General features: G+C 37.3%; 59 protein-coding genes (1 of these 59 cut by a window edge). 41 read left to right on the forward strand and 18 right to left on the reverse strand.

The window, feature by feature from the left end; all coding sequences use genetic code 11:
- The 5 genes from ACFSFW_RS13210 to ACFSFW_RS13230 form a co-directional block, all read left to right on the forward strand.
- On the forward strand, positions 1-1,004 hold the 3' portion of the coding sequence (locus ACFSFW_RS13210; protein ID WP_388038970.1) for a M56 family metallopeptidase. 712 nt of this gene lie to the left of the window's left edge; the window shows 1,004 of its 1,716 coding nt (coding positions 713-1,716); its start codon lies off the left edge, out of view; the stop codon is at positions 1,002-1,004.
- Between the two features lie 13 nt (positions 1,005-1,017).
- Positions 1,018-1,164 carry a hypothetical protein gene (locus ACFSFW_RS13215; protein WP_180271529.1) on the forward strand — a complete coding sequence of 49 codons (147 nt, stop codon included), beginning with the start codon at positions 1,018-1,020 and terminating at the stop codon, positions 1,162-1,164.
- Positions 1,165-1,180: 16 nt separating this feature from the next.
- Positions 1,181-1,384 carry a hypothetical protein gene (locus ACFSFW_RS13220; RefSeq protein ID WP_388038972.1) on the forward strand — a complete coding sequence of 68 codons (204 nt, stop codon included), beginning with the start codon at positions 1,181-1,183 and terminating at the stop codon, positions 1,382-1,384.
- A gap of 442 nt (positions 1,385-1,826) precedes the next feature.
- Complete coding sequence (locus tag ACFSFW_RS13225; RefSeq protein ID WP_388038974.1) at positions 1,827-2,336, forward strand: GNAT family N-acetyltransferase; 510 nt, start codon at positions 1,827-1,829, stop codon at positions 2,334-2,336.
- A gap of 47 nt (positions 2,337-2,383) precedes the next feature.
- Complete coding sequence (locus ACFSFW_RS13230) at positions 2,384-2,824, forward strand: YtoQ family protein (RefSeq protein WP_388038975.1); 441 nt, start codon at positions 2,384-2,386, stop codon at positions 2,822-2,824.
- Between the two features lie 35 nt (positions 2,825-2,859).
- Here ACFSFW_RS13230 and ACFSFW_RS13235 read toward each other — a convergent pair whose 3' ends face one another.
- Positions 2,860-3,351: a YajQ family cyclic di-GMP-binding protein gene (locus ACFSFW_RS13235; RefSeq protein ID WP_388038977.1), complete on the reverse strand. Its 492-nt coding sequence runs from the start codon at positions 3,349-3,351 to the stop codon at positions 2,860-2,862.
- A gap of 169 nt (positions 3,352-3,520) precedes the next feature.
- Between ACFSFW_RS13235 and ACFSFW_RS13240 the strand changes: the two genes are divergently transcribed.
- Positions 3,521-4,384 (forward strand): CvfB family protein, encoded by an 864-nt coding sequence (locus tag ACFSFW_RS13240; protein ID WP_388038979.1) that lies wholly within the window; start codon positions 3,521-3,523, stop codon positions 4,382-4,384.
- 41 nt (positions 4,385-4,425) lie between these two features.
- Here ACFSFW_RS13240 and ACFSFW_RS13245 read toward each other — a convergent pair whose 3' ends face one another.
- Together ACFSFW_RS13245 and ACFSFW_RS13250 are read right to left on the reverse strand one after the other, a co-directional pair.
- Complete coding sequence (locus ACFSFW_RS13245) at positions 4,426-4,557, reverse strand: DUF3941 domain-containing protein (protein WP_099354262.1); 132 nt, start codon at positions 4,555-4,557, stop codon at positions 4,426-4,428.
- A gap of 65 nt (positions 4,558-4,622) precedes the next feature.
- Positions 4,623-5,486, reverse strand: a complete 864-nt coding sequence (locus tag ACFSFW_RS13250) for a DegV family protein (RefSeq protein WP_099362352.1) — start codon at positions 5,484-5,486, stop codon at positions 4,623-4,625.
- Positions 5,487-5,642: 156 nt separating this feature from the next.
- On the opposite strand from ACFSFW_RS13250, the gene ACFSFW_RS13255 reads away from it, so the two are divergent.
- Positions 5,643-6,485 (forward strand): YitT family protein, encoded by an 843-nt coding sequence (locus ACFSFW_RS13255; RefSeq protein ID WP_099354260.1) that lies wholly within the window; start codon positions 5,643-5,645, stop codon positions 6,483-6,485.
- Positions 6,486-6,534: 49 nt separating this feature from the next.
- Positions 6,535-7,416, forward strand: a complete 882-nt coding sequence (locus tag ACFSFW_RS13260; RefSeq protein ID WP_388038982.1) for a BsuPI-related putative proteinase inhibitor — start codon at positions 6,535-6,537, stop codon at positions 7,414-7,416.
- Between the two features lie 58 nt (positions 7,417-7,474).
- Here ACFSFW_RS13260 and ACFSFW_RS13265 read toward each other — a convergent pair whose 3' ends face one another.
- The 3 genes from ACFSFW_RS13265 to ACFSFW_RS13275 all read right to left on the reverse strand — a co-directional run bounded on the left by ACFSFW_RS13265 (position 7,475) and on the right by ACFSFW_RS13275 (position 8,755).
- Positions 7,475-7,672, reverse strand: coding sequence for a DUF3813 domain-containing protein (locus tag ACFSFW_RS13265; RefSeq protein ID WP_388038984.1), 198 nt, complete (start codon positions 7,670-7,672; stop codon positions 7,475-7,477).
- 1 nt (position 7,673) lies between these two features.
- Entirely contained in the window at positions 7,674-7,823 is a 150-nt protein-coding gene (locus ACFSFW_RS13270; protein ID WP_099354257.1) for a competence protein, read from the reverse strand.
- Positions 7,824-7,933: 110 nt separating this feature from the next.
- Positions 7,934-8,755, reverse strand: a complete 822-nt coding sequence (locus ACFSFW_RS13275; RefSeq protein ID WP_388038986.1) for a Cof-type HAD-IIB family hydrolase — start codon at positions 8,753-8,755, stop codon at positions 7,934-7,936.
- A gap of 153 nt (positions 8,756-8,908) precedes the next feature.
- Here ACFSFW_RS13275 and yjfP point away from each other — a divergent pair, with 153 nt between their 5' ends.
- On the forward strand, positions 8,909-9,676 hold the full coding sequence (yjfP, locus tag ACFSFW_RS13280; RefSeq protein ID WP_388038988.1) for an esterase: 768 nt from the start codon (positions 8,909-8,911) through the stop codon (positions 9,674-9,676).
- A 47-nt stretch (positions 9,677-9,723) separates the two neighbouring features.
- Here the strand turns inward: yjfP and ACFSFW_RS13285 are convergent, their stop codons facing one another.
- From ACFSFW_RS13285 to ACFSFW_RS13315, 7 genes are all read right to left on the reverse strand, one after another.
- Entirely contained in the window at positions 9,724-10,032 is a 309-nt protein-coding gene (locus ACFSFW_RS13285; protein WP_099354254.1) for a metal-sulfur cluster assembly factor, read from the reverse strand.
- Between the two features lie 89 nt (positions 10,033-10,121).
- Positions 10,122-10,421, reverse strand: a complete 300-nt coding sequence (locus tag ACFSFW_RS13290; protein WP_099354253.1) for a metal-sulfur cluster assembly factor — start codon at positions 10,419-10,421, stop codon at positions 10,122-10,124.
- A gap of 15 nt (positions 10,422-10,436) precedes the next feature.
- Positions 10,437-11,678: a heme-copper oxidase family protein gene (locus tag ACFSFW_RS13295; RefSeq protein ID WP_388038990.1), complete on the reverse strand. Its 1,242-nt coding sequence runs from the start codon at positions 11,676-11,678 to the stop codon at positions 10,437-10,439.
- A gap of 14 nt (positions 11,679-11,692) precedes the next feature.
- Positions 11,693-11,899, reverse strand: coding sequence for a DUF2249 domain-containing protein (locus ACFSFW_RS13300; RefSeq protein ID WP_388038992.1), 207 nt, complete (start codon positions 11,897-11,899; stop codon positions 11,693-11,695).
- Positions 11,886-12,137, reverse strand: a complete 252-nt coding sequence (locus ACFSFW_RS13305; protein ID WP_304213206.1) for a DUF2249 domain-containing protein — start codon at positions 12,135-12,137, stop codon at positions 11,886-11,888. The genes ACFSFW_RS13300 and ACFSFW_RS13305 overlap by 14 nt, the downstream gene beginning before the upstream one ends.
- 120 nt (positions 12,138-12,257) lie before the next feature.
- Positions 12,258-12,947, reverse strand: a complete 690-nt coding sequence (locus ACFSFW_RS13310) for a Crp/Fnr family transcriptional regulator (protein ID WP_304213204.1) — start codon at positions 12,945-12,947, stop codon at positions 12,258-12,260.
- A 158-nt stretch (positions 12,948-13,105) separates the two neighbouring features.
- Positions 13,106-13,243: a hypothetical protein gene (locus ACFSFW_RS13315; protein ID WP_388038994.1), complete on the reverse strand. Its 138-nt coding sequence runs from the start codon at positions 13,241-13,243 to the stop codon at positions 13,106-13,108.
- 206 nt (positions 13,244-13,449) lie between these two features.
- On the opposite strand from ACFSFW_RS13315, the gene ACFSFW_RS13320 reads away from it, so the two are divergent.
- The 4 genes from ACFSFW_RS13320 to ACFSFW_RS13335 all read left to right on the forward strand — a co-directional run bounded on the left by ACFSFW_RS13320 (position 13,450) and on the right by ACFSFW_RS13335 (position 16,360).
- Positions 13,450-13,680, forward strand: coding sequence for a DUF2249 domain-containing protein (locus ACFSFW_RS13320; RefSeq protein WP_388038996.1), 231 nt, complete (start codon positions 13,450-13,452; stop codon positions 13,678-13,680).
- A gap of 151 nt (positions 13,681-13,831) precedes the next feature.
- Positions 13,832-14,437, forward strand: a complete 606-nt coding sequence (locus ACFSFW_RS13325; RefSeq protein WP_388038998.1) for a molybdenum cofactor guanylyltransferase — start codon at positions 13,832-13,834, stop codon at positions 14,435-14,437.
- Between the two features lie 168 nt (positions 14,438-14,605).
- A complete protein-coding gene (locus ACFSFW_RS13330) occupies positions 14,606-14,899 on the forward strand; it encodes a DUF5316 domain-containing protein (protein ID WP_388038999.1) in 294 nt (97 codons plus the stop codon).
- 336 nt (positions 14,900-15,235) lie between these two features.
- Positions 15,236-16,360 carry a TIGR04053 family radical SAM/SPASM domain-containing protein gene (locus ACFSFW_RS13335; protein WP_388039001.1) on the forward strand — a complete coding sequence of 375 codons (1,125 nt, stop codon included), beginning with the start codon at positions 15,236-15,238 and terminating at the stop codon, positions 16,358-16,360.
- A gap of 42 nt (positions 16,361-16,402) precedes the next feature.
- On the opposite strand, the gene ACFSFW_RS13340 is transcribed toward ACFSFW_RS13335, so the two are convergent.
- The gene (locus ACFSFW_RS13340) at positions 16,403-17,107 is read right to left on the reverse strand and encodes a Crp/Fnr family transcriptional regulator (RefSeq protein ID WP_388039002.1); all 705 of its coding nucleotides are present in this window, start codon (positions 17,105-17,107) and stop codon (positions 16,403-16,405) included.
- A 172-nt stretch (positions 17,108-17,279) separates the two neighbouring features.
- Between ACFSFW_RS13340 and modB the strand changes: the two genes are divergently transcribed.
- The 5 genes from modB (at position 17,280) to ACFSFW_RS13365 (ending at position 21,346) form a co-directional block, all read left to right on the forward strand.
- Positions 17,280-17,933: a molybdate ABC transporter permease subunit gene (gene modB, locus ACFSFW_RS13345; protein ID WP_388039004.1), complete on the forward strand. Its 654-nt coding sequence runs from the start codon at positions 17,280-17,282 to the stop codon at positions 17,931-17,933.
- Between the two features lie 136 nt (positions 17,934-18,069).
- Complete coding sequence (locus ACFSFW_RS13350; protein WP_388039005.1) at positions 18,070-18,594, forward strand: cupredoxin domain-containing protein; 525 nt, start codon at positions 18,070-18,072, stop codon at positions 18,592-18,594.
- A gap of 14 nt (positions 18,595-18,608) precedes the next feature.
- Entirely contained in the window at positions 18,609-20,096 is a 1,488-nt protein-coding gene (locus tag ACFSFW_RS13355) for a cbb3-type cytochrome c oxidase subunit I (protein ID WP_388039007.1), read from the forward strand.
- A complete protein-coding gene (locus ACFSFW_RS13360; protein ID WP_388039009.1) occupies positions 20,086-20,694 on the forward strand; it encodes an SCO family protein in 609 nt (202 codons plus the stop codon). Before ACFSFW_RS13355 ends, ACFSFW_RS13360 begins: the two co-directional genes overlap by 11 nt.
- Before the next feature lie 10 nt (positions 20,695-20,704).
- The gene (locus tag ACFSFW_RS13365) at positions 20,705-21,346 is read left to right on the forward strand and encodes a hypothetical protein (RefSeq protein WP_388039011.1); all 642 of its coding nucleotides are present in this window, start codon (positions 20,705-20,707) and stop codon (positions 21,344-21,346) included.
- Positions 21,347-21,385: 39 nt separating this feature from the next.
- Here ACFSFW_RS13365 and ric read toward each other — a convergent pair whose 3' ends face one another.
- Positions 21,386-22,093 carry an iron-sulfur cluster repair di-iron protein gene (ric, locus tag ACFSFW_RS13370; protein WP_388039012.1) on the reverse strand — a complete coding sequence of 236 codons (708 nt, stop codon included), beginning with the start codon at positions 22,091-22,093 and terminating at the stop codon, positions 21,386-21,388.
- Between the two features lie 196 nt (positions 22,094-22,289).
- Between ric and ACFSFW_RS13375 the strand changes: the two genes are divergently transcribed.
- The 12 genes from ACFSFW_RS13375 to ACFSFW_RS13430 all read left to right on the forward strand — a co-directional run bounded on the left by ACFSFW_RS13375 (position 22,290) and on the right by ACFSFW_RS13430 (position 34,934).
- Positions 22,290-23,558, forward strand: coding sequence for a molybdopterin molybdotransferase MoeA (locus tag ACFSFW_RS13375; RefSeq protein ID WP_388039013.1), 1,269 nt, complete (start codon positions 22,290-22,292; stop codon positions 23,556-23,558).
- Entirely contained in the window at positions 23,543-24,055 is a 513-nt protein-coding gene (mobB, locus tag ACFSFW_RS13380; RefSeq protein ID WP_388039015.1) for a molybdopterin-guanine dinucleotide biosynthesis protein B, read from the forward strand. The genes ACFSFW_RS13375 and mobB overlap by 16 nt, the downstream gene beginning before the upstream one ends.
- A 225-nt stretch (positions 24,056-24,280) precedes the next feature.
- Positions 24,281-24,751: a molybdenum cofactor biosynthesis protein MoaE gene (locus ACFSFW_RS13385; protein WP_304213165.1), complete on the forward strand. Its 471-nt coding sequence runs from the start codon at positions 24,281-24,283 to the stop codon at positions 24,749-24,751.
- Positions 24,748-24,981 (forward strand): molybdopterin converting factor subunit 1, encoded by a 234-nt coding sequence (gene moaD, locus ACFSFW_RS13390; RefSeq protein ID WP_099362328.1) that lies wholly within the window; start codon positions 24,748-24,750, stop codon positions 24,979-24,981. Before ACFSFW_RS13385 ends, moaD begins: the two co-directional genes overlap by 4 nt.
- Before the next feature lie 146 nt (positions 24,982-25,127).
- Positions 25,128-26,168 (forward strand): N-acetyl-gamma-glutamyl-phosphate reductase, encoded by a 1,041-nt coding sequence (argC, locus tag ACFSFW_RS13395; RefSeq protein ID WP_388039017.1) that lies wholly within the window; start codon positions 25,128-25,130, stop codon positions 26,166-26,168.
- A gap of 44 nt (positions 26,169-26,212) precedes the next feature.
- Positions 26,213-27,442: a bifunctional ornithine acetyltransferase/N-acetylglutamate synthase gene (argJ, locus tag ACFSFW_RS13400; protein WP_388039019.1), complete on the forward strand. Its 1,230-nt coding sequence runs from the start codon at positions 26,213-26,215 to the stop codon at positions 27,440-27,442.
- Positions 27,443-27,453: 11 nt separating this feature from the next.
- Positions 27,454-28,230 (forward strand): acetylglutamate kinase, encoded by a 777-nt coding sequence (argB, locus tag ACFSFW_RS13405; protein WP_388039021.1) that lies wholly within the window; start codon positions 27,454-27,456, stop codon positions 28,228-28,230.
- Complete coding sequence (argD, locus tag ACFSFW_RS13410) at positions 28,230-29,381, forward strand: acetylornithine transaminase (RefSeq protein ID WP_304213155.1); 1,152 nt, start codon at positions 28,230-28,232, stop codon at positions 29,379-29,381. The genes argB and argD overlap by 1 nt, the downstream gene beginning before the upstream one ends.
- 112 nt (positions 29,382-29,493) lie before the next feature.
- Positions 29,494-30,570, forward strand: coding sequence for a carbamoyl phosphate synthase small subunit (locus ACFSFW_RS13415; RefSeq protein ID WP_388039023.1), 1,077 nt, complete (start codon positions 29,494-29,496; stop codon positions 30,568-30,570).
- Complete coding sequence (gene carB, locus ACFSFW_RS13420) at positions 30,563-33,688, forward strand: carbamoyl-phosphate synthase (glutamine-hydrolyzing) large subunit (protein WP_388039025.1); 3,126 nt, start codon at positions 30,563-30,565, stop codon at positions 33,686-33,688. The genes ACFSFW_RS13415 and carB overlap by 8 nt, the downstream gene beginning before the upstream one ends.
- A complete protein-coding gene (argF, locus tag ACFSFW_RS13425) occupies positions 33,685-34,644 on the forward strand; it encodes an ornithine carbamoyltransferase (protein WP_304213147.1) in 960 nt (319 codons plus the stop codon). The genes carB and argF overlap by 4 nt, the downstream gene beginning before the upstream one ends.
- Before the next feature lie 110 nt (positions 34,645-34,754).
- Positions 34,755-34,934, forward strand: a complete 180-nt coding sequence (locus tag ACFSFW_RS13430) for a YjzC family protein (protein ID WP_077617287.1) — start codon at positions 34,755-34,757, stop codon at positions 34,932-34,934.
- A gap of 38 nt (positions 34,935-34,972) precedes the next feature.
- Here the strand turns inward: ACFSFW_RS13430 and ACFSFW_RS13435 are convergent, their stop codons facing one another.
- Entirely contained in the window at positions 34,973-35,161 is a 189-nt protein-coding gene (locus ACFSFW_RS13435; RefSeq protein WP_099354226.1) for a YjzD family protein, read from the reverse strand.
- A 279-nt stretch (positions 35,162-35,440) separates the two neighbouring features.
- On the opposite strand from ACFSFW_RS13435, the gene ACFSFW_RS13440 reads away from it, so the two are divergent.
- The 3 genes from ACFSFW_RS13440 to ACFSFW_RS13450 all read left to right on the forward strand — a co-directional run bounded on the left by ACFSFW_RS13440 (position 35,441) and on the right by ACFSFW_RS13450 (position 37,872).
- Positions 35,441-36,172: an alpha/beta hydrolase gene (locus tag ACFSFW_RS13440; protein ID WP_304213140.1), complete on the forward strand. Its 732-nt coding sequence runs from the start codon at positions 35,441-35,443 to the stop codon at positions 36,170-36,172.
- 87 nt (positions 36,173-36,259) lie between these two features.
- Complete coding sequence (locus ACFSFW_RS13445) at positions 36,260-36,826, forward strand: hypothetical protein (RefSeq protein WP_388039027.1); 567 nt, start codon at positions 36,260-36,262, stop codon at positions 36,824-36,826.
- An 89-nt stretch (positions 36,827-36,915) separates the two neighbouring features.
- On the forward strand, positions 36,916-37,872 hold the full coding sequence (locus ACFSFW_RS13450; RefSeq protein WP_304213136.1) for a BMP family ABC transporter substrate-binding protein: 957 nt from the start codon (positions 36,916-36,918) through the stop codon (positions 37,870-37,872).
- 29 nt (positions 37,873-37,901) lie between these two features.
- Here ACFSFW_RS13450 and ACFSFW_RS13455 read toward each other — a convergent pair whose 3' ends face one another.
- On the reverse strand, positions 37,902-38,180 hold the full coding sequence (locus ACFSFW_RS13455; RefSeq protein ID WP_388039029.1) for a hypothetical protein: 279 nt from the start codon (positions 38,178-38,180) through the stop codon (positions 37,902-37,904).
- Between the two features lie 269 nt (positions 38,181-38,449).
- On the opposite strand from ACFSFW_RS13455, the gene ACFSFW_RS13460 reads away from it, so the two are divergent.
- The 3 genes from ACFSFW_RS13460 to ACFSFW_RS13470 all read left to right on the forward strand — a co-directional run bounded on the left by ACFSFW_RS13460 (position 38,450) and on the right by ACFSFW_RS13470 (position 41,562).
- Positions 38,450-39,382 carry a beta-ketoacyl-ACP synthase III gene (locus ACFSFW_RS13460; RefSeq protein WP_304213130.1) on the forward strand — a complete coding sequence of 311 codons (933 nt, stop codon included), beginning with the start codon at positions 38,450-38,452 and terminating at the stop codon, positions 39,380-39,382.
- Between the two features lie 78 nt (positions 39,383-39,460).
- Positions 39,461-40,699 carry a beta-ketoacyl-ACP synthase II gene (fabF, locus tag ACFSFW_RS13465; protein ID WP_099354220.1) on the forward strand — a complete coding sequence of 413 codons (1,239 nt, stop codon included), beginning with the start codon at positions 39,461-39,463 and terminating at the stop codon, positions 40,697-40,699.
- Between the two features lie 224 nt (positions 40,700-40,923).
- The gene (locus tag ACFSFW_RS13470; protein ID WP_304213126.1) at positions 40,924-41,562 is read left to right on the forward strand and encodes a DUF2268 domain-containing putative Zn-dependent protease; all 639 of its coding nucleotides are present in this window, start codon (positions 40,924-40,926) and stop codon (positions 41,560-41,562) included.
- Positions 41,563-42,306: 744 nt separating this feature from the next.
- Here ACFSFW_RS13470 and ACFSFW_RS13475 read toward each other — a convergent pair.
- Complete coding sequence (locus tag ACFSFW_RS13475; RefSeq protein WP_388039032.1) at positions 42,307-43,230, reverse strand: nuclease-related domain-containing protein; 924 nt, start codon at positions 43,228-43,230, stop codon at positions 42,307-42,309.
- A 300-nt stretch (positions 43,231-43,530) separates the two neighbouring features.
- On the opposite strand from ACFSFW_RS13475, the gene ACFSFW_RS13480 reads away from it, so the two are divergent.
- The 5 genes from ACFSFW_RS13480 to opp4C all read left to right on the forward strand — a co-directional run bounded on the left by ACFSFW_RS13480 (position 43,531) and on the right by opp4C (position 49,295).
- Positions 43,531-44,544: an ABC transporter ATP-binding protein gene (locus ACFSFW_RS13480; RefSeq protein WP_388039034.1), complete on the forward strand. Its 1,014-nt coding sequence runs from the start codon at positions 43,531-43,533 to the stop codon at positions 44,542-44,544.
- Positions 44,545-44,547: 3 nt separating this feature from the next.
- Positions 44,548-45,543, forward strand: coding sequence for an ABC transporter ATP-binding protein (locus ACFSFW_RS13485; protein ID WP_388039036.1), 996 nt, complete (start codon positions 44,548-44,550; stop codon positions 45,541-45,543).
- A 66-nt stretch (positions 45,544-45,609) separates the two neighbouring features.
- Positions 45,610-47,331 carry an oligopeptide ABC transporter substrate-binding protein gene (gene opp4A, locus ACFSFW_RS13490; protein WP_388039038.1) on the forward strand — a complete coding sequence of 574 codons (1,722 nt, stop codon included), beginning with the start codon at positions 45,610-45,612 and terminating at the stop codon, positions 47,329-47,331.
- 76 nt (positions 47,332-47,407) lie between these two features.
- Positions 47,408-48,373 (forward strand): oligopeptide ABC transporter permease, encoded by a 966-nt coding sequence (gene opp4B / locus ACFSFW_RS13495; protein ID WP_388039040.1) that lies wholly within the window; start codon positions 47,408-47,410, stop codon positions 48,371-48,373.
- Between the two features lie 13 nt (positions 48,374-48,386).
- Positions 48,387-49,295 carry an oligopeptide ABC transporter permease gene (gene opp4C / locus ACFSFW_RS13500; RefSeq protein WP_388039042.1) on the forward strand — a complete coding sequence of 303 codons (909 nt, stop codon included), beginning with the start codon at positions 48,387-48,389 and terminating at the stop codon, positions 49,293-49,295.
- The last annotated feature ends 94 nt before the right edge of the window (positions 49,296-49,389 follow it).

Raw genomic sequence — 49,389 nt, forward strand, 5'->3', positions numbered from 1 at the left:
GGAAAAGAACGTTCGAGGAAATGACCAAGGTTGAGGAAAGTGTGAAAGAGCCACAAATCGTTCTACCATTTTGGCATCGAAAAAATTTAAAACGATTAATTGGAAAGCTTTATTTTGCAACAACCGTAAAAGGTATATCAGCCTATACAGGTTTACTTCTCCTTTTATATTATTTCGAAGTTGCGCCTTGGATCATGGTTACCGTCATTTTAGCCTATTGGCTTTTTAATCTATATATTTCGGACCAGGTTTTAAAAGTAGCAATGGATGCAAAGGAGACTAAGAATCCACAACTAATTGAAACATCCCAACGGATTTTTGAAAAGGCCGGTGTTCCGAATATCCGCCTGTATGAAACCGAAAGCAGCGAGTATAATGGCCTTGCGACAGGTATGAATATTGGTAAAGCGATGGTTACCCTAACTACTGCTACTTTAAAATTACCATCTGAGGCAATAGAAGGTATCCTTGCCCATGAAGCAATTCATGTTAAAAAGCGCGATGTGTTGTGGGGACAGCTTTGGAGACTCTGTTATTTGTTAATTGTTCTTGTTGTGGTTTTGTCCATTCAAAAATATATTGCAAACATTGAAGATTATAGTATACCTATTTTCTTATTAATTTGGGTTTTAATGATTCTATTCCCGATCATCCAATCTTTTTGTTCGCAGTGGATGGAAGTCCGTGCAGATCACCTTGGAGCATCGCTTCTAGATGGGGGAAGTGAGCAAATGTCAATCAGTTTAATCGCTTTATCAGAGAAACAGGACGAAGCCATTAATAAATCACTTTCATATAGTACGGTTCTAAAGGGCGAGAAAGATGAGCCAAAGTCATCGATTGAGCGAGATTCACTATTATGGAGGTTTGTTGAATTTCAGTTCATGCTTCACCCACCGATGTATTGGAGAGTCCAGTCCTTAAGAGAAAACAAAGCGGGCTGGGGGAGGAAAATCCGAAATCGCTGGATGGTTGATCGTATGAAAGAGTCAGTATCTAGATAGAAGAGGTGAGGTTATGAAAATCGCAAAGGTATTATTTGTCCTTGGGGCGCTTGTTTTTCCGTTAGGTATTTACTTATCGTCATATACCCCCGTAGGAGTGGTTTTAGCGATTGCAGGGGGACTTACAGTTTTCTTGAGTACACCTGCTATACAATCATAGAGTAGGAGTTGAGAAAATGGATTTCCTGAGTGTAAATGATTGGATCACCCCGACAAATCCATATGCTTCTCTCGTTTTTGGCTTGCTGTTTACGATTTTGGTTGGGGGCGTCGTTTGGATAGATACAAGGAAATTAAAAACTCTTCTTATAGTGCTTTTTACAGGCAGTATTGTATCAATCGTGGGCGTAATTGTTCTGCAAGTTGTTGGTTTTTACTAAGTTTAAATCAGGAGACTATCCTCAAGGGGTGGTCTTCTTTTTATTGCTTTTTTAGAAAGAGTACATTTGATTGAGAGCATAGTAATTACCTCTCTGTTTTTCCATATTCAACCAAATGAGATGTGATAAAAGATGCTTATGCAATGGGATTTTCCGTATTTATCCAAAAGTATAGTCAAAAAAGGCGTTTATGCTATTGGTTTTTCCATAATCATACAAAAGTGCAATCATAAAAGGTGTTTATGCCATATGTATTTCCATAAACTACTAAAAGTCCAACCATAAACAAAGTTTTTTTACTTTTCCTTGATATCCATTTCATATTCAAAGGCTCGAACAATTGACTTCAAGCAACAATGTTTTAAAAATCCCCTTTAATAAAAAGGAATTCCATTAGATTTAAAGAATAGATATTAGATACTAATTCGAGATGGAGGGTTTTATGGGATTTAATATTAGGCCTGCTAGAAAAGAGGATGCATTACAGTTAATTGAACATACAAAAATCGTTCTTAATGAATCCACATACATGCTGACGTCACCTGAAGAATTTAACACAAGTATGGAGGATGAGGAGAAATGGATTGAGGAACATTCAAAGCCAGGGAATTTAATCATTGTAGCCGAAAAAGATGGGAAAATTGTTGGCAATTTAAATTTTAAGACATCGAAACGGAAGCGCCTTTCTCATCTAGGTTACTTTGGGATAAGTATTCAAGAATCGTATTGTAATCAGGGTATTGGCAGCAACCTAATGAGTTATCTCCTTGATTGGGCACATGAAGTGCCTGGACTTGAAAAGGTATGTCTCGAGGTGTTTTCACATAATCATAGAGCAATCCATCTATATAAAAAATTTGGCTTCCAAGAGGAAGGGCGAAAAGTTAAGTTTGTTAAATTTAGTGATACACATTATGAAGATGAAATCATAATGTATAAATTTGTAAAATAACCATGGATGTATGATAAGATTAAGAAAAGGTAATAGGAGGAGAAAACATGGAACTGACAGTATATTTAGCTGGGCAAATTCATGACAATTGGCGAGAGGAAATTAAGGATAAAGCGAAATCAAAAAATCTTCCGTTAACATTTGTTGGGCCACAAACAGACCATGATAAGTCTGATGATATTGGAGTACAAATTTTGGGAGAACAACCTGGTAGTTATTACAAGGATGATGCAGCATCAGCCATTAATAATTTCAGAACACAAGTATTAATGCAAAAATCTGATGTGGTCATTGCTTTATTCGGGGAAAAGTACAAACAATGGAATACAGCCATGGATGCGAGTGCAGCGATTACGATGAATAAACCGACCATTATTGTTAGACCACCATCACTGATTCATCCTTTAAAGGAATTATCAAATAAAGCCAACGTCACTGTCGAAACGGTTGATCAAGCACTAGAAGTGTTAACTTACATATTTGAATAAAAAAATGCAGCGGGTTTTAGTCCGCTGCATTTTTATTATCTGTAGTTTATAAACTGCACATCAATCGGTAAATCGGCTTCACGGATGGCGTTGATAATCTGTTGAAGATCATCTCTGTTTTTTCCAGTTACACGAACTTGATCATCTTGAACCTGGCTCTTTACTTTTAGGCCGCTGTTTTTAATAATGGTGTTAATCTTCTTCGCGTTCTCCTTGTCAATGCCTTGAATCAGTTTCGCACGTTGACGTACGGTTCCACCAGATGCATTTTCAATTTTTCCATAATCAATATTACGAGTGGGAACCCCACGCTTAATCATTTTACTGATCAGGACATCCTTCAGTTGATCCAATTTGTACTCGTCATCAGATACTAAAACAAGTTCTTCCTTATCAAGCGTGATGTCACTTTTACTACCTTTGAAATCATACCGAGTTTGAATCTCTTTTTTTGCAATACTAATTGCATTTGTTACTTCAGGTAAATCTACCTTTGACACAATATCGAATGAGCTTTCCTTTGCCATTGCCAACCTCCAAAAAAATAGTTTATTTCCCTTGATTATAGTCAATCTTAGCAATTAGGACAACTTTTTCCAAAACAATACTAGTAAATGATGGTCGTAAACGTCTATACTATGTAAGACAATAGCAATAGCAGATAAGCTAAGTACATGAGAAAGAGGGCTTTAATAAATGAATGAATTAATACCGGGTACGGTTGTAACTTTACGTGTAGATAGAGACGCTCCGTTTGGCTATTTTTTAACAAACGGTGAAGAAGATGTGCTACTACATGAAAATGAAATTATAGACGGATTCGATCCGGAAGAGGACGTAACTGTTTTTCTTTTTCAAGATCATCAAGGAAGACTAGCAGCCTCTATGACAATACCGACTATTCAAATCGGTTCCTATGATTGGGCCAGTGTAGTTGAAGTCAAACGTGAATTGGGCGCTTTTGTTGATATTGGGATTAGCAAGGATATATTAGTCTCAAAGGATGATTTGCATGAGGTGTGGGATCTCTGGCCAGAGCCAGGCGACCAATTATATATTTCATTGCGAACAGATAAAAACGGACGACTTTTTGGAAAGCTTGCAACTGAAGATGTCATTCGTTCTATTTCAAAACCAGCTACAAGAAAAGATTTTAATAAAAACATAACTGGAACTGTGTACCGATTATTAATGGTTGGCTCTTTTATGATTTCAGAGGAAGGGTTCCTTGGCTTTATTCACGAATCTCAAAGAACAAGGGAACCAAGAGTCGGAGAAAAGGTGCAAGGGCGAATTATAGATGTAAAGGAAGATGGGACTGTAAATGTGTCGCTAATGGGCCGCAATCATGAAATAATGGGAGACGATGCTGGGAAAGTTTATCAGTATATGGAAAGCCGTGGTGGGGCTATGCCATATTGGGATAAAAGCTCTCCGGAAGATATTTCAGCCAGATTTGACATGAGTAAAGCAGCGTTTAAACGAGCAATTGGAAAGCTAATGAAAGAAGGAAAAGTATACCAAGAGGATGGTTGGACATACTTTAAAAAAGAAGAGTAAAGTAAAACGCATCGGGTGTTACCGATGCGTTTCGTTTCATTTTATAGATGATCTGTTTTCTTTGAATATTGATGTTTGCCTGCCTGACGATTCTTTTCTCTCATCATATTCTTTTCATGGCGTAATGCATTGTTATCTTTTGCTTTTTTATCATTGTCACTTGTTTTTGGCATAAATTACACTCCCTTCAATCCCGTTCAAATTTAGGATATCCAGTCGTTTTTCAAACTATGTAAGATCAGCTATTCGGCAATTCGTCTAAGAAGAAAATTGCAATCGTTCCTGGACCAGCATGAGAACCAATCGCAGCACCGATTACATTAATGAAGAAGGAGTTACATCCGAATTTTTCTTCAAATAATTTCTTTACCTCAAGTGCCTCATTTTCTACATCTCCGTGACTAATTCCAATCGTTTGCTTTGATAAATCAGTCCCCCGCTCTTCCATCAACTCAACGATTCGCTTATACACTTTCTTTTTACCACGAATTTTTTCAAGTGGAATAAGCTTTCCATCTTCAACATTTAAAAGTGGCTTTATGTTTAAGAGTCCGCCAACAAAAGCGGAGGCTTTACTAATTCTTCCACCACGTGCTAAATATTCGAGGTCGTCCACAGTGAAAAGATGCTCCATATGAGTACTGTAAAATTTCGCAAGGTTCACAACTTCATCCTTTGAAGCACCTTTGCTAGCAAGCTCAGCAGCAGCTTTAACAACAAGACCCTGGCCAAGGGATGCACATTTTGTGTCCACAATTGTTAAGTCAAGGTCTGGGTACTCTTCTCTTACTTCCTCGCTCATCATCACTGCTGTTTGATAGGTTCCTGACAATTGTGATGAAAAAGAAATATAGACAGCAGATTGTTTTTCTTTTGCAATTTCAGTAAAAACCTCTTTAAAACGGTGTGGAGGAACTTGGGATGTTTTTGGAGCACTTCCATTTCGCATCGCTTCAAATACTTTTACAGGGTTAATCGTTGCAATATCTTCGTAATCTTGCCCATCTAGATGAACTCCTAAGGAGAATAATGTAACATTATTTTCTTTAAAAAATTGAAGTGGTAGGTCACTACCGCTATCAGTAAGAATTCTAACGGTCAAAAGTCTCACCTTCTTTTCTTTGGTCAAATTTGAAACAAACTTGCCTATCGTAAGTGTAGCGAGTATTGGATAAAAATACAACAATTGAGGGAAAATTTTGTATGACACTAATTTACTACTAGGATTGAAGAATGTTGTTCCAGGAGGACTAGTTGAATGGTGAATAGAGAAGTGAAAAAAATATTGATTGTGACTTTTGGTGCACTACTAAATGCTGCGGCCCTAAATCTTTTTTTAATACCAGCTGATGTTTATTCTTCTGGCTTTACCGGTGTGTCACAGCTTTTATTTAGGATCCTTGGTGATTACACGCCAATTCATATTTCAACAGGTGTAATACTACTGTTATTAAACATACCCGTTGCGATTTTGGGATGGAAAAAGGTAGGTAAGTCATTTACCCTTTATAGCTTTATTTCAGTTGCACTGACAACGTTATTCTTGGCGATTATCCCACTTGAACGTATCTCCAATGATATTTTGCTAAATGCTGTATTTGGTGCCGTCATACAAGCAATTGGAATCGGTCTTACCTTAAAGTGGGGAGCATCTACTGGTGGTCTTGATATTATAGCGCTTGTATTATCAAGGTCAAAAGATAAACCAATTGGTACCTATATTTTTACACTTAACGGGCTAATCATTATTACTGCAGGATTCTTATTTGGTTGGGAAAAGGCATTATATACTCTCGTTGCTTTGTATGTGTTAACTAAGGTTATTGATACAGTACATACAAGTCATGTAAAGGTTACAGCGATGATTGTTACGAAGAAAGCGGATGAATTGAAAAGTGCAATTCATTCAAATTTAGTGAGAGGAATTACGTTGATTCCTGCCAAGGGAGCATTTTCAAGTGAGACAAAGGATATGTTAATGATTGTTTTAACAAGATATGAATTATATGATTTAGAGCGTATCATAAAAGAAGTTGACCCTCATGCATTTACAAACATTGTACAAACAATTGGCGTTTATGGATTATTTCGCAAAGAGTAGTAACTTTTTAGTAGGAGACTTCGACAAATAGAGTAAAGGGGTGACAAACATGAGAAAATGGCTTCTAGTGACTTTAGTATTTGTAATGAGTCTATTTATCATCACAGGATGTGGCTCAACTAAAACCGAAGAGGCACTTCCAGTAAATTCAGGTGGTGGTGAAGAAGTAGATACAGAAAAAGAAACACCACCAACACAAGAAAGTGAAGAACCTGGAGGTGAAGAGAACGTGGTTGAAAAACTTCAAACTGACCTTTCAATTAAAACAGGGGAAAACGAAGCAACCTTTACTATTACAATTAAAAACACAAGCGACAATCCAGTAAAACTGACGATACCATCTGGTCAAAAATATGAAATTATTGTGAAGGATGCAGATGGAAAGGAAGTTTACCGCTATTCAATCGATAAAATGTTTATCCAGTCAATAGAGGAAATGGAATTAAAGCCTGGTCAAGAAAAGGTTTGGGAAGAGCCATGGGATTATACATCAAATGATGGAACGAGGCTTGCTCCTGGAGAATACAAAGCACATATTTTCATAACAGCGTCAGAAGTTAATGGACAAAAAATTGAAAACAATGTATTACAGGCAGAAGAGAGTTTTACAATTCCTGAAGAAGGAAATACAGCATTTCGTAATGTTCAAGTACTAGGTGAAAATGGTGAATATACGGTAACTGGGGAAGTAAGAGTATTTGAAGCAACCTTCTTCTATGCGGTAGAGGATGGGCATGATTATGTAATTCCTGAAACACTTCAAACGGCATCAGAGGGTGCACCAGCATGGGCACCATTTGAAATTAACATTTCGATTCCTAAAGATAAAATTCCGACAAATGGAGCATTAATTCTTCATTTATACGAAAGAAGTGCAAAAGACGGTTCGATCACAAATCTTTATCATGCAAAACTTCAACAATTCCAATAAAAGGGGAAGGGTCAGACGTTGAGTCTGACCCTATTTTTTCTCTTGAATTAGCCAAAGGTTATTGAAGTTGGTCTAATTCATTTTGCAATTCGCGGAGTTGTTCTTTTTCGGCTGTTGTAGAGTTAGCATATGCAGAAGAAAGTGCATTTTTAGCAACCGAAACGGCATCCTGTAAGGATGTATCACTTTGGCCCGCACTCACTAATTTCGCAACTTCTACGGTTTCACGAGCCTTTTGGAATAAACGGTTTCCCATATTAAATTCCTCCAAGTGATGAGTTTTCGACATTCGCTTTTTTCTTTGCTTCTGCTTCAGCTAGAGTGGAACGGTAAGGAAAGCGCTGAGCATGTTGTTGAACAGCATCTGCACCCTGATGAACAAATCGTTTTGATTTATTACTACCCATCCGTAAATTCCCCCTTTAACAGCTTTAAAAGAAGTGCTTATTTGTAGCACTAGTTATATTGTTTGAGTTTTACGTTTGGGTTATATCAGGTAATTATTTCTGAAACCAGCCTACTTAATTTTCTCCAATTTTAGAACATCCTCTAAATAAAGAGCAATTCCGTCTTCTTCATTAGTCATTGTTACATGGTTAGCAATACTCTTTAGCTCGTCAATCCCGTTACCCATGGCAATACCGTGACCCGCGTATTCAATCATTTCCAAATCATTGTCTTCATCTCCAAAAGCAATAATTCTGTCTTTTGGAATCTGATAATAGTCAGCAACCTTTTGAATACCAACAGCTTTATTTAATCCTGATTTAACAATTTCAATCACATGCCAAGGGGCTGCCCATTTGCGGTGATCGACTACTTCAGCATGCATGTCGGAAAGATACTTTCGGATTTTATCTGCAATTTCTTCATCAGGGTGAATTAATAATGAAGTTGGATCACGTTTTAAAATTTTTCGTAAATCACCTGTTTCAATATTTGGTTTCCCCATTCCAAAAATATCTAACATCGATTCATCGTGAAAATGAAAATAAACATCATCTATTACTTCCGCTAAAATATTTTTTACACGGAGCTCATCAGCAACATTAACAATTTCTTTTACCGTTTTTAAATCGAGTGTATCATGATACACTCCCCATTTTTGATCAAGTGGATGATGGACGAAGGCTCCATTAAAGTTAACGATTGGTGTTGAAAGACTAAGTTCTTGATAATACATTGAGCTCGAACGGAAAGGTCTTCCTGTTGCAATCATCACCATATGGCCGGCTTTTTTTGCTTTTTCTATCGTGTCTTTTGTTCTTTTTGAGATCGTTTTATCATCTTTTAGTAGTGTACCGTCAAGGTCAAGTGCAATTAAGTGTTGTTTAGTCATATCAATCTCCTTGTGAACCTATTATCTTTTTCCTTAACTTAAACAGATATTAAAATAATCGTCAATTGAAAAGTCAATATTTTTCAATAAACTTCCAACAAATGATACACTAGAGGATGGCAAAAGTTTTCATAAAAGGAGTACATACAAAAGATGATTATTATTGAAAATAAGAAATATGCAGAAATACCAGCATTACATATTGTTAAAAATCAGTTAAAAGATGAAGCGTTGCCGTTGATCCTCTTTGTTCATGGATTTGGTAGTGCGAAAGAACATAATTTACACTATGCCTATCTATATGCAGAACAAGGGTTTCGTGTAGTATTGCCTGAAGCAGACTATCATGGTGAAAGAGATAAGGGCATAGATGATCATGAAATGGATTTTAGGTTTTGGGATATTGTCGTCAATGAAATTAAAGAACTTCAAATTATTAAGGACGAACTACAAAACCAAGGCCAAATTGATGAGGCAAGAATCGGTGTGGCAGGAACTTCAATGGGAGGTATCGTGACTTTAGGGGCATTGACCCAATACCCTTGGATTAAGGCTGCAGTAAGTTTAATGGGAAGTCCATATTATGAGGAGTTCTGTCGGGGGCAAATTGAGGAATTGAAGCGACATGACATTGAACTTCCTTTCTCAGATGCTGAGTTGGAAGAAAAGTATGCAGAATTACGGAGATATGATTTAAGCATGCAACCTGAGAAAGTGAACGGAAGACCATTGTTTTTCTGGCATGGGGAAAAAGACAGGATGGTTCCTTTCAAATACACGTATGAATTTTACCAAGAAATTAAACCACTGTACAAGGGGAAAGAGGAGAATCTATCTTTTATTGCTGACACACGAGCAGATCATAAAGTGACAAGAGAAGGACTACTTGCATCAGTTGAATGGTTTAAAAAGCACCTATAAAAAGAAAAAGAACGTGTCATAGTCGACACGTTCTTTTTCCATTTATTTTATCTAATTCCAAGAGCGATTTTTGCGTAACGGCTCATCATATCTTTGTTCCAAGGTGGATTCCAAACGATGTTAACATCTACGTCTTTTACTTCAGGTAATTCAGTAAGAACACGTTTTACGTCCATTGCAATCGTTCCAGCAAGTGGGCATCCCATTGATGTTAATGTCATCGAAACTTGAGCGACACCCTCATCATTCATATCCACATCATAGACAAGACCTAGATTAACAATATCAATACCTAATTCAGGGTCAACAACTTGTTCAAGTGCCCCCAACATATTTTCCTTTAAAGCTTCATCCATTTAAAACCTCTCCTTTCGAGAAATAGCTTATTTAAAGTATAACGAAACAAACTAAGAATGTGAAATCCTCTGCATTTTGCTGAATAAAGTTAACCTCTGAGTTGCTTCATGGCAGCTTCAGACATGCGTTCAGGAGACCAAGCAGGATGCCATACCATTAAAACCTCAATATCATTTACTTCTTCAAGGTAGGCAACTGCATGCTTCACTCCACTGGTAATACTATCATGTAGTGGGCAACCAGGAGTAGTTAGCGTCATTTCAATATATACATTATTATTTTCTTTAATATTAATTTCATATATAAGTCCTAAATCAACAACATTAATATTTAATTCAGGATCAATCACTTGTTTTAACTGCTCAAGAATTTTCTCTTTTAATTCCATTGTGTTTCTCCCCTTTTATTTAAATAGCACCTTAATAATGCTGTAACTGAAAAAGAAAGTTGAAGCGACAACAATACTTTGGCCAATCGAAAAGATAAGCAATTGTCTAGTTGCAATGGCTAAAATTACGACAACACATCCAGTAACGAAACCTGTAAAAATGGGAATTGCCATTTTTTCATCAATCATTTGTTTTAAAGTAGGTACATCACTTTTACCAATCAGTTTGCTATATTTATGTGTCCACCAAAGAAAAGGAATAATTTTATATAAATAGCCAAGAATGCTACCCGCAATCCACAAGAAGAGATAAAGAAAGACAAGTACCCCATAAATTTCGTAATACCCTGGAAGGAACGCAAGAACCATCCCAAAAAAGTGAATAACTAATCCAAAACAAATGGCAATTAATGAAAAAATAAATGGTTTATCAAGCTTTTTCTTTAATCTAACCTTGATGATAGTGGAAATATGGTAAGAAAATAAGGCGAAACCTGCAAAAAGCAAGGCCATCCCAACTTGTAACAATAAGTTCACTTCAGTAATAAAGCTGCAAATGGTTACGACAAGTCCGATGGCGTAAACAGTATAGACCCAACTTGATAGTTTCATCGAAAATCCATGTGCTAACGAAAACATAGGGACCATTTTATAGGAAAAGCCGAAAATTAAAAATGTAAACCATCCTGCCACACCTAGTAGCATATGACTTTTTAGAACAGCAAAATGATCTAGGTGTGCTATGCCAGCTCCTAAATTAACAATCAATAGAATTCCTAGTGAAATAGTGACTAGCAAACAAATTAGAGCACTACCAACGAATGCCGTTAGAATGTTTTTCTTTGCCTGTTTTTTTATTGTCATAAACATTTGAACAAGAAATAATAATATTCCAATTACAGCAAGTGAACCTGTAAAAATAGAAATGGTAGGTGAAAAAGATAGAGTAATACCAAATCCACCAAAACCAATTGCTGTTATCCAAAATTGAATAAATCCGAATTTTTCACTCCAAATCGGAGTTAAAAAGGCTACCGGTACAAGCTGATACATTGCCCCCATCGCAACCATTAAGGCCCAACCAAGAATGAGTAAATGAGCTGATGATAGGATGGCAGGGGTTCTAAATATCCCATCAATCACCATATGTCCATTAAATAGGAGGATGACTTGGGATGCGACTAATGCCACAATACTAAAAATAATGAATGAAAGCGGTAGCCTGATATTTGTTTCATTTGATAATTGAGGGATCATTATCAAGCAGCTCCTTATTTTGTAATCTCAATTTGAAAGCCGCCTTCAGGATGTGGTTCTGTTATGTGCTTGTAGCCAAGTTCTTCAAGCTGTTCATATAGAAACATGGGTCTACGATCATTAATAATCGTCAATGTTTCACCTTTGTTTAGTTTCTCGAGAGCCTTTAATGTTCTCATCATTGGTGTAGGAGGCTCAAGACCTCGATTATCTAATATCATTATTTGTCACCTCTTTAGTAAAGGTAACCTTCCAATGTTTTTTATCAATTTGCTCTGCCACGTTTGAAAATCCTTTTGCCTTTAAAATAGGAAATAAAGGAGTCGGTTTAAAAGGCGCGTGTAAAATAAAGGTATCCCCATCCTGTAAAGGTTTAACGGCTTCCATAATCTTTTGAAAAGGCTCAATTTTATTTTTAAGATCTTCCCTAACATCTACTTCTACTACTTTTGATTCCATCTGAGAGTCCCCCTTATCTAACGTTTATAACCTAATGATAATCATTTTCAATGAGAAACGTTGTGACATGAATCACAAATGTGAATTTTATTTAGGATTGTCCGTCAGGCTGGAATTAGCTCAGAAAATTTCATCATGCAATTTCATATGATCTAATAAGTAATAACCATCAGTAGTCAGGTCAACAATATGTTTCTTTTTCAATACAGAGATCGTTCGACTTACCGATTCACGTGTTGTTCCGATCATATTAGCGAGTTCTCGATTTGTAAAATGAGTTGTAAGTTTAAAGCGATTTCCAGTCTTTTCACCATTACTCCTACAAAGACGAAGTAAAAGCATAATGATTTGTTCTTGGGTGCTTAATAAAATTTGTTCTTCTAGTCTTTTTTGAAGGTCTATGATTTTTTCACCAAGCACTTTAAAAATTTTAATGCAAAGCTCTGGGTTTTTTAGCAATATCTCTTCAAACTTATCAATGGGGGTGAAGATGATATTTGAATCCTCGATTACTTCGGCATGTGCGGGATATCCGCCTTTTCGAAAAAAGCCAGCATGAGGAAACATTTCACCTGCTTCTAATACGGAAACAATTTGTTCCTTCCCGTGCATATCAGACTTATAAATTTTTACTTTTCCTGATTGGATGAAAAATACACGATCAAGTGGATCGTCTTGCATAAAGATAAACATCTTTTGTCTATATAATCGTGACTGTGAAATTTCTACAATTGGGTCGAGTTCTTCTGATGTTAGTTCCCGAAACAAGGGTACTCCTTTCAATTGTTCACGAATCGATGGTAGTCCCATCTGTCTCACTCCTTGTTCAAATAAACTATATATGCGGTTACTCAACATTTAGTGTAACAATTCCACTTTTTAAGACAGTGATTTAAATCATAGTCGGTGAGAATGACAATCAATGTTCGAAAAATGGACACAAAAAAGCTAGGAGCAAAACTCCTAGCTTAGTTAGCTTGCTTTTCTTCAGCACAATCAAAGCAAAGTATCCCATTTTTATCATCTAATACAACACCATTTATAAAACCATCTAAACAATAAATTTCTTTTTCACATTCCTTACATTTTTCTACAAATTCCTTCATATATTCTTCACCCCGTTATTTCTTTTAAACTCCACAATCATGAAGAATGACAAGATGTTTACGTGGGATATTCATGTTCAATCTAATTATCGCATAGTTTTCGGCACATATGATAAAAAACATACGTACATAGTGATTAGCTTCACAACATGAGCTAAAAAGACTCGGGTACAATGGACCCATAAATCAAAAGGAGGAATATTAATATGGTATTTGCAGCGAAAGTAAACGCACCAGATTATGCACCGAAGGATAAGCACCCAACAATATTTAGAACCTTTGATAGTTTACAACCAGGTGAAATCATGGAGCTATCAAATGACCATGATCCAAGACCACTCCAATATCAGTTTATGATGGAGCGCGGTGATGCATTTACTTGGGAATACCTTGAACAAGGCCCAGATGTATGGCGCGTTGCTATCGGTAAAAAGTAATAACCAATCACAGATTCCGATCTCTCACATAGTGTAGGCATCGTCTTTAAAGACTTTGTCTACACTTTTTTTATCGTTCACTTTGATTTTTCGTTTGGTAGGCTGTTCCAATCATGCTACTATGGAGAAAAAAGCAAAGGGGTGTTTAATGATGAAAATAACGACAATCGTAGGTGTTCTTTTGGCTGGTGGGGAATCAAGGAGATTTGGAAGCCCTAAGGCATTTGCCCAATTTCAAAATAAATATTTTTACGAATATGCAATTGATGCATTAAAAGATAACGTGGACCAACTTTATATTGTGAGCCATCCTGTATTAGAAGAGCAATTTCGTAACGAATCTTCGGTTTCCATTATTCAGGATATACCTGGATTTCAGGGAAGGGGACCACTCGCTGGCATTTTCACAGTCATGCAAAAAACATCCTCAGATTGGTATGTAATCTTACCTTGTGATACACCTTTTGTTACAGACAAACTAGTAAAGCAGCTTATTTCTTTTACAAAGGATCAAAGTATTGATGCAATCGTACCTATTATCAATGACAGACAACAACCATTAAATGCCGTGTATCATGCTAGGGTTGCAAATAAAATAGAACAATTACTTAAAGTAAATAAATTAAAAATGAGCCAGTTATTAGACACTTGCAACGTTAAATTTATAACCGATCATGACCTTCAGCTTCAAGGTATGGAATTTGAGAATATCAATAACAAAACTGAATATGAAAAAATAAAGCAGAACCCAATTTGAGGACCACACGATATGTGTCAAAAAGACGTTGCCATTGGACGTGGCAACGTCTTTTTTACCTGAAATAACGAAAGGCTTTTGTTTTTATTATTCAAGCCTATCACTCATAATTTTCAGAAAAATGTGATAAAATAAGAATATAGAGTTATCTGGAAGGAGGTATTATGTTTGAGAGTAGGCTTAATTTTAGGTATAGTAACCTCTGGACTTCTACTAATAATTGGTTTGTCTACTCGTCAATTTGAAACATATTCAGTTATTTCTGGGACCCTGGGTATAATATGCTTTTTGCTTGCAGGAATTGTATCTGATACCTTTATAAGTGGTGATCGGGCAAGAGCGAACTATTACACCGAAAGCAAAAAAGACCGCAAAAAAAGAATTCGATATTCCTATTTGTTTTTCCTCTTGGGGGCTCCAAACCTACTTGTAGCTGTAGTGTTAACCCTCAATTACATTTAATTTCTTCAAAGAATATTTCTTCAATTCAATTTTCATATAGTTTTGATGTCTAGCTCCAGCGCCTAGCCCCTCGAGGTCATAAGCCAATCAGTCAAGAAGGATAAAAGGCATCCTTCTCGCCAGCTTTTCTTATGCTTGTCGGACTTGCACACGATGTGCTGACGTCTACGTTTGTCACAGGACGTGGCAGTAGTTAGTAGACGTTCAATTTCTAGGCGCTTGCGCTTTTCCATATTTGTGAACAATTTTAAACACCTCCGTTTTCTGTGATGTACCTCACATTGCTCACTATTCTATAGTGCTAAAATGTGTACATTAATAAAGGAGGTCTGCCTCATGTTTGAAAGAGACTATAACGAAGATCCATTTATTGTGATTTGGGAGCTTACAAGGGCTTGCCAATTAAAATGTTTACATTGCCGTGCTGAAGCTCAGTATAAAAGAGACCCTAGAGAGCTTTCCTTTGAAGAGGGGAAAAAGCTAATCGACCAAATATATGAGATGAATAATCCGATGCTTGTGTTCACAGGTGGGGACCCATTAATGCGACCTGACGTCTATGATATTGCCGAATACGCAATTAAAAAAGGTGTGCGCGTCTCCATGACACCAAGTGCAACACCAAATGTAACAAAAGAAGCCATTCAAAAGGCGAAAGAAGTAGGATTAGCTCGTTGGGCATTTAGCTTAGATGGTCCTACTGCTGAAATTCATGACCATTTCCGCGGAACAAATGGTTCATTCGATTTAACAATGAGAGCCATTAAATATTTACATGAACTTGAAATTCCCATTCAGATCAACACTGTAATTTCAAGATATAATGTCCATGCATTAGATGAAATGGCAAAATTAGTTGAGGACCTCGATTGTGTATTATGGAGCGTCTTTTTCCTTGTACCTACTGGTCGTGGAAAGGAAACGGATATGATTTCCCCAGTTGAACATGAAAAAGTATTCCGCTGGTTGTATGACCTAAGTAAACGTGTGAAATTTGATATAAAAACGACTGCTGCGCAACACTATCGCCGTGTAGTTATTCAATCAAAAATGCGTGAAACAAAGGATGCGGAACAACAAATCCGCTATAAGGATGCTCTTATGCAAGGGAAAACGGGGCAAATTGATGGACTTGGAAGAGCGCCACAAGGTGTAAACGATGGGAATGGATTTGTCTTTATTTCTCATACTGGAGATGTGTATCCAAGTGGATTATTACCTGTAAAAGCAGGAAATGTTCGTGAGACCCCACTTGCTGAAATTTATCGTGAATCCCCAATCTTCAAAGATTTGCGTAATCCTGATAAATATAAAGGAAAATGTGGAGTATGTGAATTTAGACATGTATGTGGTGGATCACGTTCTCGTGCATATGCCATGACAGGTGATTATATGGAGAGCGAACCATTCTGTGTATATATTCCGGAAGTACTTCGTAAGAAAGAAAAAACAGTACAATAAAATATCAAAGACCCATGGGAGCCCATGGGTCTTTTCTTTTGGTTATTCAATACTACAATATTTAGCTGGACATTCCTCGCACTGTATTGCTTTTTTGATATATCCTAAATCGTGAATGGTGATATAGCCCTTGTGAACAGAAATGATATCTTTCACTCGTAAATCATGCAGCATCCGATTTACACTTTCTCTTGTGGTTGCACAAAAATTAGCTAGTTCCTGATTTGTCAGACGTAGGTCAATTAAAGTGCCGTTTTCCTTCTCAACCCCATAGCTGTTGGTCATTCGAATTAAGGTGGAATATAATGCTCCTTTTTTACCTAATAATACAAGGTCTCTAAACTTTGTTTGTGTTTTTCGAAAATGATCACTCATCCACTTCATAAATTCAAATGCAAGAGTTGTATTTTCAAAGAGTTTTTTTTCTAATTCATCCTTTTGAATTACGGCAATTTCACAATCCTCCAATATCCTGCAATCAAATAAATATTTAGGTTGATCTGTAAATAATGTCAACTCTCCGACGATTTCATTTTGACTACAGATTCGAAGCGATAATTCATTGCCATCCGATGTCCCTTTACTTACCTTTACACGCCCTGATAGAATCAGATAGAGCTCAGAAGCTTTCATGCCTTCGCGAAATAAATAGGTTCCTCTTTTCATATTGATGACTTGATTAGCTGATTTAAGAAGCTCAGTTAATTCATCTGAAATGGTTGATTGATGTAATGCTAATTGACTCATAGGTACCACCTTCCATATAGGAATGCTATACTTGTTTCTAAGAAAATCATATAATGTTAGGCATACGGTAGGTGTATAATAAATCACACTTACTTCATTTTTGAAGCTTAATACCTTGGAAAATAAGGATTCCTGACATTTTGAACATTTTTTAACAATTGAGGTTTGTATAATGGAACTTACTTTTTGGTCACCTATTAAACTATCGATCACCATCGCCATAACGGCAGGTTGTATTGTCTTACTCCTTGGCCTAATATTAGGTAAATGGATGGCACATAAGCAATTTAAAGGCAAGCTCTTTCTGGAAACATTGTTAATGCTGCCACTGGTTCTGCCCCCATCGGTTGTTGGTTTTTTGTTAATTGTGATTTTTGGACGAAATAGTTTTGTAGGAACGTTTCTTGAGAAATTAACAGGACAACCGATTATGTTTACGTGGTGGGCTGCTGTTATTGCTTCTACTGTTGTTGCATTTCCGTTAATGTACCAATCTGTTAAGACAGGCTTTCAAACAGTAAATACGGAAATTGAGGATGCGGCTAGAACGGATGGAGCAAATGAATTTAGTATATTTCTGTACATTTCGATTCCTTTATCGATTAAAGCAATTGTAACGGGTTTTATCTTAAGTTTTACTCGAGCACTTGGGGAGTTTGGTGCAACCCTGATGTTTGCTGGTAATATACCTGGAAAAACACAAACACTGCCAACAGCAATCTATGTTGCCATTGATAGCGGAAATATGGAATTGGCTTGGCTGTGGGTATTAACTACAGTCTTCATCTCATTCCTGATGCTGGCGTCAACCTATTTAATTAAATAGTCGTCATAAAAAGATGCATTCTTGACAAGAATGTGTCTTTTTTTGTTTCAGTCCCATTTTGTGACAAACTTAACAGATTTATGGTCGAGCAATATGTGACAATCTTGCTGAAAAGAGAAATTAGGAGGGGGTTTCTTTGTACCAAACAGCAGCTTGGTATCTTTCCATTATATTAATGGCTTTAATTACCGTTATTTTTATTACCGTCGTATTAAAAACCAATAAAAGAAGAGAGTATGAACCAATTCAGAAAAAATGGTACCGTTTTAGAACAATTTATTTCTTAGTTCTACTTGTTGTATTTGGAACTTTAACGTACTTAACACTACAAGATCTTCCATTTGAAAGACCGGTATATGGACAAGAAGAAAATCCAGTCATTGTCGATGTTGAAGCTATTCAATTTGGATGGAACATGAGCCAAACTGAATTCAAGGTGGGAGAGCCAATTGAATTTGATATCACAAGCTCAGATGTAAACCATGGCTTTGGTATCTATGACAAAGACATGAATTTATTAGCACAAACTCAGGCAATGCCAGATTATACAAACACGGTTTACTACACATTCTCGGAGCCTGGGACATATCAAATTTTATGTATGGAATACTGTGGGCTTGCTCACCATCTCATGGTTGGTGAAATTGTCGTAACAAATTAAGGAGGGAGTTAACAATGTCTACTAATATGGTAATGGGAGGGACAAATAACTCCCGAAACAAAACAATCGCTATTTATCTACTAACAGGTAGTCTCATCATTTTAGCAATGATGGTATTTGGAGTCTTAATGCTTCTTGCACAAGGAAATATGATTGAAGTGGACCCTGCATTCTTTTATGAAATTATGACTGTCCATGGAACGGGAATGATAGGGGCTGCTGCATTGGCTGCAGCTGCAGTCATGTGGTACTTCTTAAGTAAATATGTAAAATTAAGCAAACCCATTTTAATCACAAATTTTATCACCTTCATTATTGGTGTTGTTATGGTATTGGTAGGAATATTTGTATTTGACTTTGCAGGAGCCTGGACGTTCTTATATCCGCTACCAGCTATCTCCGCTGGTGGATGGGCGATGACGGGAGCAACACTATATTTAGGTGGTATGCTTATTCTCGGTGTAGGATTCTTATTATTAAATTTGGATGTTGCTAGAGCGATTATTAAACAATATGGAAGCTTAGGCGGAGGATTAGGGTGGTCTATCGTCTTCGGTAAGGAAAAAGGCTATGGTCCCCCTGCGGCTGTCGTGGCTAGTACAATGGTTTCAATTGTAAACACCACTGCATTAATTGCAGGTGCAACAGCACTTGTTATGAACCTTATTAATCTATATATTCCAACTATCGCAATTGATCCAATGCTTGCAAAAAATCTAACATATGCATTTGGTCATATCTTTGCAAACTCCATTATTTACATGGGAGTTATTGCGGTTTATGAGATATTAGCAGCTTATACAAATCGTCCATGGAAGGCAAACCGCCCATTCTTAATTGCATGGAACTGTTCAACCTTATTTACGATTACAATCTATACTCACCATTTGTTAATGGACTTTGCATTACCCAAGTGGATGATCATTTTAGGTCAAGTGCTCTCATATGCAAACGGATTACCAGTATTGGTTATTACAGCATATGGTGCGCTAATGATTGTCTATCGTTCAGGAATTAAATGGGACATTGCCTCATCATTCATGTTTTTATCCATGTTTGGTTGGGTAATTGGTGTCGTACCAGCAATTATTGATGCAACAATTGTTGTAAACCATGTTATGCATAACACAAAATGGGTACCTGGGCATTTCCATATGTATATGGGATTAGGTGCAACTGCAATGCTATTTGGATTTATGTATTACTTAGCAAAAGTGAATAGAAAAGAGAAGGAAAATGCAATTGATGGAATCAGCTTTTGGGTATACATCATGTTTTTCATTGGATTATGTGGATCGTTTCTATTTTCCGGAAAAGTCGGTGCTCCAAGAAGATGGGCGGAGCATTTTCCAGAGTGGATTCCATATGACCGAATGGGAGCTATCTTCGGCATCTTTATAGTCCTAGCTGTTTTAATATTTATAGTCCGCTTTTGGAATTTCTCAAGGTCAATTGATTATAAGTTTCAAGAAAAAATAGGATCAGATCGTCATGTTGCGTAAAAGTATTGGCATTCTATTTGCACTGGTAGCGGGTCTTTCATTGCTATGGATAGGTACAGATGGATTACGGGCTTTTACTGCTGAGAAAGCAAGAATTATCGAATTAGAAAGGGAGCAACCAAAGCTCCCTTCTGCTACATTAATTGATTCAAATTCGAAAAACTTTCAATTACAAGAGTTAGAGGGGAAATATACGCTTTTAACCTTTATGTATACATCGTGTGGGGACGTATGTCCGGTTTTAGAAAGAAATTTTGCAGAAATCTATGAAAATATTCCTAATGATGTTCTAGGGAAAGAAGTTGTACTTGTAAGTATAAGCTTTGACCCTGAGAATGATTCTCCAACGGTATTAAAATCATATTCTAATCATTTTGGTGCTGACGGGGAGCATTGGAAAATGGCTACCATTCAAGATGAGAAGGAGTTACAGAATGTCCTTGACGCTCTTGAAGTAGTTGTTATCCCGAATGAATACGGTGGCTATGAGCATAATTCTGCATTTTATGTGATTAATCCAGAAGGAAAATTAACTAATATCTTTGATTACCAAGCACCACAAGTTGTTGTGGAATACATGGATTCTATCCTATTTTAGAGGTGAAAATATGTACCGTTTTCGATATGTAATGATAGGGCTACTTTTACTTCTATTCGTTTCACTTCCGTATATAAGGTCAATGTTAGAAGAGAGCATGGTTGGGACGATGCTTATTCAATACCCACTATTAGTAGGAAGTGGATATATTCTGGCAAAGGCGTTTCCGAAAAAATGGCGAGGCTTCTTCGTGTATTACAATGAAAATGGAATCGCAGGTATATTAATTACAATATGTGTTGTAGGGTTTTGGGTACTGCCTAGGTCAGTGGATGCCGCACTGAATGAGCCAATCATGGAGATTGCGAAATATATGAGTCTTTCACTTCTTGCGGGTGTACTATTGTTTTATAGCTGGCAACTGCTTGGTCCTATCAGTAAAGCTTTTATTTGGGCTAATCTGATTTCTATGATTTTTGTGATGAGCTGGCTTTATTCAGTATCACCAGCCCGTCTTTGTAATAATTACTTAGTGACAGCCCAACAACAGCTTGGCAAAGCGATGTTTGTATTAGGCTTAGCAATCTGTATTTTATTTATCGGGCGAGTTTTTTTCGGGAAGCCTGAAATCAGTAAGAATACGACCAAAGAAAAAAAGAAATATATAAACCTGAATATAAATGCAAAAAAACTGGATGAACGGATGACATAAAAAAGAGCTGACATGATATCAGCTCTTTTTGATTTGGTGTTAGTTGCCAGCAGCAGCTCTTGGAAAGAGTATATTATTTTCTAAATGAATATGCTGGAATAAATCTGCTTCAAGTGCCTCAAGACGTTGGTAGACAAGACGATACGTTCCACATGCACCGATTGGTGGTTGGAAGTCGTTTGTGATGTCACGAATTTCTTTAATAATATTTCCTGCTTCATCATGATCGTCTTCTAGTTCTATTACATGCCTTTTCACTAATTCATGATTTTCAGCAGTTGGTTCTTTTTCAAATTTTACGATAAGAGGAAAAGAATCTGCTTCTTCTTTGATCGTGTGTTGTTCTAGCTCAACCTTCAATTGATTAAAAAGTGAATGTACCCTTGCTAGGTGTGGATGATTTCCACCGTGAACACGTAATACCTTTGTTACATAAGGACTAAGCTGTGGAAGTTCTTCATTTAAATAACGATGGTGTTTATTAACGATATGATCAATTAATTCTGAATAGCTCGCAGCTTTCCAATCCACCGTTTTTTCATTTAATTCCTTCATGTCCTGGTAAAGATCATTTAATTTAGTTAATACTTCATCCTTTGAAAGATTTCTTTCCTCAATTGCATCTATAAGTGGTCGGTTACCGCCACAGCAAAAATCAATTCGAAGTTTTTTGAAAAGGTCTCCAGCCTTCGGAAACTCAGTTACAATTTCTCCAATGATATGTTGTTCAGTAAAAGTTTGTTCCATGATTCTACCTCCTATTTAGTAAGATACTTACAGCATAGCTTGTAACACAGTTAAATGAGGTGATGCGAATCACACATATGCTTAAAAATCGTCAAAAACTAGGATGGAGTGACGTGAATCACTGCAAGAAAGTAGTGGTTTTTGTTTAAATATACTACAATAGGGAAAAAGTAGATAAAAAAAGCGAGTGGATAATATGGTTGAAAGACGAACACCGATACCGGTTTCAGAAGCGGTATCTCGTGTAATGGAGTTTGCGGGTACAGGTACAAAAGAATTAGTACCGATAGAGGCCAGTTATGGACGATTTTTAGCAGAGAATTTAATTGCTGATCACGATGTCCCTCATTTTGATCGTTCCCCATATGATGGCTTTGCGGTAAGGGCAGCAGACACAATAGATGCCGGACAGGACCACCCAATTGAATTTGAAGTGATTGAAGAAATTGGAGCAGGATCAGTTGCTGAGAAAAAAGTAGACGCTTTTCAAGCAGTTCGAATCATGACAGGGGCGCAAATGCCGGCTGAATGCGATGCGGTTGTGATGCTTGAGTTGACAAATGAATACGAACGTAATGGCAAAAAATATATGTCGATTAAAAGACCTTTTAAGTCCGGAGATAATGTTTCATTTCGGGGTGAAGATACAAAAAAAGATTCAGTCCTAGTTGAAAAAGGAATATTCATTAACCCTGGAGTAAAAGCACTTTTAGCAACGTTTGGCTATCACCAAGTAGAAGTGGCAAAAAAGCCTGTCATCGGCATTTACGCTACAGGAACCGAGTTGCTTGATGTTCATGAAGAATTAGTACCTGGGAAAATTCGTAACAGCAATTCTTATATGGTCAGTGCCCAAATTGAAAGAGTAGGTGCAGTGCCCAAATATTTCGGTAAACTCTCGGATGATTTTGACCTTTGTTTTGAGGCAATCAAAAACGCATTGAATGAAGTTGATATTCTCATAACAACGGGTGGGGTATCAGTTGGAGATTATGATTATCTACCGGCAATTTATGAAAAATTAGGTGCGGAAGTATTATTTAATAAAATTGCAATGAGACCTGGTAGTGTCACAACAGTTGCTCAGCTAAATGGCAAGCTATTGTTTGGCTTATCTGGCAATCCTTCTGCCTGTTATGTAGGTTTCGAATTATTAGTTAGACCAGTGGTGCGAACAAGATTATATTCGAATCAACCACATCTACTAAGAATGAAAGCTGAACTCAATGCCGACTTTCCAAAACCAAACCCATTTACAAGGTTTGTACGGAGTAGAATCAGTTTTTCTGAAGGAAAAATTTTGGTGACTCCTAGTGGCCTTGATAAATCGAATGTAGTATCCTCACTTGCCGGAGCGAACGCATTAATGGTCTTACCTGGTGGAACACGTGGATTTGGAAAAGGCGACGAAGTTGATGTTTTATTACTAGAAGATCAGGAAGGAAGTATATGGCCTTGGAAATAAGGTTTCCACTTCTACAAATAGTCGGATATCAAAACAGCGGGAAAACAACGCTAGTTGAAAAAATTGTAAAAAGAGGCACAGAACTTGGAGTTAGTATTGCAACAATTAAACATCATGGACATACAAGCAATCTGAAGGGACTTAATAAAGAAAAAGATTCTTCCAGACACTTTAAAGCGGGTGCATCTGCAACCATTGTTGAAGGTGGTGGGAGTCTTCAGTTAGAAGCAAAGACTTCCGGATGGACTTTAGAAAAGCTCATTCAGCTGTATGCTTTTTTTGAAAATGATATGATAGTAATTGAAGGTTTTAAATTAGCTGATTATCCCAAAATCGTTCTGATTAGGAATGATGCGGACAAGGAATTGCTAACTTCATTAACAAACATTGTTGCAGTCATTTCTTGGATTCCAATCGAATCCAATTTTCCTCTTTTTCATATAAAAGAGGAAGAAATTTATTTAGAATGGGTATTTAACTTTATTCAAAAAGGGTAAATGTAGTATATGTAAGTAATTAAGTTTAAAGGAACAAATCTGAGTTGAATAAAGTTAAATGCCTCCGGCGGATGCCACAGATTTTTAAAGGAAGTTTTCGAGCATAAGATCAAAGACTAAGAACGCCACGTCCTGTGGCAACGTCTTTGTGACCCACATCGTGTGGGCCTAAAAAATCTGGGCGCAAATACGCATAGGCGTATTTGGATTGAAGGAGGTAAATCAATGAATAATGCTTTATTTAAAATTACGAAAGAACCAATAAATGTTGACGAGGTTACGAATAAGGTTATTAGACGTGAGGCCGGTGCTGTGACTACTTTTATCGGCACAGTCCGTGAATTCACAAAGGGGAAACGGACCTTATATTTAGAATATGATGCATATGTTCCAATGGCAGAAAAGAAGCTTGCTCAAATTGGTAAGGAAATATCTGAAAAATGGCCAGAAGCCAAAACAGCCATTATTCATCGAATAGGTCGATTAGATATATCGGAAGCTGCAGTTGTAATCGCAGTCTCCACACCACATCGTAAGGATGCCTATGCAGCAAACGAATATGCAATCGAACGGATAAAACAAATTGTTCCGATATGGAAAAAGGAACATTGGGAAGATGGAGAAATGTGGATTGGCGATCAATTAGAGACAAAACAATACCCGACCGGTCAACCTGAGGAGGAGGATCTAACATGATAACGGTTTTATTCTTTGCCCATTTACAGGAAATGGCGGGAACAGATAGATTAACTTTATATGAGGATGAGCTAACTGTAACAGATTTGAAAGAAAAGCTTTCGAACGAACATGGTATAATAAACCTTGACCAAATTATGTTTGCAATTAACGAAGAGTATGCAGTAGATGAGGACGTTGTAAAAGCAGGAGATACAGTGGCGTTGATTCCACCAGTAAGTGGAGGGTAATTTTAAAACCATCGACTTCTGGTGGTTTTTTTGTATAAAAAAACTGAATTATTTATAAAAATACAATTGATTTTATTTTTATACGGACTTATAATGAAACATATTTCAAAATTTAATTAGTTACTAAAAACAATGAGGTGGATATATTGAAAGCGGCAATTATAGGGGTTACTGGTTATGGCGGAATTGAATTACTAAGATTATTGACAAACCACCCAACTATAGACGTTCATTCTGTTCACACTTCGTCTCAAACAGGGATGAAGCTTTCAGAGGTCTACCCCCATGTTACTAATCTTGTAAATCATTCTTTAGAAGAAATTGATATACCTAAGATTGCAAATGAAGTTGATGTTGTTTTTCTTTCTACACCATCAGGGGTATCAACCACAATCGTACCTGAACTATTGAAAGAAAATGTGAAGATTATTGATCTATCTGGGGATTATCGTCTAAAAAATCCTAGTGCATATGAACAATGGTATAAAAAGCCAAGCGCAATACAAGCAGACCTAGACAAAGCTACATATGGTCTTCCTGAGTGGAATAAAGAAGAAATTAAGAGTAGTAGTTTTATTTCCAATCCTGGGTGCTATCCTACTGCAACAGTTCTTGGTTTAGCTCCAATAGTGAAACATAAACTAATCGATGAAAAATCAATTGTGATTGATGCTAAATCAGGAATATCCGGAGCGGGAAAAAGTCCTTCTAGAACTACACATTTCTCTGAAACTAATGAAAACTTTTCAATTTATAAGGTAAATCAACATCAACATATACCGGAAATTGAACAGGTGATCCAAGGTTGGGACGATTCAATCCCGTACGTTACGTTTAGTACACATTTGGTTCCAATGACAAGGGGAATTATGTCAACGATGTATATAAATCGTGCAAACGATACACTTACAATGGACCAACTTTATGAACTTTATAAGGAAAGTTATCAAGATGCTCCATTTGTTAGAATCCGAGAAAAAGGCAAATTTCCTGCCACAAAAGAGGTTTATGGAACGAATTATTGTGATATTGGCCTTGCATTGGATGAGCGAACAAATCGAATTACCGTTGTGTCAGTCATCGATAACTTAGTTAAAGGGGCTGCTGGTCAGGCCATCCAAAATGCAAATATTATGTTTGGTTTAGATGAAAATACGGGATTACACTATGTCCCTCTATTCCCATAAGTAAGTTAAGATTGATAGATAAGGAAGATAAGGAGTGACTTTGCATGATAGATATGAAGGAGATTCAAATAATAAAAGTAGAAGAGGGAACTGTTGTAACCCCCAAAGGTTTTAAAACAGCAGGAGTCCATGCCGGATTACGTTATAAAAAGAAAGACCTAGGAGCGATTGTTTGTGATGTTCCGGCTACCTGTGCCGCTGTATATACGCAAAGTCATTTTCAAGCCCCTCCTTTAAAGGTTACGAAAGAGAGTATTGCTGTTGAGAACAAATTACAGGCTGTCGTGATCAATAGTGCATGTGCAAATGCATGTACAGGTGAACAAGGATTATTAGATGCATACGAAATGAGAGCTGAATCAGCAGCTCAGTTCGGTATTGATGATCATTTGGTTGCTGTTGCTTCAACAGGTGTCATTGGTGAACTATTACCGATGGACAAAATAAAAGCGGGCATTAAACAATTGAAGCCTACTGATACAGTAGAAGCAGCTCAAAGTTTCCAAACAGCTATCTTAACAACGGATTTAGTTATGAAAAAAGCATGTTATCAAACAACAATTGATGGAAAGACAATTACAATTGGTGGAGCTGCAAAAGGCTCTGGAATGATTCATCCAAACATGGCAACGATGCTAGGTTTTGTAACAACTGATGCTAATATCGATTCAAATTCCCTACAAGCTGCGATGAAAACAGTGACAGATGTGACCTTTAATCAAATCACAGTTGATGGAGAGACTTCAACAAATGATATGGTATTGGTAATGGCAAGTGGCCTAGCGGAAAATGACCAACTTACACAAGAACATCCTGAATGGGATTCTTTCGTTTCAGCACTTCAATCCACTTTTGAAGACCTTGCAAAGCAAATTGCAAAGGATGGAGAAGGGGCTACAAAACTAGTCGAAGTGAATGTAACAGGTGCTTTATCGGATGTAGATGCACGTATTATTGCGAAAAAAATCGTCGGTTCAAATCTTGTTAAAACAGCAATTTATGGAGCAGATGCGAACTGGGGTAGAATTATTGGAGCAATCGGTCACAGTGCAGCTACTGTGAATCCTGATAATGTGGATATCTCAATTGGAACAATCCAAATGCTATCAGGAAGTCAGCCAGTGGCTTTCTCTGAAGAGCTTGCAAAAGAATATCTTGATGGTACTGATATTGTTATTCACGTTAACCTCCATTTAGGAAATGGAACTGGTACGGCATGGGGCTGTGATTTAACCTATGATTATGTCAAGATAAATGCAAGCTACCGAACATAAGGAGACTAGAAATGGAGACAATTGTTATCAAATGTGGAGGTAGTATACTTAGTGAGTTATCGGACTCATTTTTTAATAGTATTAAAGAATTAAAAGACAGTGGTTATAAAGTAGTTATTGTACATGGTGGCGGGCCTGAAATAGCTCAGACCCTCTCCTCGCTTAACTTAAAGAGCGAATTTGTAAATGGATTAAGAAAAACAACAAAAGAAGTACTTAATGTCGTTGAAATGGTATTATCTGGAACGGTGAATAAAAAGGTAGTAGTCGAGCTAGGGAAGGCTGGCATCCCATCAGTTGGATTATCTGGCTGTGATGCAGAACTGATCAAAGTAAAGCCAGTGGATCTTGAACAATTGGGGTATGTTGGCGAAATTGTAGACGTAAATGTTTCATTCTTGGAATACCTGATCTCTCAAGATTATGTTCCTGTTATCTCTCCTATTGGAATTGGTGAGGATTTTACGAAATTCAACATCAATGCTGACACTGCAGCAGCAAGTGTTGCAATCGCCCTAAAGGCAAAACATTTATTATTCGTAACCGATGTAGATGGAATTAAAAAAGATGGTGAAGTCTTACCTTCGCTTTCAACAGATTCTGTTTTATCCCTCATCGATGAAGGGACTATCTACGGGGGCATGATTCCAAAAGTGAAAGCAGCTCTCTCAGCATTAAATGAGGGAGGACTTAATGAAATAACGATTATTAATGGTAAAAGCTCGTTATTATCAGTAGATGGAACATTAAAAGGAACAAAAATTGTAAAAGAACTAGAGGTGGTATAATGGATGCACTATTTCCAACCTATGCGAGATGGGATTTAACTGTTGAATCTGCAGAAGGTGCAATCATTGTAGACAATAAAGGAAAAAAATACTTGGATTTCGTTTCCGGAATCGCGGTTTGTAATCTAGGACATCGCCACCCTAAGGTTATGAAAGCAGTAGAAGAGCAGTTGCAGAAATATTGGCATGTATCAAATTTGTTTAAGTCCGATATTCAACAAGAAGTGGCTGAAAAGCTAGTATCAAACTCAGAGCTAGATGCCGTTTTCTATTGTAATAGTGGAGCTGAAGCAAATGAAGCAGCTTTAAAACTCGCTCGTAAATACACACAAAAATCAAAAGTCATTACATTTAAACAATCCTTTCATGGAAGAACATTTGGAACAATGGCAGCAACGGGCCAAGAAAAAATTCATTCAGGATATGGCCCTCTATTGCAAGAATTTGTCTATCTTCCATACAATGACTGTGAAGCGTTAGAGCGCGAAATGGATGATCAAGTTGCTGCGGTTATGGTAGAAGTTGTGCAGGGTGAAGGTGGAGTTTTACCTGGAACAGAAGAGTTCCTTAAAAAGATTGAAGCACTATGTGCAAAACATGGTTCACTATTTATTATAGACGAAGTGCAAACAGGGATTGGTCGTACTGGAAAGGCCTTTGCACACCAGCATTTTAATCTTACACCAGATATTATTACGTTAGCAAAAGGTTTAGGAAGCGGACTTCCCGTTGGTGCTATGCTTGGTAAGGAAAAGCTGAAAGAAGCATTTGGACCTGGTTCACATGGGTCAACTTTCGGTGGGAACCCAATCTCATTGGCTGCTGCTAAAGCCACACTATCGATTATTTTTCAGGATGAGTTTTTAGCGGAAGTGGAGAAAAAAGGGGCTTATTTACAAGATGAGCTTACCGCAGCACTAGCAGATCACGAATTAGTTTCGGAGATTCGTGGTAGTGGATTAATGGTAGGGATTGCTTGTAAAGAAGAGGTGGCGGCTTCAATTACGTCACTTCGAGAAAATGGGCTTTTAACTCTTCCAGCTGGCCCGAATGTCATCCGGTTATTACCACCATTAACTATTACTTACGAAGAAATCGATGAAGCAGTTAAGTTGATTAAAGAAACACTTGTGGCAGTGCATATTGCCTAGGCTCGATGCTGGTAGTTAGGAATCTACCTAACTACCAGCCATAGAAGCTAATTTTTTTTGAATATAATTGTATAAAAATACGTCTACCTAAATAAAAATACGAGGTGAAACAATGAAGGGATATCTACATTTAGAAAATGGTGAAAGCTTTGAAGGAACGTTATCCCCAACTGCTGAAAAGGCTGTAACGAACGGAGAAATCGTATTCTATACGGGGATGACCGGGTATCAAGAAGTGTTAACGGATCCTTCTTATAAAAATCAAATCATTGTTTTCACATATCCACTAATCGGAAATTACGGAATTAATGAATTCGATTTTGAAAGTAAAGAACCCCACGTGGCTGGAGTCATTGTATATGAAACAAAGGATGCTTATTCTCACTATAATGCAAAGTATTCCTTAAAACAGTATCTTGAGAAATGGAATATACCAATGCTGTCCCATGTCGATACACGTGCAATTGTAAAGAGAATCAGAACTGAAGGAACCATGCAGGCTGTAATTAGTGAATCGCCTTCGTCTGATGTACCAGCCATGTCTGCTAATGCTAATCCTGTAGGTGAAGTATCAAGTAAGGAGTGGCAAACTTTTGGTTCAGGAGATAACCACATTGTATTGATCGATTTCGGGTATAAAAAATCAATCTTACAATCTCTTTTGTCAAAAGGATGTAAGGTAACTGTAGTTCCTTATACTACATCTTTTGAAAAAGTCAAACAACTTCAACCAAATGGTATTGTCTTGTCAAATGGCCCTGGAGATCCAAAGGCTCTAGCGGAACATCTTCCGACAATTAAGCAGATGATCGAATATTTTCCAACACTAGCCATTTGCTTAGGACATCAGCTTGTTGCCTTAAGCCTAGGTGGAGATACAAAGAAGTTGAAATTTGGCCATAGAGGCGCAAATCAACCGGTGACAGATTTACTTAATGAAAAAGTTTATATCACATCACAAAACCACAGTTATGTAGTTGATGAAGACAGTTTGCGTCAAACAGAATTGAAAGCTCGCTTTATAAATTGCAATGACAAGTCAGTAGAAGGATTAACACATTCAACGCTTCCTATTTTGACGGTTCAATTTCATCCGGAAGCACACCCAGGACCATCTGAAAGCAGTTGGGTTTTTGATGAATTTATAGCAAACAACTGTACTGTTAGGAGAGAAGAGATATATGCCTAAGGATCATTCAATACACTCAATATTAGTAATTGGCTCTGGCCCCATTGTAATCGGGCAAGCAGCAGAATTTGATTATTCTGGGACACAGGGGTGCAGAGCACTACGTGAAGAAGGCTATAAAGTCATCTTAGTAAATAATAATCCAGCAACCATTATGACAGATGAAGTCAATGCAGACATTGTATATTTTGAACCATTAACTGTTGAAAGCCTTGAAAAAATCATAGCGAAGGAACGTCCAGACGGTTTACTCGCCACACTTGGTGGTCAGACAGGTCTCAACCTAGCTTTTAGTTTAAGTGAAGCAGGTATTTTAGAAAAGTATAATGTGAAAGTCCTTGGTACTCATATTGAATCAATAAAAAAAGGCGAGGACCGTGAGGCCTTTCGTAGCTTAATGAATGAACTAAATGAGCCAGTTCCTGATAGTGAAATTGTAACAACAGTTGAAGAAGCAAAAACTTTTGCAGAAAAGGTTGGATTTCCTGTCATTGTTCGTCCAGCTTACACATTGGGGGGAACAGGAGGAGGCATTGCGCATGAATTGCAACAATTAGAAGAACTAACGAAAAATGGCTTATCCGAAAGCCCAATTACTCAATGTTTGATTGAAAAAAGTATTGCTGGATTTAAAGAGATTGAGTACGAGGTAATGAGGGATAAAAAGGGAACCTGCATTACCATCTGTAACATGGAAAATATCGATCCTGTTGGAGTCCATACTGGTGATTCAATCGTTGTGGCACCATCACAAACACTAACAGATGAAGAATATCAAATGCTACGATCTGCATCTATTAAGATTATTTCTGCTTTAGGAATTATTGGTGGTTGTAATATTCAATTTGCTTTAGATCCATTTAGTAAGAATTATTATCTAATTGAAGTAAATCCACGAGTTAGTCGTTCCTCAGCACTAGCTTCAAAGGCAACTGGCTATCCAATTGCAAAAATGGCCGCAAAGCTTGCGGTAGGATATACATTAGATGAATTAGTAAACCCAGTTACAGGAAAAACATTCGCTAGCTTTGAACCAGCGTTAGATTATGTTGTTGTAAAATTCCCACGCTTTCCATTTGATAAGTTTACAGGTGTTCCTACTACGCTTGGAACTCAAATGAAAGCAACGGGTGAGGTAATGGCCATAGATCGAAATCTTGAAAGTGCCATTCAAAAAGCTGTACATTCGTTAGAAGGTGATAATAAAAGCCTTCGCTTACCTGCAATTGTAAATAAATCAAATGAGAAACTTCTCCAGTTTGTTGAAAACGGAAGTGAAAATCGTTTCTTTGCTGTTCTTGAATTGTTAAGAAGAGGAACAACTGTCGGGGAACTTCATTCGATATCAAAAATAGATCTATTTTTCCTAGAGACGTTCAAGGTCTTGGTAGACATTGAGGAAAAAATTCAACAAACTGCACTTAATGATTTTACTGTGGAATTTCTGCAAATCGTAAAGGAAAAAGGGTACTCCGATCAACATATTGCGTTCCTTTGTCAAGTGGAAGAATCAATGGTTCGTGCAAAACGAAAAGAACTCGGCATTATTCCTAGTTACAAATGCGTGGATACCTGTGCAGGAGAATTTGCTGCACAAACAGCTTATTATTATTCAAGTTATTTTGGTGAAAATGAGCTAGAAGTTTCCGATAAGCAAAAGGTATTAATTCTTGGCTCTGGACCTATTCGAATCGGTCAAGGTATTGAGTTTGACTATAGCTCGGTTCATGGGATATTTGCGCTACAAGACGAGGGTTACGAAACCATTTTGATGAATAACAATCCTGAAACTGTAAGTACCGATTATGAGATTGCTGATAAATTATTTTTTGAACCTTTAACCCTTGAACATGTCTTAAATGTAATCGAAGCAGAAAAAGTGGATCAAGTAATGGTTCAATTTGGTGGCCAAACGGCGATTAATCTTGCCCAAGGTTTAGAAGCGGCAGGTATTTCAATTGTAGGCATTACACACGATATCATTGATCAGCTTGAGGACCGTGACCGTTTTTATAAGCTCTTAGAAAAAACGAATATTCCGCATATCCCTGGTGAGATTGCCGATCATGCGGAGGAATTAGTGGAGAAAGCTAAGGCGATAGGTTATCCTGTCCTAATCCGTCCTTCGTATGTTATCGGCGGCAAGGGAATGCTTGTAATAAATGATGAGGACGAGCTGGTTTCATTTTTAAAAGACATAACAGAAGATACGTATCCACTTCTGATTGATGCGTATGTACCTGGATTAGAAATCGAAGTCGATTTACTATCTGATGGGGACGAGATTTTAATTCCAACCATTGTGGAACATATCGAAAAAGCTGGCGTTCACTCTGGTGACAGTCATGCGATTATGCCTGCAGTATCTTTAACCGAAGATAACAAGAAAACGGTTGAAACCTATGCTGCTAAGATAGTTCGTGAATTAGAATTTAAAGGCATAATGAACATTCAATTCGTGATCAGTGACAATCAAATTTATGTACTCGAAGTGAACCCAAGAGCAAGCCGTACGGTACCAGTTATTAGCAAAATTACAGGGATCCCAATGGCTCAACTTGCGTCAAAACTTGTACTTGGTAAATCTCTACAAGAGGTTACATCAGAAAAAGGATTATTACCTGATTTACCGTACTATACAGTGAAATACCCAGTTTTCTCAACATATAAACTACTCGGAGATCCGACAGTAGGACCTGAAATGAAATCTACTGGTGAAGGAATTAGCATTGCTGCAACAATTGATGAAGCACTAGCAAAGGTTTTCCACAGCTATATCATTGCGAAAAAAGGCGCGGATGAAATTGTCTTCGATGCAGATCGTATTCCTGAAGAAGTGAAGCAATTAGCAGAGGAAATGGGATTAAAAACGTATATCGCTAACGACATTTCAGAATGGTGTAAGAGCGATAAGGCTTTAGCATTTGTAAGTCTTACAGGCGAGAAAAGTGCGAAAAAGAATAAGGTAGAGGCAAGCCAAAAACGAATTCATGTATTCACTGAAATTGAAACATTACATGCATTCTTAAAAGCGTTCAGTGTATCGCATTTTTCAGTCATGTCGATTCAAGAACGAAGAGGTACATTCAATAATCAGAAAGAAGTGATTAGCAAATGACAACTGCAATTAAACATAATGCTAACAACGTTCTAAAAGGAAAGGATTTACTCACTCTCCTTGATTTAACGGGTGAAGAAATTATCAGTTTGTTGGAAACAGCTATTGAAATAAAGCAAAAGCATAAGAATGGGGAAGACACATCGTATTTAAAAGGAAAAACCTTAGCGATGATCTTTGAAAAGCATTCAACCCGTACAAGAGTGTCATTTGAGGCAGGCATGCTGCAGCTTGGTGGAAATGCAATCTACCTAAATAGCAATGATATGCAGCTAGGTAGAGGAGAATCAATTGCTGATACAGCGATGGTTTTGTCTGAATATGTAGATGCAATCATGATTCGTACATTTGAGCATGAAAAAATTGAGGAGCTCGCTAAATTTGCAAGTATTCCAGTCATCAATGGTCTAACAGAAGACTATCATCCATGCCAAGCATTAGCTGATTTACTCACGATTTATGAAAAAAAGAAAATCTTCAAAGGAAGCAAACTTGTCTATGTTGGGGATGGCAATAATGTTGCACACTCACTAATGATTGCTTCGGCAAAGGTTGGATTAGACTGTACGGTTGTTTGTCCGCCGAAATATGCTCCGAAGACTTTTATCGTAGAGAAAGCAAAAGAAATTGCAAAAGAAACAAATGCGGTTATTGAGGTTAGCCATGAACCTGTTGGAGGCCTAGAAGGTGCCGATTATATATACACAGATGTATGGGCAAGCATGGGGCAAGAAAAGGAACAGCAAGAAAGACTTCAGGCGTTTATGCCATATCAAGTTAATTTAGAGCTTGTAAGTGCTGCTAATGAAGACTACATGTTCATGCATTGCTTACCAGCACATCGTGGTGAAGAAGTTACGGCGGAAGTGATTGATGGACCACATTCAGTTGTATTCGAACAAGCGGGAAATCGTCTCCACGTTCAAAAAGCAGTATTAAAAGCAATTATGGAATAAGCAAATTTTATGAAGCTTCAGTCCCTTTTAGGAACTGGGGCTTTTTTTCATGATTTTAAAGGGTAGTGGGAATAGTAATCTTGTAATACTATTCAAAAAGGAGGATTATGATGGGGCAAAGTCATGAATTTCGTGCAGGGCAAAAAGCACCGAATAATGGGATTTATGTAGAAATCGGCGAGCAAGGAGATATGGTTAAGAACCCTAAAAGTGTAAAATTAAGTGCCGGTGACCCGTTCCCGGAAAACTCAAACCACAACCGCAAATGGTCATATAAAAGAAAGCCGTAAACAACAAAAAAAGACCCGAACGGGTCTTTTTTTGCATATTAGTGATGAGGTTCCTCTACAGGCTCGTTTGGAATAACAGAACCTAAAATAATGATTAGGGCTGTCACAATCACCGCAACGACTGAAGCTGTTTGAAATGAATATGTAGCTGCCTGCATTGATCCAATAACATATGAAGCCATTTGGATTAAGAGGAAAGTCCAAAAGAAAGTCCAAAAATAACGCAATGTTTTCACCTCATTTAAATCAAATGCGCCTTGGCGTATTTGCGCCCGATTTTTTTCGAGCTCGCTCGAAAAACTACCGTTGAAAAATCGTGGCATCCGCCGGAGGCCTTAACTTTATTCAGTACTTGTGCTGAATAAAGTTAAACGATATCTTTAAATAGTTTACCACATTTGTCTTCTTTAAGAAAAGCTATTTATAGGCATTTCCCCCTTTCATCTTTTATTCCACAACATACACTAATAATGAAGGACGAAAATCAGGAGTAGGAGAAGAGAGCAATGGTACAAAATAAACAATTCTTTAAGCTCGATACGGAGTGGTCTGCTCTTCATTTGCCAAAACGTCCAAATGGCTTTGCTGTTTTAATTATTGGGGATAAAACGAATTTTGTAGAAGAAAGCTCTAGCTTTTGGATCCAAAATTACGCAAGGTCCCAAATTCTCGAATACCTTAAGGATGAAGGATATACAGTATTCTATTCAAACTTATACGGTGCAAACTGGGGAAATCCTGCCTCTGTGAAATTGGCAAAACAGTTGTATCACATCGTGATGAAACGTGAAATCCTAAACACACGCATCCATATTCTTGCAGAAGGGATGGGAGCATTGACTGCCATGCAGTTAAGTAAAAGGATGCAGGGAGAAATACGATCGATGGCCTTCCTAAATCCATGCATTGATTTAGTAGCCCATATTGAGAATGAAAGAAAAAATAAATTTTTTTATAAAAAGTTGATAAAAGAAGTTGCAAAAGCTTATCACCTTGAGGAACGAGAAGTTGAATTCAAAATTAAAAATTTAGCACCAAAAGATAATCTTGTAATCCCAGGTATCCCAATTAAAATTTGGCATAACACAAATGAAAGAACATACACTCCTGAAATACACAGTAAGAAATATCAAAGTGGAAACGAGATGGTCACGTTAAGCTATCATATCAGTGAAAATACGTATGCCTTCAGTCGCTCGATTGGTAGCTTCTATAAAGAAAATGAAAAGGAATTATAAAAAGTCCCAGTTTCTTGAGTGAATAGGGACTTTTTATTTACTCATCCGCATACGATACTGTAATAAATTATTTGGGGGATGTTACAAGTGAAGAAGGTCATACTATTCGATGCTTTCTCGTTTGTAGGATATGGGCTCTGTAGCAGGATGCTAGACGAGGAAATCAATGTTATTGGAGTAGATGCCGAACCGATGGAAAATAGCCCGGAAGAAAATAAAATGCTCTATGTTGGGCGTAATGCCTATTTTCATTTTATCGAGAATTCAAAGGCATTATTGAACCAGAGTTTGTTCGAAAAAACAGATGCAGTCATTTACCCATGGTTTAGCACTACCCATCCAAATCGAAATGAGGAAAAAGAGGAAAGACTCCAATCCGTATTCGACTACTGCAATGATTCAAAAACCAAACTTATTCTCGTATCGGTACATGATATAAACCGAGTTGCAAAGAACTCTTTAGAGGATGAATTGGATGAAAGTTGGTATTCCAAAATTAATTTAGAAAATAGTTTGTGGGAACATCGGAAGATACGAACGAAGAATATAGAGTTTTTGTTTACGTTTATCGACTTTTGTAATAAAGGTTTAGCTGAATGTATTCAAATAAAGAGTGTCCATAAGGAATATATCCACCAAAACTTAGACAGCTAGTACTTCTTTTGCTTTCCAAGTAGCACAAAGTACAATAAAATAATGTATAGAGGACGAAATTGTTTTTTGTTTTTGAAGGAGTTGTAGTAATGCAAAAGTTGTTTAGGTGGGTGACACTCTTATTCCTTTTAAGTTTTCTTGTATCCTGTGGACAAACAGATGCAGATACTGGGGTCAAAAAAGTAGGTTTGCTTGTACCAGATACAATAGATGACCAAGTATGGGGAACGAAGGGGTATAAGGGTTTATTACAGATAAAATCTCAATTTGAGGTTGATGTCTTTTACAAAGAAGGAATTACGACAGAAGCTGCAACTAGGTCTGCTGTGGATGAATATGTCGATAAAGGTGTCAACTTAATATTTGGTCATGGTAGTGAATATGCTACAATTTTTAATGATATTGCGGATGAATACCCTGATGTGCATTTTGTTTTTTTCAATGGGAATACAAGAAAAGAGAATGTGACGAGCCTAAACTTTGAAGGTCATGCAATGGGATTTTTCGGTGGCATGGTTGCGGGTGAAATGACGGAAACAAACAAAGTCGGTATTGTTGCTGCTTTTGAATGGCAACCTGAAATCAATGGGTTTTATGAAGGTGTTTTATTTCAAAATGATGAAGTCGATGTAGATATTGGATATGTTCAAAACTGGGATGATGACGAAAAGGCAATTTCGATTGCTGAGAAAATGATTTCAGACGGTGTCGATATTATATATCCAGCTGGAGATGGCTACAATGTACCAGTGATAGAAAAGCTTAAGGAAGAAGGCCTATATGCAATAGGTTATGTATCAGACCAATCAGACTTGGGAAAAGAAACCGTCTATACAAGTACGGTTCAGCATGTAGACCAACTTTATTTGTTAGTTGCCGAAAAGTTCAATAAAGGTGAACTGGCTTCAGGAAACCTCTCGTTTGATTTTCATGATGAAGTCATTTCAATGGGGATTTTTAGCCCAAAGGTTGATGAAAACTTTATTGCAGAACTAAATGATTATATTAAACAATATAAAGAAACGGGAGATCTTCCATCAAAATAGAGGAAGCTATCACATCTAGTGATAGCTTCTTATTTTTTTCGAAAATAATCAAGGAGTGGCGAAAGATCTTTTAAAGCTGGTTTGATTTTGTCAATTGAGGTCATAATATCACTAATTTGTTCCATTAGATGGTTTAGATCAACTCCATCAGAATTAGATTGATTGGAATTTTCGTCTGGAACTTTATTTTTATGTCTTCTTGTCCCACGTGGACCAAACATAAGGCGGTCAAACGGATCCGTCTTGAAAGAGTCATGCTCACTCTCTTGTTTTAAATCCAAATCCTCATTCTCATTCTCATTACTCATTTTTATCACCTACTTACATTAGTAAATTTCTTCAGAACGTTTTTATTATATTCTTATGATAAAACGCAAAAAATGAGATGGGCCAGTATCATTCTAACCACTAGGCTAACATGGAATCTTTAAAAAAATGAAACCAAAGAGTTGATAAGAATTAAAAAATGAATTAAAATTAGTACCAAGTCATAATAATTGATAATAAGAAAAGCGCGGAATAAAAAAAGCTTTTTTGATAAAAATTATGTTTTTCTCATAAAAAGGGAGATGTTTGTATGGGTGTAGGAATAATTGGAATCAATCGATTTGTACCGGAAAGAGTGGTAACAAACAAAGATCTCGAAAAAATCTTAGATACATCAGATGAATGGATTCGTACAAGAACAGGAATAGAAGAACGTAGAATTGCCGATGATGATACAAATACTTCTGATATGGCGTATGAAGCAGCGCGTAGAGCTTTAGAAGATTCAGGTATAAGCGCAGAAGCATTAGACCTGATTATTGTAGCTACAGTAACGCCGGACAATCCATTTCCGTCAGTTGCATGTATGATCCAAGAACGTCTTGGTGCAAAAAATGCAGCGGCAATGGATATTAGTGCAGCATGTGCTGGTTTTATGTACGGAATCATTACAGGTAAACAGTTTATTGAAAATGGGGATTATAAGCACGTATTAGTAGTAGGTGTTGAAAAACTTTCTAAAATTGTGGACTGGAGCGACAGAAATACAGCCGTATTATTTGGAGATGGAGCAGGTTCAGTTGTTCTTGGTGAAGTTTCTGAAGGAAGAGGAATCCTTTCTTTTGAATTAGGAGCAGACGGAACTGGTGCAAAACATCTTTACCAAGATGAACACATCATTATGAATGGGCGCGAAGTCTTCAAATTTGCAGTAAGACAAATGGGCGAATCAAGTGTAAATGTAATAGAAAAAGCAGGATTAACGCGTGAAGATGTTGATTATTTAATCCCACACCAAGCAAACATTCGAATCATGGAAGCTTCAAGAGAAAGACTTGAACTACCAGTTGAAAAAATGTCTAAAACAGTAAATAAATACGGAAATACATCAGCAGCATCCATTCCAATTTCAATTGTTGAAGATATTGAAGCAGGAAAAATTAAGGATGATGACGTAATTGTTATGGTAGGATTTGGTGGAGGACTAACTTGGGGTGCCATCTGTATTAGATGGGGTCGCTAAAGAAGCACTAACATAAAAGAACATCATTTGTCGTAATTATTGATAGAAATGTTGAAATAGGCTGGAAGGAGAAAGATTATGGAAAAGAAGCGTGTAGTAGTAACAGGATTAGGCACGGTTTCGCCGTTAGGTAACGATGTGAAAACGACGTGGGAAAACGCGAAAAACGGTGTCTCAGGTATCGGTCCATTAACAAGAGTACAAATTGAAGGATTACCAGCAAAGGTAGCAGCGGAATTAAAGGATTTTAATCCGGAAAATTATATGGATAAAAAAGAAGCACGTCGTATGGACCGCTTCACACAATATGCCATAGCTGCTTCATTCATGGCAGTTAAAGATGCAAATTTAACTATCAATGAAGATAATGCAGAGCGCGTTGGAGTATGGCTTGGTTCAGGTATTGGCGGAATGGAAACTCATGAGGAACAACATAAGATTTTCTTAGAAAAAGGTTATCGTCGTGTAAGTCCATTCTATGTACCAATGATGATTCCAGACATGGCGGCTGGCCAAGTATCCATCGCAATCGGAGCAAAAGGAATTAACACATGTACAGTTACAGCATGTGCGACTGGTACGAACTCAATCGGTGATGCGTTTAAGGTAATCCAACGTGGAGATGCTGACGTCATGGTTACTGGCGGAACAGAAGCACCATTAACCAGTATGTCATTTGCTGGTTTCGTGTCAGCAAGAGCCGTATCATTAAACCCAGATCCAAAAACAGCAAGCCGTCCATTTGATAAAAACCGTGACGGATTCGTAATGGGTGAGGGTGCTGGAGTTCTAGTCCTTGAAGAACTTGAACATGCTTTAGCACGCGGAGCCAATATTTATGCAGAAATCGTTGGCTACGGTGCAACAGGAGATGCTTATCATATAACAGCCCCAGCACCAGGCGGTGAAGGTGGAGCTCGCGCAATGCGTCAAGCCATTGCAGATGCAGGACTAAATCCAAGTGATGTGGATTATATCAACGCTCATGGAACTAGCACAGATTATAATGATAAGTTTGAAACTGCCGCAATCAAAGAAGTACTCGGTGAACATGCTTATAAAGTTGCGATCAGCTCTACAAAATCGATGACAGGTCACTTGCTTGGTGCAGCTGGTGGTGTGGAAGCAATCTTCTCAGTACTTGCAATTAAAGAAGGAATCATTCCACCAACGATTAACTATGAAACACCAGACCCAGATTGCGACTTAGACTATGTACCGAACAAAGCAAGACAACAAGAAGTAAATGTTGCACTAAGCAACTCACTTGGTTTTGGTGGACACAACGCAACCATTCTATTTAAGAAATATCAATAACATCTAAATCCAAGGAGTCAGGCCAAATGGTCTGGCTCTTTTTTTATGAAAATCGAATACGATAAAGAGGTGAAGAAAGGAAGTGGTGACGTGGGGTAATACGCACAGACCAATGGCTGAAAGATTCACATGAAAATCCAGTTAAGCTATGTGAAAAACTAACAAGGTATTTTTCAAATCAGGCATCTGAACGTGAGATTTATCAGTATTTAAGAATGCACGGAATGTACAGATCAGTTTCTGAAAACATACTTGAAAGCCTTCCTAAAAACGTATGGGGAAAAGTAGAAAAAGAATATAGTGGCTTGCAAAAAAAATGGAACGGTCCACAGGTCCCTATTTTTATTTTTCCGGCAGACGAAACAAATTCCAGAATCAAAAAAGATTATAATGGCAAATCAGGGCTTGCCTTTAAGGACAAATTATTTCTATTTTTCTCTCCGCATAATTCACATGACGAAATCAAAGCAGTCCTCACACATGAATACAATCATGTGTGTCGTCTGAAAAAATATAAAAAGAAGGAAGCTGACTTAACTTTTTTGGATACGGTGATCTTAGAGGGCATTGCAGAAAACGCAGTTCGTGAGCATTGCGGTGCAGAAAATGTAGCGGGATGGACGAAATACTATTCCGATGTACAGCTTGAAAAACTAGTCAAACAACTAATAATTCCGAACCAATCTGTAAATAGAATCGAACGAAAACACAACGATCTCTTATACGGAAAAGGATTCAGCCCCAAGATGGCCGGTTATTGTGCAGGCTATTACGTAGTTAAGCAATATTTGGAAGCGAACAAACTTCAAACGAACGCAATCTTGGGTGTGGACTCGAAGGAGTTTGTGAAGGAGTATCTTTGATGGGGGGGTTGGGGTTTCTCCATAAATTTAAATAGGAAAAAGTCTTAGCGGAAGTAGTGGATATGATCTCACTTTTGGATAAAACAGGGAAAGGCCATAGCATAAGTAGCGTATAAGACAAGGGTTTTGGATATAACAGGAAAAGGTCAAAGCATAAATAGCGTATAAGACGTAGGTTCTGGATAAAGCAGGAAAAGGTCAAAGCATAAACAGGGTATAAGACAAGGGTTTTGGATAAAACAGGAAAATGCCAAAGCATATGTAGCGTATAAGACGTAATTTTTGGATAAAACAGGAAAAGGTCAAAGCATAAGTAGAGTATAAGACGTAACTTTTGGATAAAACAGGAAAAGGTCAAAGCATAAGTAGCGAGTATGACCTGACTTCTGGATAAAACAGGAAAAGGTCAAAGCATAAGTAGCGAGTATGACCTGACTTCTGGATAAAACAGGAAAAGGTCAAAGCATAAGTAGCGAATATGACCTGACTTCTGGATAAAACAGGAAAAGGCAATAGCATAAATAGCGTATAAGACAGGACTTTTGGATAAAACAGGAAAAAATCAACACATAAGTAGTGTGTAAGTCGTAACTTTTGGATAAAACAGGAAAAAGTCACAGAGCACCCTTGATTTAAACTGGAAATCGTACCATACAAATAATAATCCCCACCAAATAAAAAAGATAAGAGTCCCCTTTTTTAAAGTAACAGGGAAAGCTCTTATCTTATTTTTATCATATTGCCCTATTCATCTTTTTTAATATAGTATGTCCCTTTTTTAGATGAACAAGATCGATAGAATTTTGCAAGTGCTCTTTGAATGACAGCCTTCGATCTTATAATCTTACACCATTCGAAAATAATCCCCGAGGTAATCTTCATTTCTGGAAAAAGTAAACTGAACTCCTCTATACTTCGCAAGATAGCAGCTTCTTTATCTTCTACAAACCCACATTTTTTACATGTTATTGTTGTAGATTGACCTGAATCAAACATCTCCAATTCACCACACCCCACACACAAAATCCCCTTCGCCAACCTAACAAAACTATATTCTGGGAGCAATGTAAATGGGGAATCTTTTACATGTAAGCCCATTAGTTTCTTCGCAAGCGTATGATGTTTCCCTCCTAATTTTGAAGACTGTGAATTTAATTGGTTCATAAACCGTTCAAGTTGTGATGGAAAAATAATCGGTAGGTCGGGAGAAGCTCCGTAGAGGTAAAATTCCGGATTAATAAAAACGAGGTGAACTTCTACTTTAAGGTTAAAGCCATGTTGTTGGAGCAATTGCCGAAAGAGAGATTCACTTCGCGATAGTTGAATGAGGGGATTTTTTATCTCCTTACCAGAGATTAGTCGCATGCGGTTGCCTTCGATCAGATAATCTCCTTCAAAATTTTTAACTTCAAAAATGTGAATTTTAGGTGGAGTGATAAGGAATGAATCGATTTGGTAATGGGTATTGGCGGTTTCGAGTAGGAGGTCATTAATGATGAGGCAATCTAGGGAAAGTTTTTCTAGTCTCTGGTCAAACATTTTTTCTCCTTTATACCCTTTTTCGAGTGTAATGATTTGATTTTCCGTTTTCTCGAGTACATTCATTCGAGCTCGGATCAATTTTAGGAGCAGCAATTCTAGTGGAATAGTTCGTTTTTTAATAATCAAAGCAACACTTCCTTAATATGAGATTCGAGTTAATTTTAAATCTTAATTTCTATGGTTTCAATTGCTAATTATACTCGAGTTGTATATACATGTAATTAGAAAATTCTAATATAATATATTTTTATAATATATTAAAATAATTTGAGTTAATAGAAAAATTAATACAAAACCTTATTTTGCAACACTTTAAACGATTTTGACTCAGAGTTTAAAAAATTGTCTTGCAATTATAATATTATAGTAATAAAATTCTATTTACATAATAATTTTGACTAATCATGAAGAATCTGGGGTGTTTTTATGCAACAGACAAAAACGGAAGCACCTTTGCTAGAAGTAAAGGGATTAAAAACAGGCTTTAACATAGATGGAGAAATCTATCATGCTGTCGATGGTGTTTCTTTTAGTGTTAAATCGCGCCAAATTGTCGGAATTGTTGGAGAATCAGGTTGCGGTAAAAGCGTTATGTCAATGTCTGTTATGAAACTACTACCTGTAGGGGTCGGAGAAATTACAGACGGAGAAGTTGTTTTCCAAGGAAATAATATTGAGAATCTATCAGAATCTGAAATGAATAAGATTCGTGGGAAAGATGTTTCGATGATTTTTCAGGAACCAATGACAGCGTTAAATCCTGTTTTTACAATAGGCTTTCAATTATCAGAAGTTTTGCTCAACCATTTTGATATTACAAAGCAGGATGCACGTGAAAGATGCATCAGTCTATTACAGAGTGTTGGAATATCAAGGCCGGAAAAAATTGTGGACGAGTATCCACACCAGTTATCGGGTGGAATGCGTCAACGGGTTATGATTGCCATGGCGATTGCATGTCAACCAAAATTATTGATTGCGGATGAGCCGACAACAGCATTGGATGTTACGGTCCAAGCACAAATTCTGGATCTATTAAAAGAGATTCAAGAAAAAAATGATATGTCCGTAATTTTAATTACACATGACCTAGGTGTTGTTGCGGAAATGTGTGATGAGGTAATCGTAATGTACGCTGGGAAGATTGTGGAACGAACTGATGTCGACACGCTGTTCTATAATCCGAAGCATCCGTATACAAAAATGCTATTAGATTCCATTCCTAAAATGGAAGAAGAGGAAGAAACATTAGGTTCAATTGAAGGAATAGTTCCTTCACTGAAGAACATGCCAAAGGTTGGTTGTCGTTTTGCCGAACGCTGTCCAGTGGCTACAGACGAATGCAAACGAATTACACCTGAGTTGGCAGAAGTAGAGAGCGGCCATGAGGTATCTTGTCTTCTTTACAAAACAAGTTATCCACTTGAAGAGGTGAAATAATAAATGAGCCAGGCAACGAAAGAAAGAAAAGATGAAGTTTTACTCGAGGTTCAAAATCTCAAAACCTACTACCCTATTAAAGGTGGATTTTTTAAGAGAACTGTTGGAAATGTAAAAGCAGTGGATGACGTTTCTTTTGAGATACTTAAGGGTGAAACATTAGGGCTTGTTGGTGAATCGGGTTGTGGAAAATCGACAACAGGTCGTACAATATTGCGTTTAACCAAACCAACAGATGGAAAAATCATTTTTGATGGAAAGGATATAACGAATCTATCTGGAACAACATTAAGAAAGATTCGCCAAGATTTCCAGATGGTGTTCCAAGATCCATATGCTTCTTTAAATCCAAAGCAAATGGTAGGGGATGTTGTAGCAGAACCAATAAAGAACTATTACAAGAAATCTTCTAAGGAATTAAAACCTGAAATTATCGAACTATTAAAAAAGGTGGGTCTTCCGGAGGATGCGTATTATAAATATCCGCATGAGTTCTCAGGTGGACAAAGACAACGTATCGGAATTGCCCGAGCACTAGCTTTACGACCAAAATTAATTATTGCGGATGAGCCAGTGTCAGCATTAGACGTTTCTGTTCAATCACAAGTATTAAACTTATTGAAGGAACTTCAAGAAGAATTTGATTTAACATTCTTATTTATCGCTCATGATTTAAGTGTTGTAAAACATATGAGTGATCGAATCGGGGTTATGTACTTAGGCGGAATCGTGGAAATTTCAGATAAAAATGGATTATATGCAGAACCTTTGCATCCGTATACAAAAGCTCTAATCTCAGCGATTCCTTATCCAGACCCTAGAAGAAAGAAAGAGCGCATCATCTTAGAAGGTGATGTTCCTAGCCCAGCAAATCCTCCAACTGGTTGTCCATTCCATCCGCGTTGTGCGTTTGCAACGGATGAATGTCGGGCAGTAAAACCAGCTTTAAAGGAGGTGAAACCAGGACATAGAGTAGCGTGTCACCTATACAACGAGTAGGGTGATAAATGAAAAATTCTAGTTCATACTTACATGAAAAACAAACACAAAACGGGGGTAACAAAAATGAAAAAATCACTATTATCTGTGATTTCCCTGTTGCTAGTAATGTCATTATTTTTAGCAGCATGTGGAGGTAATGATTCTAAATCCGGCGAGGAAAAAGAATCTGCACAAAAAGCAACTGAACCACAACAAGGTGGTAAAGTAACGTATGCGTTAGGTTCAGAATTCCAAGGTTTATTAGAATGGGCATTTTATGAAGAAGCAACAGATTCAGAAATTCTTCAATTCTTCAATGAATCATTAATTCAAACTGACGACAACTTAAATTACATCCCAGGAATTGCAAGCTGGGAAACAGAAGATAACCAACACTATACTTTCACTTTCAAAGAAGGTGTAAAATGGCATAACGGTGAAGAACTTACTGTTAATGACTGGGTATTTGCCTTAGAAACAATTGCACACCCTGAATATACAGGTCCACGTTATGTAAACGTAAAGGACATCGTTGGTGCTACTGAATTCCACGATGGAAAAGCAGAGAGTATTTCCGGTATTAAAGTAATTGATGATTACAATATTGAAATTACTTTTGATAAAGCACGTGTTAACAATTTAGAAAACCTATGGACATATGCAATGCCTGCGAAGCATTTTGAAGGTGTAGCAGTTAAAGACATGGCTTCATCACCACAAGTGCGTCAAAATCCAGTAGGACTTGGACCTTTCAAAGTGAAGAACATTGTTCAAGGTGAATCAGTAGAAATGGAACGCTTTGATGATTATTACCAAGGCAAACCAAACCTTGACACTGTAGTTGTAAAAGTTATTGACGCAGCATTAACTTCAGGTGTACTTCAATCTGGAGAGGTAGATGTAATGTCAGTACACCCTTCAAACTATGAGCAAGTTGCAGCATTAGACAATGTTAGTTTAGAAAAAGTTTTAGGCCTTTCTTATTCTTACATCGGATTTAAATTCGGTCACTGGGATGCAGATAAAGAAGAAAACGTAATGGATAATGAAAAGTTCCAAAACTTACAATTACGTCAAGCATTAGTACATGCGCTTAACCGTGAAGAATGGATTAAAGGATTCTTTAATGGTTTAGGTGAAGTAGTGGACACTCCAGTACCAAGTGCACACTGGATTGCAGCAGACAAAGAAGACTTAACTCATTATGAGTATGACCAAGAAAAAGCAAAAACATTATTAGATGAAGCTGGTTACAAAGATGTTGACGGTGACGGCTTTAGAGAAGATCCTAATGGAGAACAATTCTCTATTCAATTTGCTCACTATGCAGGAAGTAACCCAACATTCGAACCACGTGCGAAGTATATTGTTCAAGCATGGAATGAAGTTGGAATTAAAACAGAATTTGCAAAAGGTGCTTTAATTGACGGTACTCTTTATTACGATATGTTAGAAAAAGACGATAAAGATATGGAAGTTCACTTCGGTACTTGGGGAACTGGTACTGATCCAGATCCATCTGGATTATGGGGAAGAGATGCAATTTGGAACTTCACTCGTTGGACAGATGATAAGAACGACCAATTGCTAGAAGATGCACTTGATGTTTCAATCGTTGGTGCTGACCAAGAAAAACGTAAAGAGCTTTATGTTGAATGGCAACAATTATGGAACGAACAATTACCTATTATTCCAATCGTAGAATATTATGACCTATGGGGCATGAACAAACGTGTTCAAGGTGTACATGTTTCTGCACCTGGATTAAGTGATTTCCATAAGTGGTATGTAACTGACGGTAAATAATATTTGTAGTTGTATCAGTGGGCGTTTCGTCCACTGATACTATCTTTTAAGTAATACTAGATAAGGAGAATCGACCATGTTAAAGTTTGCTCTTCGTAGAATACTCGGTATGATTCCAGTTTTGCTCCTTATCTCCATCGTTGTGTTTACTTTGGCGAAGCTTATGCCAGGGGACTCACTAAGCGGAGAAATTGATCCAACAAACACGGATCCTCAATATATTGAGGAAATGAGGGAAAAACTTGGCTATAACGACCCTATTCATATTCAGTATTTTCGTTGGATATCAGATTTCGTACAAGGAGAATTTGGTACATCTTCACGCTATAAAATGCCCGTTATCGATGTAATTGCAGAACGTCTTCCAAATACCCTTCTTTTAGGTGTGGCTGCACTCATCATTACGTATATTTTAGCATTCTTCATGGGTATGTATTCCGGAAGAAAACCCTATACAGTGGGTGACCATGTAATTAGTGGAGGGAACTATTTTGCTTTAGCGATTCCTTCATTTGTTGCCGCAATTGTAGCAATCTATGTTTTCTCATTCCAATTAGGATGGTTTCCATCAGGTGGGTCTTCAGAGGTTGGATTAATGGAAGGAACATTTGAATATTATATGAGTCGTTTACATCATGTTCTTTTACCTGCTCTTGTACTTGGTGCTTTTAGTACAGCATCTTATACTCAATTTTTACGAAACGATGTAATTGAAAACAGTCGTAAGGACTTTGTAAGAACGGCTCGTGCAAAAGGTACAAAGGAATCTACCATCTATAACAAACACATTCTACGTAATTCAATCATTCCCCTTGTAACATTTTTTGGCTTTGATTTAGCTGCGTTAATTGGTGGAGCGATTATTACTGAAACGATATTTACCTATCCTGGTATAGGAAGTCTATTTTTAAACTCTGTAAGTCAACGTGATTATACAGTTTTAATGTCTTTAACTATGCTTTTATCTACTCTAACACTTGTAGGGAATTTAATCGCAGATATCTTGTATGGTATCGTAGATCCGCGAATTCGTTTAGATTAGGAGGAATGGTTTTATGGAAACAGCAACAAATACTAGCTTACAAGCAAACATAAAGCCTCGTAAAAGTCTATCTCCATGGGCCATTGCTCGGAAAAAATTTGTAAAGAACAAGCTTGCGATGGTGAGTTTAATCTTTTTAATCTTTGTTGCAATTATTTCTTTTTTAGCTCCATATATAACAACGGCAGATGTAACAAAGGTTGATATCGGAAAGATGAACGTATCTCCATCTGGCGAACATTGGCTTGGTACGGACAATGCAGGACGTGATGTATTTACACGTCTTTTATACGGTGGACGAATTTCCTTAACAGTTGGGATTGCTTGTACGATTTTAATTGTTTCCTTTGGTACATTTATTGGATCAGTAGCAGGATATTTTGGTGGGAAAATCGACAATATGTTAATGCGCTTTACAGATTTTGTACTGAATTTCCCATTTATCGTATTTGTTATTGTTATCAATACCATTTTAATTGGAAAAGTATCAGGGGTTTGGGTCCTTATTGGTGTAATTAGTCTACTAAGTTGGGGTGGCGTTGCTCGTATCGTTAGAAGTAAGGTTCTTGCTGAAAAAGAGAATGAATATATTTTAGCAGCGCAATCGATTGGTTGTTCTTCGGCGAAAATTATTGTAAAGCATTTATTACCGAACGTTTTTTCAACTATTATCGTTCAAGCAACTCTTTTATTCGCTGGTATGATTGTTGCTGAAACAGGACTAAGCTTTTTAGGTTTCGGTATCCCGCAAGATGTTCCGAGTTGGGGGAATATGCTTTCAGTAGCTAACCAGCCAGATGTACTTCAAAATAAAACATGGATATGGATTCCGCCTGCGTTGGCAATAACATTAACGATTTTATCGATTAATTTTATAGGTGAAGGTTTGAAGGATGCGTTAAATCCTAAATCAAATCGTTAGCTAGATCTATCACAAAATGTGATGGATCTTTTTTGTGCGCTTGGCAGCGCATCGGACTAACGGGTGAAAGTCCCGAACACGCCGTAGTGGCGGA

The organism is Ferdinandcohnia salidurans, assembly GCF_042680725.1.
In the GTDB taxonomy this organism is placed as follows: domain Bacteria; phylum Bacillota; class Bacilli; order Bacillales; family Bacillaceae_L; genus Ferdinandcohnia; species Ferdinandcohnia salidurans.

What these genes read in the sequence shown, in the direction of transcription:
- ACFSFW_RS13215 (WP_180271529.1), top strand. Translation starts at nt 1,018, where the DNA reads ATGAAAATCGCAAAGGTATTATTTGTCCTTGGGGCGCTTGTTTTTCCG.
- ACFSFW_RS13220 (WP_388038972.1), top strand. Translation starts at nt 1,181, where the DNA reads ATGGATTTCCTGAGTGTAAATGATTGGATCACCCCGACAAATCCATAT.
- ACFSFW_RS13225 (WP_388038974.1), top strand. Translation starts at nt 1,827, where the DNA reads ATGGGATTTAATATTAGGCCTGCTAGAAAAGAGGATGCATTACAGTTA.
- ACFSFW_RS13230 (WP_388038975.1), top strand. Translation starts at nt 2,384, where the DNA reads ATGGAACTGACAGTATATTTAGCTGGGCAAATTCATGACAATTGGCGA.
- ACFSFW_RS13235 (WP_388038977.1), bottom strand. Translation starts at nt 3,351, where the DNA reads ATGGCAAAGGAAAGCTCATTCGATATTGTGTCAAAGGTAGATTTACCT.
- ACFSFW_RS13240 (WP_388038979.1), top strand. Translation starts at nt 3,521, where the DNA reads ATGAATGAATTAATACCGGGTACGGTTGTAACTTTACGTGTAGATAGA.
- ACFSFW_RS13245 (WP_099354262.1), bottom strand. Translation starts at nt 4,557, where the DNA reads ATGCCAAAAACAAGTGACAATGATAAAAAAGCAAAAGATAACAATGCA.
- ACFSFW_RS13255 (WP_099354260.1), top strand. Translation starts at nt 5,643, where the DNA reads ATGGTGAATAGAGAAGTGAAAAAAATATTGATTGTGACTTTTGGTGCA.
- ACFSFW_RS13260 (WP_388038982.1), top strand. Translation starts at nt 6,535, where the DNA reads ATGAGAAAATGGCTTCTAGTGACTTTAGTATTTGTAATGAGTCTATTT.
- ACFSFW_RS13265 (WP_388038984.1), bottom strand. Translation starts at nt 7,672, where the DNA reads ATGGGAAACCGTTTATTCCAAAAGGCTCGTGAAACCGTAGAAGTTGCG.
- ACFSFW_RS13270 (WP_099354257.1), bottom strand. Translation starts at nt 7,823, where the DNA reads ATGGGTAGTAATAAATCAAAACGATTTGTTCATCAGGGTGCAGATGCT.
- ACFSFW_RS13275 (WP_388038986.1), bottom strand. Translation starts at nt 8,755, where the DNA reads ATGACTAAACAACACTTAATTGCACTTGACCTTGACGGTACACTACTA.
- yjfP (WP_388038988.1), top strand. Translation starts at nt 8,909, where the DNA reads ATGATTATTATTGAAAATAAGAAATATGCAGAAATACCAGCATTACAT.
- ACFSFW_RS13285 (WP_099354254.1), bottom strand. Translation starts at nt 10,032, where the DNA reads ATGGATGAAGCTTTAAAGGAAAATATGTTGGGGGCACTTGAACAAGTT.
- ACFSFW_RS13290 (WP_099354253.1), bottom strand. Translation starts at nt 10,421, where the DNA reads ATGGAATTAAAAGAGAAAATTCTTGAGCAGTTAAAACAAGTGATTGAT.
- ACFSFW_RS13295 (WP_388038990.1), bottom strand. Translation starts at nt 11,678, where the DNA reads ATGATCCCTCAATTATCAAATGAAACAAATATCAGGCTACCGCTTTCA.
- ACFSFW_RS13300 (WP_388038992.1), bottom strand. Translation starts at nt 11,899, where the DNA reads ATGATATTAGATAATCGAGGTCTTGAGCCTCCTACACCAATGATGAGA.
- ACFSFW_RS13305 (WP_304213206.1), bottom strand. Translation starts at nt 12,137, where the DNA reads ATGGAATCAAAAGTAGTAGAAGTAGATGTTAGGGAAGATCTTAAAAAT.
- ACFSFW_RS13310 (WP_304213204.1), bottom strand. Translation starts at nt 12,947, where the DNA reads ATGGGACTACCATCGATTCGTGAACAATTGAAAGGAGTACCCTTGTTT.
- ACFSFW_RS13315 (WP_388038994.1), bottom strand. Translation starts at nt 13,243, where the DNA reads ATGAAGGAATTTGTAGAAAAATGTAAGGAATGTGAAAAAGAAATTTAT.
- ACFSFW_RS13320 (WP_388038996.1), top strand. Translation starts at nt 13,450, where the DNA reads ATGGTATTTGCAGCGAAAGTAAACGCACCAGATTATGCACCGAAGGAT.
- ACFSFW_RS13325 (WP_388038998.1), top strand. Translation starts at nt 13,832, where the DNA reads ATGAAAATAACGACAATCGTAGGTGTTCTTTTGGCTGGTGGGGAATCA.
- ACFSFW_RS13335 (WP_388039001.1), top strand. Translation starts at nt 15,236, where the DNA reads ATGTTTGAAAGAGACTATAACGAAGATCCATTTATTGTGATTTGGGAG.
- ACFSFW_RS13340 (WP_388039002.1), bottom strand. Translation starts at nt 17,107, where the DNA reads ATGAGTCAATTAGCATTACATCAATCAACCATTTCAGATGAATTAACT.
- modB (WP_388039004.1), top strand. Translation starts at nt 17,280, where the DNA reads ATGGAACTTACTTTTTGGTCACCTATTAAACTATCGATCACCATCGCC.
- ACFSFW_RS13355 (WP_388039007.1), top strand. Translation starts at nt 18,609, where the DNA reads ATGTCTACTAATATGGTAATGGGAGGGACAAATAACTCCCGAAACAAA.
- ACFSFW_RS13360 (WP_388039009.1), top strand. Translation starts at nt 20,086, where the DNA reads ATGTTGCGTAAAAGTATTGGCATTCTATTTGCACTGGTAGCGGGTCTT.
- ACFSFW_RS13365 (WP_388039011.1), top strand. Translation starts at nt 20,705, where the DNA reads ATGTACCGTTTTCGATATGTAATGATAGGGCTACTTTTACTTCTATTC.
- ric (WP_388039012.1), bottom strand. Translation starts at nt 22,093, where the DNA reads ATGGAACAAACTTTTACTGAACAACATATCATTGGAGAAATTGTAACT.
- ACFSFW_RS13375 (WP_388039013.1), top strand. Translation starts at nt 22,290, where the DNA reads ATGGTTGAAAGACGAACACCGATACCGGTTTCAGAAGCGGTATCTCGT.
- mobB (WP_388039015.1), top strand. Translation starts at nt 23,543, where the DNA reads ATGGCCTTGGAAATAAGGTTTCCACTTCTACAAATAGTCGGATATCAA.
- ACFSFW_RS13385 (WP_304213165.1), top strand. Translation starts at nt 24,281, where the DNA reads ATGAATAATGCTTTATTTAAAATTACGAAAGAACCAATAAATGTTGAC.
- moaD (WP_099362328.1), top strand. Translation starts at nt 24,748, where the DNA reads ATGATAACGGTTTTATTCTTTGCCCATTTACAGGAAATGGCGGGAACA.
- argJ (WP_388039019.1), top strand. Translation starts at nt 26,213, where the DNA reads ATGATAGATATGAAGGAGATTCAAATAATAAAAGTAGAAGAGGGAACT.
- argB (WP_388039021.1), top strand. Translation starts at nt 27,454, where the DNA reads ATGGAGACAATTGTTATCAAATGTGGAGGTAGTATACTTAGTGAGTTA.
- argD (WP_304213155.1), top strand. Translation starts at nt 28,230, where the DNA reads ATGGATGCACTATTTCCAACCTATGCGAGATGGGATTTAACTGTTGAA.
- ACFSFW_RS13415 (WP_388039023.1), top strand. Translation starts at nt 29,494, where the DNA reads ATGAAGGGATATCTACATTTAGAAAATGGTGAAAGCTTTGAAGGAACG.
- carB (WP_388039025.1), top strand. Translation starts at nt 30,563, where the DNA reads ATGCCTAAGGATCATTCAATACACTCAATATTAGTAATTGGCTCTGGC.
- argF (WP_304213147.1), top strand. Translation starts at nt 33,685, where the DNA reads ATGACAACTGCAATTAAACATAATGCTAACAACGTTCTAAAAGGAAAG.
- ACFSFW_RS13430 (WP_077617287.1), top strand. Translation starts at nt 34,755, where the DNA reads ATGGGGCAAAGTCATGAATTTCGTGCAGGGCAAAAAGCACCGAATAAT.
- ACFSFW_RS13440 (WP_304213140.1), top strand. Translation starts at nt 35,441, where the DNA reads ATGGTACAAAATAAACAATTCTTTAAGCTCGATACGGAGTGGTCTGCT.
- ACFSFW_RS13450 (WP_304213136.1), top strand. Translation starts at nt 36,916, where the DNA reads ATGCAAAAGTTGTTTAGGTGGGTGACACTCTTATTCCTTTTAAGTTTT.
- ACFSFW_RS13455 (WP_388039029.1), bottom strand. Translation starts at nt 38,180, where the DNA reads ATGAGTAATGAGAATGAGAATGAGGATTTGGATTTAAAACAAGAGAGT.
- ACFSFW_RS13460 (WP_304213130.1), top strand. Translation starts at nt 38,450, where the DNA reads ATGGGTGTAGGAATAATTGGAATCAATCGATTTGTACCGGAAAGAGTG.
- fabF (WP_099354220.1), top strand. Translation starts at nt 39,461, where the DNA reads ATGGAAAAGAAGCGTGTAGTAGTAACAGGATTAGGCACGGTTTCGCCG.
- ACFSFW_RS13470 (WP_304213126.1), top strand. Translation starts at nt 40,924, where the DNA reads ATGTACAGATCAGTTTCTGAAAACATACTTGAAAGCCTTCCTAAAAAC.
- ACFSFW_RS13480 (WP_388039034.1), top strand. Translation starts at nt 43,531, where the DNA reads ATGCAACAGACAAAAACGGAAGCACCTTTGCTAGAAGTAAAGGGATTA.
- ACFSFW_RS13485 (WP_388039036.1), top strand. Translation starts at nt 44,548, where the DNA reads ATGAGCCAGGCAACGAAAGAAAGAAAAGATGAAGTTTTACTCGAGGTT.
- opp4A (WP_388039038.1), top strand. Translation starts at nt 45,610, where the DNA reads ATGAAAAAATCACTATTATCTGTGATTTCCCTGTTGCTAGTAATGTCA.
- opp4B (WP_388039040.1), top strand. Translation starts at nt 47,408, where the DNA reads ATGTTAAAGTTTGCTCTTCGTAGAATACTCGGTATGATTCCAGTTTTG.
- opp4C (WP_388039042.1), top strand. Translation starts at nt 48,387, where the DNA reads ATGGAAACAGCAACAAATACTAGCTTACAAGCAAACATAAAGCCTCGT.